This window comes from Lysobacter sp. Root690, assembly GCF_001427785.1.
In the GTDB taxonomy this organism is placed as follows: domain Bacteria; phylum Pseudomonadota; class Gammaproteobacteria; order Xanthomonadales; family Xanthomonadaceae; genus Lysobacter.
Window position 1 is genome coordinate 642,807 of the sequence record NZ_LMHM01000013.1, and the last position, 57,671, is coordinate 700,477.

General features: G+C 65.2%; 40 protein-coding genes and 1 tRNA gene. 31 read left to right on the forward strand and 10 right to left on the reverse strand.

Going from position 1 to position 57,671, the window contains the following annotated elements; all coding sequences use genetic code 11:
• The first annotated feature begins 1,376 nt into the window (after window positions 1-1,376).
• The 8 genes from argH (at window position 1,377) to ASD86_RS14850 (ending at window position 13,306) form a co-directional block, all read left to right on the forward strand.
• Window positions 1,377-2,666, forward strand: a complete 1,290-nt coding sequence (argH, locus tag ASD86_RS14815) for an argininosuccinate lyase (RefSeq protein ID WP_056111854.1) — start codon at window positions 1,377-1,379, stop codon at window positions 2,664-2,666.
• Entirely contained in the window at window positions 2,663-3,919 is a 1,257-nt protein-coding gene (gene proB / locus ASD86_RS14820) for a glutamate 5-kinase (protein WP_082578360.1), read from the forward strand. The genes argH and proB overlap by 4 nt, the downstream gene beginning before the upstream one ends.
• Complete coding sequence (locus ASD86_RS14825) at window positions 3,916-5,202, forward strand: glutamate-5-semialdehyde dehydrogenase (RefSeq protein ID WP_056111858.1); 1,287 nt, start codon at window positions 3,916-3,918, stop codon at window positions 5,200-5,202. The genes proB and ASD86_RS14825 overlap by 4 nt, the downstream gene beginning before the upstream one ends.
• A 531-nt stretch (window positions 5,203-5,733) precedes the next feature.
• Window positions 5,734-6,669, forward strand: a complete 936-nt coding sequence (locus tag ASD86_RS14830; protein WP_157476652.1) for a hypothetical protein — start codon at window positions 5,734-5,736, stop codon at window positions 6,667-6,669.
• The gene (locus ASD86_RS14835) at window positions 6,669-7,028 is read left to right on the forward strand and encodes a hypothetical protein (RefSeq protein WP_056111864.1); all 360 of its coding nucleotides are present in this window, start codon (window positions 6,669-6,671) and stop codon (window positions 7,026-7,028) included. The genes ASD86_RS14830 and ASD86_RS14835 overlap by 1 nt, the downstream gene beginning before the upstream one ends.
• 104 nt (window positions 7,029-7,132) lie before the next feature.
• A complete protein-coding gene (locus ASD86_RS14840) occupies window positions 7,133-7,672 on the forward strand; it encodes a hypothetical protein (RefSeq protein WP_157476654.1) in 540 nt (179 codons plus the stop codon).
• A gap of 280 nt (window positions 7,673-7,952) precedes the next feature.
• A complete protein-coding gene (locus ASD86_RS14845; protein WP_056111870.1) occupies window positions 7,953-11,540 on the forward strand; it encodes an AAA domain-containing protein in 3,588 nt (1,195 codons plus the stop codon).
• Entirely contained in the window at window positions 11,537-13,306 is a 1,770-nt protein-coding gene (locus ASD86_RS14850; protein ID WP_082578361.1) for a phospholipase D-like domain-containing protein, read from the forward strand. The genes ASD86_RS14845 and ASD86_RS14850 overlap by 4 nt, the downstream gene beginning before the upstream one ends.
• 153 nt (window positions 13,307-13,459) lie before the next feature.
• Here the strand turns inward: ASD86_RS14850 and ASD86_RS14855 are convergent, their stop codons facing one another.
• Window positions 13,460-14,041, reverse strand: a complete 582-nt coding sequence (locus ASD86_RS14855; RefSeq protein WP_056111875.1) for a TetR family transcriptional regulator — start codon at window positions 14,039-14,041, stop codon at window positions 13,460-13,462.
• 186 nt (window positions 14,042-14,227) lie between these two features.
• On the opposite strand from ASD86_RS14855, the gene ASD86_RS14860 reads away from it, so the two are divergent.
• From ASD86_RS14860 to ASD86_RS14895, 7 genes are all read left to right on the forward strand, one after another.
• Entirely contained in the window at window positions 14,228-15,319 is a 1,092-nt protein-coding gene (locus tag ASD86_RS14860; RefSeq protein WP_056111877.1) for an alkene reductase, read from the forward strand.
• Window positions 15,320-15,428: 109 nt separating this feature from the next.
• Complete coding sequence (locus ASD86_RS14865) at window positions 15,429-16,430, forward strand: NADP-dependent oxidoreductase (RefSeq protein WP_056111880.1); 1,002 nt, start codon at window positions 15,429-15,431, stop codon at window positions 16,428-16,430.
• Window positions 16,431-17,065: 635 nt separating this feature from the next.
• Window positions 17,066-17,650 (forward strand): N-acetylmuramidase family protein, encoded by a 585-nt coding sequence (locus ASD86_RS14870; protein ID WP_082578362.1) that lies wholly within the window; start codon window positions 17,066-17,068, stop codon window positions 17,648-17,650.
• 65 nt (window positions 17,651-17,715) lie between these two features.
• Window positions 17,716-18,996: a hypothetical protein gene (locus ASD86_RS14880; protein ID WP_157476656.1), complete on the forward strand. Its 1,281-nt coding sequence runs from the start codon at window positions 17,716-17,718 to the stop codon at window positions 18,994-18,996.
• Window positions 18,997-19,273: 277 nt separating this feature from the next.
• Window positions 19,274-20,020: a hypothetical protein gene (locus ASD86_RS14885; protein ID WP_157476658.1), complete on the forward strand. Its 747-nt coding sequence runs from the start codon at window positions 19,274-19,276 to the stop codon at window positions 20,018-20,020.
• 549 nt (window positions 20,021-20,569) lie between these two features.
• Complete coding sequence (locus tag ASD86_RS14890; protein WP_162253670.1) at window positions 20,570-22,852, forward strand: CocE/NonD family hydrolase; 2,283 nt, start codon at window positions 20,570-20,572, stop codon at window positions 22,850-22,852.
• Window positions 22,853-22,981: 129 nt separating this feature from the next.
• Window positions 22,982-24,193, forward strand: coding sequence for a right-handed parallel beta-helix repeat-containing protein (locus ASD86_RS14895; RefSeq protein ID WP_056111901.1), 1,212 nt, complete (start codon window positions 22,982-22,984; stop codon window positions 24,191-24,193).
• Window positions 24,194-24,293: 100 nt separating this feature from the next.
• Here ASD86_RS14895 and pgaD read toward each other — a convergent pair whose 3' ends face one another.
• From pgaD to pgaA, 4 genes are all read right to left on the reverse strand, one after another.
• Window positions 24,294-25,508 carry a poly-beta-1,6-N-acetyl-D-glucosamine biosynthesis protein PgaD gene (pgaD, locus tag ASD86_RS26010; RefSeq protein ID WP_082578364.1) on the reverse strand — a complete coding sequence of 405 codons (1,215 nt, stop codon included), beginning with the start codon at window positions 25,506-25,508 and terminating at the stop codon, window positions 24,294-24,296.
• The gene (pgaC, locus tag ASD86_RS14905; RefSeq protein WP_056111904.1) at window positions 25,505-26,764 is read right to left on the reverse strand and encodes a poly-beta-1,6-N-acetyl-D-glucosamine synthase; all 1,260 of its coding nucleotides are present in this window, start codon (window positions 26,762-26,764) and stop codon (window positions 25,505-25,507) included. Before pgaC ends, pgaD begins: the two co-directional genes overlap by 4 nt.
• A gap of 48 nt (window positions 26,765-26,812) precedes the next feature.
• Window positions 26,813-28,657: a poly-beta-1,6-N-acetyl-D-glucosamine N-deacetylase PgaB gene (gene pgaB / locus ASD86_RS14910; protein ID WP_235567782.1), complete on the reverse strand. Its 1,845-nt coding sequence runs from the start codon at window positions 28,655-28,657 to the stop codon at window positions 26,813-26,815.
• 116 nt (window positions 28,658-28,773) lie between these two features.
• A complete protein-coding gene (gene pgaA, locus ASD86_RS14915) occupies window positions 28,774-30,864 on the reverse strand; it encodes a poly-beta-1,6 N-acetyl-D-glucosamine export porin PgaA (protein ID WP_162253671.1) in 2,091 nt (696 codons plus the stop codon).
• A gap of 311 nt (window positions 30,865-31,175) precedes the next feature.
• Between pgaA and ASD86_RS14920 the strand changes: the two genes are divergently transcribed.
• On the forward strand, window positions 31,176-34,634 hold the full coding sequence (locus ASD86_RS14920; RefSeq protein WP_235567766.1) for a GH92 family glycosyl hydrolase: 3,459 nt from the start codon (window positions 31,176-31,178) through the stop codon (window positions 34,632-34,634).
• Between the two features lie 451 nt (window positions 34,635-35,085).
• A complete protein-coding gene (locus ASD86_RS14925; protein ID WP_056111910.1) occupies window positions 35,086-37,416 on the forward strand; it encodes a hypothetical protein in 2,331 nt (776 codons plus the stop codon).
• On the opposite strand, the gene ASD86_RS14930 is transcribed toward ASD86_RS14925, so the two are convergent.
• Together ASD86_RS14930 and ASD86_RS14935 are read right to left on the reverse strand one after the other, a co-directional pair.
• Complete coding sequence (locus ASD86_RS14930; protein WP_056111913.1) at window positions 37,413-38,756, reverse strand: MFS transporter; 1,344 nt, start codon at window positions 38,754-38,756, stop codon at window positions 37,413-37,415. The genes ASD86_RS14925 and ASD86_RS14930 overlap by 4 nt on opposite strands.
• A 28-nt stretch (window positions 38,757-38,784) precedes the next feature.
• Window positions 38,785-39,513 carry a methyltransferase domain-containing protein gene (locus tag ASD86_RS14935; protein ID WP_056111916.1) on the reverse strand — a complete coding sequence of 243 codons (729 nt, stop codon included), beginning with the start codon at window positions 39,511-39,513 and terminating at the stop codon, window positions 38,785-38,787.
• Window positions 39,514-39,912: 399 nt separating this feature from the next.
• Here ASD86_RS14935 and ASD86_RS14940 point away from each other — a divergent pair, with 399 nt between their 5' ends.
• Window positions 39,913-41,103, forward strand: coding sequence for a glycosyltransferase family 2 protein (locus tag ASD86_RS14940; RefSeq protein ID WP_056111919.1), 1,191 nt, complete (start codon window positions 39,913-39,915; stop codon window positions 41,101-41,103).
• A gap of 8 nt (window positions 41,104-41,111) precedes the next feature.
• A complete protein-coding gene (locus ASD86_RS14945) occupies window positions 41,112-41,777 on the forward strand; it encodes a polysaccharide deacetylase family protein (RefSeq protein WP_056111922.1) in 666 nt (221 codons plus the stop codon).
• A gap of 25 nt (window positions 41,778-41,802) precedes the next feature.
• Here the strand turns inward: ASD86_RS14945 and ASD86_RS14950 are convergent, their stop codons facing one another.
• A complete protein-coding gene (locus ASD86_RS14950; protein WP_157476663.1) occupies window positions 41,803-42,117 on the reverse strand; it encodes a hypothetical protein in 315 nt (104 codons plus the stop codon).
• A 477-nt stretch (window positions 42,118-42,594) separates the two neighbouring features.
• Window positions 42,595-42,671, reverse strand: a tRNA-Pro gene (locus ASD86_RS14955).
• 248 nt (window positions 42,672-42,919) lie between these two features.
• On the opposite strand from ASD86_RS14955, the gene hisS reads away from it, so the two are divergent.
• The 3 genes from hisS to ASD86_RS14970 all read left to right on the forward strand — a co-directional run bounded on the left by hisS (window position 42,920) and on the right by ASD86_RS14970 (window position 47,247).
• Window positions 42,920-44,320 carry a histidine--tRNA ligase gene (gene hisS / locus ASD86_RS14960; protein WP_082578368.1) on the forward strand — a complete coding sequence of 467 codons (1,401 nt, stop codon included), beginning with the start codon at window positions 42,920-42,922 and terminating at the stop codon, window positions 44,318-44,320.
• A 304-nt stretch (window positions 44,321-44,624) separates the two neighbouring features.
• Window positions 44,625-46,523, forward strand: a complete 1,899-nt coding sequence (locus ASD86_RS14965) for an aromatic amino acid lyase (protein WP_056111931.1) — start codon at window positions 44,625-44,627, stop codon at window positions 46,521-46,523.
• Between the two features lie 175 nt (window positions 46,524-46,698).
• Window positions 46,699-47,247, forward strand: a complete 549-nt coding sequence (locus ASD86_RS14970) for a 2OG-Fe(II) oxygenase (protein WP_200957255.1) — start codon at window positions 46,699-46,701, stop codon at window positions 47,245-47,247.
• 12 nt (window positions 47,248-47,259) lie between these two features.
• Here ASD86_RS14970 and ASD86_RS14975 read toward each other — a convergent pair whose 3' ends face one another.
• Complete coding sequence (locus ASD86_RS14975; protein WP_056111934.1) at window positions 47,260-49,167, reverse strand: diguanylate cyclase; 1,908 nt, start codon at window positions 49,165-49,167, stop codon at window positions 47,260-47,262.
• A gap of 266 nt (window positions 49,168-49,433) precedes the next feature.
• On the opposite strand from ASD86_RS14975, the gene ASD86_RS14980 reads away from it, so the two are divergent.
• The 9 genes from ASD86_RS14980 (at window position 49,434) to hisIE (ending at window position 57,456) form a co-directional block, all read left to right on the forward strand.
• Complete coding sequence (locus ASD86_RS14980) at window positions 49,434-49,745, forward strand: YerC/YecD family TrpR-related protein (protein ID WP_036102632.1); 312 nt, start codon at window positions 49,434-49,436, stop codon at window positions 49,743-49,745.
• Window positions 49,746-49,871: 126 nt separating this feature from the next.
• Window positions 49,872-50,786, forward strand: a complete 915-nt coding sequence (gene hisG, locus ASD86_RS14985) for an ATP phosphoribosyltransferase (protein ID WP_056111937.1) — start codon at window positions 49,872-49,874, stop codon at window positions 50,784-50,786.
• Between the two features lie 8 nt (window positions 50,787-50,794).
• Entirely contained in the window at window positions 50,795-52,132 is a 1,338-nt protein-coding gene (hisD, locus tag ASD86_RS14990; RefSeq protein WP_056112795.1) for a histidinol dehydrogenase, read from the forward strand.
• A gap of 71 nt (window positions 52,133-52,203) precedes the next feature.
• Complete coding sequence (gene hisC, locus ASD86_RS14995; protein WP_056112799.1) at window positions 52,204-53,304, forward strand: histidinol-phosphate transaminase; 1,101 nt, start codon at window positions 52,204-52,206, stop codon at window positions 53,302-53,304.
• Window positions 53,301-54,578, forward strand: a complete 1,278-nt coding sequence (locus ASD86_RS15000; protein ID WP_056111940.1) for a bifunctional histidinol-phosphatase/imidazoleglycerol-phosphate dehydratase — start codon at window positions 53,301-53,303, stop codon at window positions 54,576-54,578. The genes hisC and ASD86_RS15000 overlap by 4 nt, the downstream gene beginning before the upstream one ends.
• On the forward strand, window positions 54,578-55,189 hold the full coding sequence (gene hisH / locus ASD86_RS15005; protein WP_056111943.1) for an imidazole glycerol phosphate synthase subunit HisH: 612 nt from the start codon (window positions 54,578-54,580) through the stop codon (window positions 55,187-55,189). The genes ASD86_RS15000 and hisH overlap by 1 nt, the downstream gene beginning before the upstream one ends.
• A gap of 2 nt (window positions 55,190-55,191) precedes the next feature.
• Window positions 55,192-55,941, forward strand: a complete 750-nt coding sequence (hisA, locus tag ASD86_RS15010; protein WP_056111945.1) for a 1-(5-phosphoribosyl)-5-[(5-phosphoribosylamino)methylideneamino]imidazole-4-carboxamide isomerase — start codon at window positions 55,192-55,194, stop codon at window positions 55,939-55,941.
• A 32-nt stretch (window positions 55,942-55,973) separates the two neighbouring features.
• Complete coding sequence (hisF, locus tag ASD86_RS15015) at window positions 55,974-56,750, forward strand: imidazole glycerol phosphate synthase subunit HisF (RefSeq protein ID WP_056112802.1); 777 nt, start codon at window positions 55,974-55,976, stop codon at window positions 56,748-56,750.
• Between the two features lie 37 nt (window positions 56,751-56,787).
• A complete protein-coding gene (gene hisIE / locus ASD86_RS15020; protein WP_235567767.1) occupies window positions 56,788-57,456 on the forward strand; it encodes a bifunctional phosphoribosyl-AMP cyclohydrolase/phosphoribosyl-ATP diphosphatase HisIE in 669 nt (222 codons plus the stop codon).
• Window positions 57,457-57,671: the final 215 nt, after the last annotated feature.

The window sequence follows — 57,671 nt, forward strand, 5'->3', positions numbered from 1 at the left end:
GGCCGCCGGCATCTACTCCTGGCTGCCGGCCGGCCTGCGCGTGCTGCGCAAGATCGAAGCGATCGTGCGCGACGAGATGAACCGCGCCGGGGCGCTCGAACTGCTGATGCCGACCCTGCAACTGGCCGACCTGTGGCGCGAAAGCGGCCGCTACGACGCCTACGGCCCGGAGATGCTGCGGATCAAGGACCGGCACGAGCGCGAACTGCTGTACGGGCCGACCAACGAGGACATGATCACCGCGATCTTCCGCAACAACGTCAAGTCGTATCGCGCGCTGCCGATGAATCTCTACCACGTGCAGTGGAAGTTCCGCGACGAGCAACGTCCGCGCTTCGGCGTGATGCGCGGACGCGAGTTCCTGATGAAGGACGCGTACTCCTTCGACCTGGACGAGGCCGCCGCGCGCCGCTCCTATCAGCGCATGTTCGTCGCCTACCTGCGCACCTTCGCGCGCATGGGCATCCGTGCGATCCCGATGCGCGCCGAGACCGGCCCGATCGGTGGCGATCTGTCGCACGAGTTCCTGGTGCTGGCGCAGACCGGCGAATCGGCGGTGTACTGCGACCGCGCCGTGCTCGACCTGCCGATTCCCGCCGCCGACACCGATTACGACGGCGACCTGAGCGGCATCGTCCAACAATGGACCACGCCGTACGCCGCCACCGAAGACGTCCACGACTTCGAGCGTTTCGAGCGCGAAGTGCCGGCCGAGCAACGCGTGCAGACCCGCGGCATCGAAGTCGGCCAGGTGTTCTATTTCGGCACCAAGTACTCCGCGCCGATGAAGGCATTGGTGACCACGCCCGAAGGCGAGGAGCGCCCGATCCACGGCGGCTCCTACGGCATCGGCGTGTCGCGCTTGCTCGGCGCGATCATCGAGGCGAGCCATGACGAGGCCGGCATCGTCTGGCCCGACGCGGTGGCGCCGTTCAATGTCGGTATCGTCAACCTCGATCCACTCGACGCCGAGATCGACAAGGTCTGCATCGACCTGCAAACCGAATTGCAAGCCCGAGGCCTCGACGCACTGCACGACGACACCGACGAACGCGCCGGGGTCAAGTTCGCGCGCATGGACCTGATCGGCCTGCCGTGGCAGATCGTGGTCGGCAAGCGTGGACTGAGCCGTGGCGTGGTCGAACTCAAGCGCCGCGCCGGTGGCGAACGCCTGGAACTGTCGCCGGCCGAGGCGGTGGCTCGTGTCCTTGCGCCTGCGGCGTAAGGAAAAACGAGTGCAGAGGAGTGAGGAGTGAGTACTAAGCCTATAAACGAGTGCAGAGAAGTGAGGAGTGAGTAAAGGCCAAACGGAAGCCACCGCTTTTACTCACTCCTCACTCCTCTGAACTATTTCCTTTTACTCCGAGCCCGCCCCCATGTCCGATCTGCTTTGGCAAAAACCCGGCGTCAAGGTCGACGCGCGCATCCAGAACTTCCTCGCCGGCGAGGATGTGATTCTCGACCGCGAGTTCTTCGTGTTCGACATCCAGGCCAGCCGCGCGCATGCGCAGGGCCTGCAGCAGATCGGCATTCTGACCAGCGAAGAGCTCGACGGCCTGTCGCGCGAACTGGACGTGCTGGCCGATGACTTCATCGCCGGCCGCTTCGTGCTCGATGAGCGCTTCGAAGACGGCCATTCGGCGATCGAAGGCCGCTTGATCGAACGCCTCGGCGATGCCGGCCGCAAGATCCACACCGGTCGCAGCCGTAACGATCAGATCCTGGTCGCCACGCGCCTGTGGCTGAAGGATCGTCTGGCGAAGCTGTACGCGCTGTGCCGTGAAACCGCTGAAGTTGCGCTCGCACGCGCCGATGCCGAACGCGCGCTGCCGCTGCCGGGTTACACCCATCTGCAGCGCGCGGTCGTGTCCAGCGCCGGCATGTGGTGGGCGGCCTGGGCCGAAGGCTTCATCGACAACGCCGTGCGCGCGCGCCAGACCTTGGAGTGGGTCGATGCCAATCCGCTCGGCAGCGCCGCCGGTTACGGCGTCAACCTGCCGTTGGCGCGCGATCACACCACCGCCGCGCTCGGTTTCGGCCGCATGCAAGTGTCGGCGGCGTACGCGCAGCTGTCGCGCGGCAAGTTCGAACTCGGCGCGATCGACGCGCTGTCGACCGCGGTGCTCGACTTGCGCCGGCTGGCCTGGGACCTGAGCCTGTTCACCAGCGCCGAATTCGGCTTCGTCGCCTTGCCAGCCGAGTACACCACCGGCAGTTCGATCATGCCGAACAAGCGCAACCCCGACGTGATCGAACTGATGCGCGCCAGTTACGCCAGCATCGCCGCCGGCCGCAGCGAGATCGAGCATCTGCTGTCGCTGCCGTCGGGTTATCACCGCGATCTGCAATTCTCCAAGGGCGCGATCTTCCACGCCTTCGGCCGCGGCCTCGGCGCGCTGGAGCTGCTGCCGGACCTGCTGCGCAATCTGGAATGGAAGCCGGAGAAGCTGCGCGCCGCGCTCGATCCGTCGATGTACTCGACCGATCTCGCCGTCGATCTCGCGCGCCAGGGCCTGCCGTTCCGCGACGCCTACAAGCAGGCCGCCGATCCGGCGCGCTGGGCGCAGGGCGATCCCGAAGCCAGCCTGGCCGCGCGCGTGTCGCCCGGAGCGGCCGCGGATCTGCGCCTGGACGAGCTGCAACGACGATTGCGGGACCTGACATGACATACGCTGATACGCATGGCGCGGCAGCGGATTTTCCGGCGCAACCTTTGCCCGCATGGCGCCGCGCCGTCCTCAAGGTCGGCAGCAGTCTTCTGGCTGGATTCGCCGATCAAAGCGGTGGTGGCCTGGACTCGCGTTATGCCGCCGGGCTGGCGCGCTTCATCGCCGATGCGCGCGCGCAGCAGCGCGAAGTGGTGCTGGTGTCGTCGGGCGCGGTCGCGGCCGGTCGCAGCCGCATCGAGGCCGGTGGCAACGGCATCGTGTTGCGGCAGGCGCTGGCCTCGCTCGGCCAGGCCTCGCTGATCGCGTTCTGGCAGGGCCTGTCGCCGGTGCCGGTCGCGCAGGTGCTGCTGACCCACGACGATCTGCGCAATCGCCGCCGTTATCTCAATGCGCGCGCCGCGCTGCGCGAATTGCTGCGGCTGGGCGCGCTGCCGGTCATCAACGAAAACGACACCGTCGCGGTCGATGAGCTCAAGCTCGGCGACAACGACAACCTCGCCGCCGCGGTGGCGTCGCTGGTCGATGCCGATCTTCTGCTGATCGCTACCGACATCGGCGGCCTCTACAGCGGTCACCCGCAGCGCGATCCGAACGCGCGGCCGATTTCGCAGGTGGCCGCAGTCACGCCCGAATTGCTGCTCGCCGCCAGCGGAGGCGCCGGTACGCTCGGCACCGGCGGCATGCGCACCAAACTCGAAGCCGCGGCGAAAGCCGCGACCGCCGGCGTCGCCACCGCATTGTTCTGCGGCCGCGATGCGCTGGTGGTGGCCGCGCTCAGCGAAGGCCGCTTGCACGGCACCTTGGTCGCCGCGCGCACCGATCGTCTGCGCGCGCGCAAGCAATGGCTGCGACATGCGCCGGCCAACGGCTGTCTGCGCATCGACGCGGGCGCGGTCGCGGCGCTGCACGAGCGCGGCGCCTCGCTGCTGCCCGGCGGCGTGGTCGCGGTCGAAGGCGAATTCCGCCGCGGCGACGTGGTCGAACTGCGCGCGGCGGGCGAGGGCAGCGCGGTGCTGGCGCGCGGTCTGGTGCAATACAACTCGGTCGAGGTTGGCCGGCTCAAGGGCCGGCACAGCCGCGATATCGAGGCGCTGATCGGATTCCGCTACGGCGAATCGCTGGTCCACCGCGACGATCTGGTGCTGCTCGAGCGCGGCGACACGGCGGCGGCTTCGCCCGGACCGACTCAACCCTTCGACGACGACGCATCCGATGCGCGGATCGCACCGTCACAGGAGTTATCGCAATGAGCGGCTACGTACGAGCGTTGGCGGAACGCGCGCGCGCCGCCTCGGCCGTGCTGGCGTCGGTGGACGGCGCGACGCGCCGCCACCTGATCCAGTCGATGGCCGCGCAGCTCGACGCCTCAAGCGAACGCGTGCTAGCGGCCAATGCCGAGGACCTGCGCCGCGGCGTCGAGGCGAAGCTCAGCGATGCGATGCTGGATCGGCTGAAGCTCGATCCGGCGCGGCTGAGCGCGATCGCCAACGCCCTGCGCGAAGTCGCCTCGCAGCCCGATCCGCTCGGCGAAGTGACCCGTCGCGAGCAACGGCCGAACGGCCTGGTGATCGAACGCCAGCGCGTGCCGCTGGGCCTGATCGCGATGATTTACGAAGCCCGCCCCAACGTCACCGCCGACGCCGCGGCGCTTTGCCTGAAGGCCGGCAACGCGGTGCTGCTGCGCGGCGGTTCCGAGGCGCGCGCCAGCAATGCAGCGATTGCCGCTTGCCTGCATGCGGCCCTGCGCGAACAAGGCCTGCCCGAAGCGGCGGTGTCGCTGATCGAAGACACCGCGCGCGAGCATGTGCTGGAACTGCTGCAGTTGTCCGACCTGATCGACCTGGCGATCCCGCGCGGCGGCGAAAGCCTGATCCGCTTCGTCGCCGAGCATGCGCGGGTGCCGGTGATCAAGCATTACAAGGGCGTGTGCCATCTGTATGTGGACCGCGCCGCCGATCCCGAACTGGCCTTGAACCTGCTGGTCGACGGCAAAGCCTCGCGTCCTGGCGTGTGCAACGCGCTGGAAACGCTGCTGGTGCATCGCGATATCGCCGAGACGTTCGTGCCGCGCGCATTGGCGGCGCTGGCCTCGCGCGGTGTCGAGGTACGCGGTTGCGAACGAACGCGCGCGCTCGCAGGCGCGGCGTCCGCCGCGATCGGCGCGGCCGACGAAGCCGATTACGCCGCCGAGTATCTGGACCTGATCATCGCCGTGCGCGTGGTTGACGATATGGAGCAAGCGTTGGCGCATATCGCCCGTTTCGGTTCCGACCACACCGAAGTCATCGCCACCGCCGACTCCGCCACCGCCGAAACCTTCGTACGCCGCACCCGCAGCTCCGCGGTAATGGTCAATGCCTCCTCGCGCTTCAACGACGGCGGCCAACTCGGCCTGGGCGCCGAGATCGGCATCTCGACCACGCGTCTGCACGCCTACGGCCCGATGGGCGTGGAGTCGTTGACCATCGAGCGCTTCGTGGTGCGCGGGGAAGGGCAGGTGCGGCATGCGGAATCGCTGATGCATCGCGATTGAACAACGGCGGGGCGGTTTCCACCCGCGACTTTTTCCTCACTTTCGTTCTCGCGAACGCAGGTCGCTCTACTCCGGCGAAGCCGAACGTCCAGAGACTTCCGCTCTTCAATCCAGGTCGCCGCTCTCAAAGTCGTCATCCTCGCGAAGGCGGGGATCCAGAGACTTCAGCGCGTTGCCACGGCAGTCCCGTCGATGCGGTTGAACCGACCCCCCCAATGAGCAGGCGCCGCCTGCAAACGCACCGCGCGCCTGATCGTGTCGCAATCAGCAAAGCCCCACCACTGGTGGGGCTTTTTTGTTTTCCGCAGTCGCACTACGGCAAAGGATTGGCAGGGGCCTCGAAAGCGATCGTGCGTTTGTTTCACCGTTCGTCGGCGAAAGCGATTTTTACCCCGGGTCCGTTGTCCGCATGGACATCATTCACGCGTTACGTCATCTAAGCAGCTGTCGGAGATCTGCTCGGTAGCGGCTATTTTTTACTGTCACGTTACAGACTCATCGGAAGACTTCACAACTCGATAGGGAAGCGACATGCCCCCAGCATTTCAGTCTCACGGGCCCGGAAGGCCCGCTCCCGATGCACGTATCAGCCGCGTCGGCATGGCATGCCTCGCGTCGGCGCTGTTGGCGCTGGCCGGATGCGCCACGGCGCCAAAGGTCGATCAGATTCCGCAATTTCGCCAAGGCGTGGTGATCGCGGATCAACAAACCACGCAAGCCTTCGTGGAGATTAATTCGTTCCTGCGCGAACGGCAGATCGACCGGGTGGTGCTGCAGCCATCGATCAGCGAAACCCAGTTCATCACGGTGCTGGCGCCGGAAGACGTCGAGAAGTGGCATCGCGCCTTCGGACTCATGGACAAGTACGCGCAATCCTTGCAGGCGCTGCTGGACCCGAAGATCAGGGAGGGGGTGGAACACGAACTCGTCGGCCTGGGAGAAGCGATCGGCACGGTCGGCGACGATCAACTCCCCAGCGGCGTCGCGGCGGGCTTTTCGACGCTCGGGGGCCTGCTGATACAGATCAAGACGCAGCGTGATGCGATGGCGGCCATACGCAAGGCCGACCCCGGCGTCCAGGCCGTGTTCAAGACCATGATGGCCGCGATCGGGGAGGATAAAGACGATGCCATTCGTGGCACGGTTCGAAGTTCCTGGCAGGTCGTCCTGGCTGGCAAGTCCGCACAGTTTCTGCGCGCCAAGAGCGAGGCCGACAAGCGGGAGATCAGCCTGAGTTTCATCTCCACGCTCGATCAGCGCGATGCGCGCGATCTGTCGCTGGTCTCGTTGCGTCGATCCCTCGGCCTGCTGGCCGATGCGCACGCGGAGCTGGCGGCCGGGCGCGCCAATGGGGCTCGCGATCTGCTCGCAATCTTGCAGGCGGAGCACGCACGATGGACCGAGCGGCAAAAAGAAATCGATAAAGCGCGCATTGAAGAAGCGGCCAAGCACGAGGGAGAATCGTAATGAACAACCCCGCAACCAACGCGCCGAAGATCAACACGGGCGTAAAGGGTTTGCATAAGGCGTTGGTCGCGCAGCAAGAGGCGTTGATGGATCGCCTGAGCCAGGCGCAATCCGCGGACGAGGCCGATACCCTGGTCCGCGAAATGCACGAGATCAACTTCCGGGTGATGATCTGCGGCAGCCTGCTGTTCAAGCAGACCAGCGCTCAGATCGACGCGGAGGTGGGAAGCGTGATCGCGGCGACCACCGATCTTGAGGCGGCCATCGCGACCGCGACCAAGATCAGCGCGTTGATCAAGGCGGTCAGCAAGTTCCTGGGCCTGGTCGATAAGGTGCTGGACAAGATCAAGCTGGTCTGAAGTCGCAAAGGACGATGCGCTGTATGCAACGACGGCGCTCGGCCCGTGCCGGTGGTTCGCTTGTCGCATCGAGTCGCGCCCGCGCGTCTGGCGGGCGTTTTCTCATGGTCGTCTTCAGGCGCGAGGCGTCGTGGCGAGAAGCCGACATTCACCCATGCGCACCCAGCGGAACATGCGGGAATGATGACGTATATTCTTCTGGCCTAAGACGATGGGGTTCACTGATGAGCGACACCTTGATCGACTCGCGTTTCGCTGGCGCCGACATCCAAGCCAAGACCAAAGAAGCCGCCGACGCGGCGGTGCAGGCGCTCGAATCCCTGCACGGGGTGTCTCCCGCAGCCGCGGGCCTGGTCGCGCATGCGGCGGCTGCTTACTTCGATGGCATCGGCAAGCTCGCCTTGATCAGTCAGGCGATCTTGCTGAAGAAAATGGCCGGCGACGCGCCGCCCGACACAAGCCGGCAGCAGGCCGTGGAAGACGCGCTGGGCGTGCTAGCCACAAACCACTTCATGGATACGGCTGCCGCCATCGCCGCGGCGATCGGCGCACTGGAAGCCGAATCGGCCCATGGCGCCATCGATCAGATCGATCAGAGCATCGCCAAGTACGCCGAGTTGCTGCGCATGCGCGGGGCTGACTGACGCGCTGGGCTGAGTGATCAAAATCCCGCTGTGAGTTTTTTGCCGGAAGAGTCGGCACGGTGGGATGTCGATAACCGTCGTCACCGTCATTCTTCGCAGATAGCGGGTAAGTCCGCTTTCGGCCAGAAGCGGACCCAGTCATTGGTGGTTACGAATCGCCTTCGGACGGCCTGCTGGTGCCCCGAGGCCCGATTGAAAATCTAGGCGGCAAGTGGGCAAGTCGTTCGCTTCGGCGCAAAATATTGCTTATTCTGTTGGCAACGGGTCTGGGGGCGAGTGCATGGCGACGCTGACGCTGAGGGAAAAGGTTGCCGGGGGCTTTCTTGACCAATATCAGCTTGATCGAAAGCACCTGCAAAAGGCCGACAAGGCAAAAGGCATCCCCGGCCTCCGCACAGGAAAAGATCAGTATGGCCAGGCCGTCCTGGTCAAAGTCTGGCCAAAGGAGAATGCGACCTCAGACGCCGATCTACGTGAGATTTGGCGAAATGAAATGTTGCAGCTACATCGAATTGGTGGCTCTCCCGGCGCCGGGGACGTAATTGCCGAACTGTTGAATTCCGGCGAAGACACTCAAGGTTTCTACTTGGTGTTGACGACCGGCAGGCGGAGGCCGCTCGGCAGCCTGTCTAGCGGCGAGCGGCGCCCCGACTGGTTGGAAAATCCGGCCAACGCTTCAAACAAGAACCTACTCTGGCGAAACATCAAGAGACTCGTCCAAGGCCTAGGCGCCCTCCACGGCCAAGGCTTGCTGCACAGAAATGTTGACCGCTGGGCCGTGCTGACGGATGGAGGCTTCGACCCGGATTTTCAGTTGACGGGCTTCGAGTGGTCCATCCGCCTCACCGGGATCCAGGGAAACATCCGGCATCCCAAAGGGGCCGCAGTTCAACCCGGAACGGAATCCTTTCTGAAGGACTGGGAGCAGCTAGGCGAACTCGCTGTCGAGCTTTTTGGACTGAATCGAAAGACCATCGGCAACATCGCAATAGCGAATCACAGTGTCGCTACGGCGTTCGCAGCTGACGAGATCAAGTTGTTGCGCGAAATGCTTCGCGTGCTGCCAGTCGGTCGCGCCGACGCCGACTACGTCGTCGAGAGAATTGATCTCATCCTTGCAGGCCTCGGTGCCCGAGCCGCAGGAAAGGGGGGTAAGTACCACCTTGCATTGCTACTCGGCCCACAGAGCGCACTCTCGAGGGCGATTCGGAAGGCGTCTGGAGGCGAAGCGATCGAACTGGAGGATCTCGACGCACAAATCGCATTCGTTCGCGACGACTTGATTCAGGGCGCTCGCGCCTTTTCGCTGAAGCTCGCAGGGCAACCGGGCCGATTCAAGATGGTTCTTCAGGGGTCAAAGCTTACGTACCATCTCGAAGACGCCGTCGTTGGAGCAGAGCGAACACCAACCGGGTGGCGCGCGGCCAGTTGCGACATGGCCGAGACCGGTGGTCCGCAAGCGAATCACGTGATTAGGGACATACAGGTCAACGGGCTGGACATTGAGGTGTCGTCCGCGGTCGGCTTCGCCAAGAGGTACCGCAACAATTACGCGACTCTGAGCTCCTGGGAGGGGCTCCGCGAGCAGCTTAGTCAATCAGACGAACGCGATGACATCGAGTCTCTGGTCCGCGCCCTCTGGATGGCCCATTTAGTCGAGTGCCTCTTCGCGTCTTCGGATGCGTTTCCAGTAGAAGTAGTAGCTCAAGGTCAGTTGGCAGGTAAGGCAGGTGGGGACGCCACCCTCCTTATTAGAGCGCGATCGGACAAGGACCGGGAGACTCTGTCGTCGGCCCTGTTGCTGAATGACGCTCCCGGAAAGCGACTCTCAGCTGCGCTCACCGAGAACGACGGTACTGAAAGCGGCAACTGGCGCTTGACGGAACTAGGTCAGCTCGGCGATCGGTCACCGACGGATACTGAGTGGAGATTTATGGGCGAAGCGACCGCCAAGGACGGTAGTCCCGCGTTTGAGTTTGTCGGCGATCGGGCGGCGCCACCTCTCAAAAAGGCGTTCTTTGTTTCGACGGAATCATTGGGCAGAGACTTTCAGCTCAAGAGGAGGCTCAAGTATATCTCGGCGCTCGAGACGCACTCTGAACTCGCGCGCATGATCTCGAATCCTCGCTCGCGCGTGTTCAAGAGCGACGAGTCGATAGCTGCAGACGACGCGTTCCTGAGTTTGGACGAGTCGAAGCAGGCGGCACTTCGGACAATAGTAGAGACACTCCCAGTCTTTTTCGTGCAGGGCCCGCCCGGAGTGGGGAAAACAAGGCTGGTTCGAGATCTTGTTCGACGCCGCTTCAAGGACGACCCGTCGACTCGCATGCTTCTGTCAGCACAAAGCAACTACGCTGTAGATCATCTTCTCCACGAACTGGAGAAAGTATTGAGCGTCGAAGCCAATATTCCGCCATTGACGATCAGATGCAGGGCGAAGGACAAACGGGACGAGACTGGGAAATTCGACGTCGGGTTCCAGGCAAAGAAGATCGCGGAGGACTTTGCCAGGAGCAAGCTGGTTGAATGCGTGGACGAGGAGTTGGGGCGTCGGGCTAGTCTCCTGGCAAAGTCATACCAAGTGTCAGCCGCGAACGACGACTCCCCTGACCGATTCAGTCAAAGAGCATTCGAGGGTCTTGTTCTCCGATCGGCGAATGCAGTATTCGCTACCACCAACTCCGCCGACCTGGAGCGACTGGTGGAGGAGCGAGGTCAGTTCGATTGGACGGTGGTAGAGGAGTCCGCAAAAGCTACCGGAGGCGAACTCCTTGCCCCGATGCTGCTATCCCATCGGCGATTGCTCATCGGTGACCACAAGCAACTCGCCGCATTCGGCACGGAGCCAATGCTGAGAGTTTTCCAATCGCCGAAGTCTCTGAGAAAAGCTTTGGCTGCTGGCGATTGTCTGATTGGTCGAGCGTTCAGGAGCCCCGCGATGGACGACCTCTTCGCCTGGATCGAGGAGGCCGACTTCGACGAACAAGAGTTCGCAGACCTGTGTATCGAAGCTAGCCGAGTTCTTTTTCTTTTTGAGAAGTTCATCGAGGCTGAGCTCGAGAGGCAAAACAAAGAAGCGGCAACGAGCAAGGCGCATCCTATCGCCGCGCGGCTCAACCGCCAGCACCGAATGCACCCCAGGATCGCGGAGCTTGTCTCAACGGTTTTCTACGAAGATTCGCTAGAGACCGACGAAATACGAAGGAAGCACTTCGAGACTGCTGTGTGTCCCATTAGTTCGCTTGACCCCAAACGCTTGCCCGACGCACCAATAGTTTGGATCGACATGCCGTGGGTCCAGGCAACGAAGAACAAGAAGGATGGCGATACCTCGCCAAGATGGAACAATTCCGACGAGCGACTGGCTGTGCTCCACGCGCTTGGATTGCTGTCTTCGACAGCCAACAAAGAGCGTCCTTCTGTAGCGGTTCTTTCACCGTATACGCAGCAGGTCAAACTGCTTGAAGAAGAGATTCAACGTGCAATTGGAAAGCAGCTTGGCAACCTGAAGGCCTTCGAGAAAGCGGCGGATGGGACCTGCTACTCGCATACGGTGGACTCCTTCCAAGGCAATGAAGCAGATGCGGTGGTCGTGTCTCTGGTTCGAAACAACTCGCACGGCTCAGTCAAGCGAGCACTGGGCTTCCTTTCGAATCCGAGACGAATGAATGTGCTTCTGAGCCGTGCTCGATGGCGTCTCATCATCGTGGGCAGTCTTGCCTTCATGCAATCCGCGGCCGCCATTGCTAAATCCCCTCAGGACGCAGAGGAGATCGCGTTTCTCAGGAAGCTCCTGGCAGTCGTAACGGCCGATGGGTCGACGGTCAGAGTTGTGCCGTTCGCGGCGCTGCGTGGGGGAAGCGTATGAGCGTCGTTCTTGTGGCGGTTCCGGTTTTCAAGTATCGCCTCAAGCTCCACTTGGACAAAGGCCGTCCTTGGAGCGTCGTAGAGCACGTAATCCTCCAGGCACTTGGCGCTAGACCCTGGACTAGCGGCGAGCTCGAAGCAGAATCAAATCTGCCAAGAAGAGTCGTCATCGAGTCCGTGGTAAGACTCATGCGCGCCGGATGGGTTGAATTTTCGTCGTCGAAGGAGGCGATGAGATTTGCATCCACAGCCCTTGGATTGGCCGTCGCACATGAGGCGGAGCTTCCGCACGCTCCAAGGAGACTCGTCAGGCCAGTGTCATTCGCTGTGGACTGCGTATCTGGAACGGTCTTCTCAAATCGCGAGTTGCTTCTTCACGAGGACTACGTGGTTAAGGAGCGGGAGAAGTCCGAAAAGATAGTTCGATTGAATGTCGACCCTGAAAAGATTGGGTATGACGTTCAACAAGTTCATCGGGTATTGCTTGAGGACGACGAACGTTTTGTGGCCCTCGAATCCTTGGGCGGCCCGCCCTCTCAACGAATCGCGCTTGTCACGGTCCGAGATGGGCAAGTGGTCGACGGGCTGCCCAGTAGAGAGGTCGCAGCGCTTCGGTCGAAGGTGATCGAAGCCGCGGGGCTGGCCAGTGATCCCGCTGCTGATTCAAAGACTGTTGAACAGAAGTCATCAGTGCGGTCGGAACAGGCCGCACCAATGCGCCGGGTTCGATTTGCCAAGACCGACCTAATCTTGGATGGCGAGCGTCACGAGGCGACAATCAAGCACATCTTGTCGAACGCGGCATCTCGCGTATTCATCCATTCGACCTTCATTCGCGCGGACGTAGTGGAAAAGTTTTTGCCGGAACTTTCGGAAGCAGTTCGACGAGGGGTACGAGTAGACATGCTCTGGGGGCAGAGTGAGGATCTTGAAGAAGTCGCGACAAGCAGGCGGGCAATCGAGGCGCTCCGTGCGAACCCTCAGATCGCTGACTTGGGCGATGCGCTGAAGATCCATCCATTCTCAACCGGATCCCATGCGAAAATTCTGATCGCCGACTCTCGAAAGGGTGGAGGATTTCTAGCAGTTGTTGGATCGTGCAACTGGCTTACCTCTCCATACAAGAGCTATGAGGCTTCGGTCGTCCTTCGGGACCCTCAGATTGTGGCCGACGTTGTTGGGGTGCTCGCCAATATCACTCATAGGCACAGTGGAATTTGGTTGGATGTGACTAATGAGTTGATGCGCTTGGCTACCCAGATCGCAAAGTTGCCGTCGCCGAAGGGTCCGAATGCGACTGCCTCAGTGGTGATCGGCGCGCATCACAATCGATTCGTGCTGGAAGCGCGAGATTCTGCGAGGAGTAGAATTTTCGTGACCAGTCATCGTCTTGGGCCGGTCTCGGAGAGCGCGATCATTGCACCTCTCGCAACTGCAGCGTCCGACGGTCAAGTAAAGGGGAGCGTATTCTTTGGTCGAAACACAGGGGCGGTAAAATACCAGACGCGTAAGCGAATCATTGCGGAGGCTGCGTCCGACGGCGTGATTGTCGAGGTTGTGGAGTCCCCTCGGCTGCATGCCAAGATTCTCGCTTGGGATTCGGACAGCATGGTCATCTCAAGTCTGAATTGGTTGTCAGCTGATCCAATGAGTTATGTAGAACCAGCCGAAGTCGGCATATTTCTTTGCGGAACCGGGTTGGCTGACGCAGTAGTGGATAACTTCACTAGCGCCTGCGAAGCCGCCGAGGTGACTGAATCGCGGTAAAGTGACCCGAAGCCGCCCACGCTAGCTGTTGAAAACAGGGGTCACGCTACTATTTCGCCCAATGTCCGCTTAGGGTCGCAAGCGGCTGCCCAGGGCGAAGTAGCGGTCTGGTACTCCCTGTGTAAACCTCTGACGCCCGCGGAAGGGCCTGTCCTAGGTAAGCCCTTTATCCGACAGCTGCGCCAAGATGTGCGCCCGGCAGACTTCCAGGATTTCGTCCGCGAGCGGCGCATCGTCGGGGCAGGACCTCGACAACACCACCGCGCCGATGGCCTGCGCCGTCAGGGCGATCCGGCGCGCGCGCGCCTTGTCGCTTGCCTTGTCGACCGGCCGCCCCTCGTGGTGGGCTGGACCCGCCAGCTGACGCTCGATCCCGGCGGCGAAGGCCGCCTTGACCGATTCCGGCTGACGCGCGGCATCCGCGCATAGCGCAGCCATCGTGCAACCGTCGCCCGGCTTGTCCCGATGCTCTCGGGAGAGGTAGTGCTTCACGAAGTCCGCCAGATCGACGCCCGTCGCGGCGTCCGCGGACTGCGCCAGACCGCAGCTTGCCGCTTCCGCCATCAGGTCGGTCTTGGAGCCGAAATGTTTGTAGAAGCCGCCGTGGGTAAATCCGGCGGCCGCCATCAGGTCCGCGACGCCCACGCCGTCGTAACCGCGTTCCCTGAACAGGGTCGACGCGGTTTCGACGATGTGGGCCCGGTTTGTCTGCGCCTGTGCCTTGGTGACCTTCATAGCCGATGTCTCTCGATGTCCGCCTGCCAGCGGAAGCCTGGGATTCTACTTCATAGATGATGTTCATAATCAAACCATTGACTTCAAAGATTATGATCGTCATCATTATTGCCGTTACCAAAAAGACGGCGGCCGGGAACAAGCGCTATCCCTCGGCTCATCGACGATCACCATCTCTGACACGACATGACCAACACGACGCTTTTCCAGCCCTACACACTCGGCCCGTTGACCCTCGCGAACCGCATCGTGATGGCGCCGCTGACGCGCAACCGCGCCGGCGCCGGCCTGGTGCCCAGCGCGCTGGCCGCTACCTATTACGCGCAGCGCGCCTCGGCCGGTCTGATCATCACCGAGGCGACGCAGGTCTCCGCCCAGGCCCAGGGCTACCAGGACACTCCCGGCCTGTACACGCAGGACCAGGTCGATGGCTGGCGCAAGGTCACCGACGCCGTCCACGCCCGCGGCGGGCGCATCTTCGCGCAGTTGTGGCATGTCGGCCGCGTCTCGCATGTCGATCTGCACGGTGGGATCGCGCCGGTGGCCCCTTCGGCCATCCGCGCCCACACCAAGACCTTCGTCAACAACGGTTTCGCCGATGTCTCCGAGCCGCGAGCGTTGGAAATCCACGAACTGCCGGGCATCGTCGAGGACTTCCGCCGGGCGGCCGCCAACGCCATCGCGGCCGGTTTCGATGGAGTGGAAATTCATGGCGCCAACGGCTATCTGCTCGAACAGTTCATCAAGGACGGCGCCAACCAGCGCACCGACGCCTACGGTGGCTCCATCGAGAACCGCGCGCGCCTGTTGCTGGAGGTCACCGCCGCGGTGGTCGAGCAGATCGGCGCCGACCGCACCGGTGTGCGTATCTCGCCGGTATCGCCGGCCGGGGCCATTTCCAGCAGCGACCCGCAGCCGCAGTACGACTACCTCGTCGAACAACTCGATGCGCTGGGTATCGTCTACCTGCATGTGGTGGAAGGCGCCACAGGCGGCTCGCGCGACGTGGCGCCGTTCGACTTCGATGGCTTGCGCCGTCGCTTCACGCGCACCTACTTGGTCAACAACGGTTACGACCTGGAACTGGCTAGCGCCCGCCTGGCCGAGGGCAAGGCAGATCTGTTCGCGTTTGGCCGGGCATTCATCAGCAACCCCGATCTGGTCGAACGCTTGAAGACCGGCGCGCCGCTTGCGGCCTTGAATCCGGCGACGTTGTACGGAGGTGGCGCCGAGGGCTACATCGACTACCCGGCCTTGACCGACGCCCGCGCACAGTAAGTCTGCTCGCGAGACCGCGATAAAGGCGCTGCGCTCAGCGCCTTCCCAGTTCGACGCCACGACACCGTACTTCGGCCAAGCCGGACAACCCACCCACAGGCGCATCCCCATGAAAGCCTTCATCATCGATCGGTACGGCAAGAAGGAAACCGGCCGCATCGGCGACATGCCCGAGCCGGATCTGCGGGACGATGATGTCCTGATCCAGATCCACGCCGCGGGCGTCAACCCGCTGGACTCCAAGATCAGCAGCGGCGAGTTCAAGCTGATCCTTCCCTATCGCTTGCCGCTGATTCTGGGCAACGAAGTCGCCGGCACGGTGGTGCGCGTTGGCGCGCGCGTGGATCGATTCAAGCCGGGCGACGAAGTCTATGCACGCCCCGACGATGATCGCATCGGCGGCTTCGCCGAGTTCATCGCCATCAAGGCATCGTCGCTGGCGCTCAAACCCACGAACCTCAGCATGGTCGAGGCCGCTTCGCTTCCCATGGCGGCCCTGACGTCCTGGCAGGTGCTGGTCGAAACCGCCAAGCTGAAAACAGGGCAGAAAGTGCTGATTCATGCCGGTTCCGGCGGCGTCGGCAGCATTGCCATCCAGCTTGCCAAGCACCTTGGCGCTTTTGTCGCCACGACCACGAGCACGGCCAACATCGCCTGGGTGAAGGCCTTGGGCGCGGACGTCGTAATAGATTACAAGCAGCAGGATTTCGCCACGGTGCTTCGTGACTATGATGTGGTGCTGAACAGTCTGGGCAACGACGAACTGAACAAATCCCTGCAGATCCTCAAGCCCGGCGGCCATCTCATTTCCATCTCCGGGCCGCCCACCCCGGCGTTCGCCGCCGCTCGAGGACTGGCGTGGCCGCTCAAGCTGGTGTTGCGCCTGTTGAGCCGTGGCATCCGCACGAAGGCCAAGCAGAAGAATGTCGAGTACACCTTCGTCTTCATGCGCGCCGACGGCGCGCAGTTGGGTGAGATCACTCGCCTCGTCGAATCAGGCGTGATCCACCCGGTCGTCGACAGAGTATTCCCGTTCAAGGATACCCACGAAGCTTTGGCCTACGCGGATGGCGGCCGCGCCAAAGGCAAGGTGCTGGTGCAAATCAGGTAGCTCGCACGCTACCGACGCGCAGATCTCGCAGGCGTTGGGATTGCCTGACCGTTCCAGTCGCCGGCAGAGCGACGTGAGTACATACAAAGGTGTCCACGTCGGCAAGCGTGCGCTGGCGACCGGCGCACCCAGCGGCATACGCTCGGCGGGTTTCCACTAGCCGCCTGGCCTCACTTCGCCTTTTCTTCATCATGTCATCGACCTCGGCGTTTTTGCGATCGGTCGCCCCCGTTCCGATTCACGTCGGCAAGGCTGCGGCGTTCAAGTAAATAGCGGCCCGAACAACTCGGGCGGCCTGTCCAGGCCGAAGTCCAGCAAGTGACGGTACGGCGGTTCGCAAGCGGGGAAGACATCCCGCGACCGGCGGCGCTTGTTCGCGCCGCGCTTTATCGATCTGCAAACGTGCTCGGCGATCGCCGGGCATCTGGACATCAACTAGCCGCTGGCGCGCAAGCGCTTACAGGCGTTGCGCGCACGCCCGCTGACCGCGCTCGAGCACGACGCGATTCACGCGTCAGCCCTTCCTGCGTTGAATGAAAGGTGCGTGCGGCAGCAAGCGTCGACTATTGGACTCACTATCCGCCTGTCTTCGCCGCGCACATCGTCGATAGCCATCCGGGTCGCAGGAGAGTGCCATGAACCGAGTCATCTCGCCGCAGGCGTGGAAGCTGATAGCGAAAACGCTTGGAGTGGATGAAGCCTGCCTGAGAGCCGTCGCGGTTGTCGAATCGTCCGGCAGCGGATTCATGCGCTCGCCTTCGCAACTTCCCAAGATCCTTTTCGAAGGCCACGTGTTCCATCGCCAGACCAAGGGACGCTTCGGCGCCAGCCATCCCGGGCTGAGCTACCCACGCTGGGACCGGACCAAGTATTCCGGGTCGGTGGCGGGCGAATGGAAGCGGCTCGACGCCGCCATTGCGCTTGACAGCGTCGCCGCCCTGAAGTCCGCGAGCTGGGGCGCGTTCCAGATCATGGGTTTCAACTACGCCATGTGCGGATTCGACGATGTCGATGGCTTTGTTGCCGCACACAAGGACAGCGCGGACGCCCAGTTGGCCGCGTTCGCCCGCTTTATCTCCCGCCCGAGATTCCTCAATGCATTGCGGAACCGGAATTGGGAAGGCTTCGCGGCGGCGTACAACGGGCCGGGTTTCGCGAAGAATCGCTATGACACCAAGCTCGCGAATGCCTATGCGCGGTTCGCCAACCCGAACCACTGACCGCATCGCCCTGGTTGCCGGGGTGTCAGGGAATTCTCCTTCAAGGATTCGCGCGGATAACGATCATGTCGAACAGGATTTCACATCAGCTCGCTTTCGCGCCTGTACTGGCGCTGGTGTTCTTTTGCGCGACATTCCACCCGGCTTGCGCGCAGGTCTCCGATACGCGGGGCGTCGCGACATCCACCGGCGCGATTGCGGCCACCACGGAAAATGCAAACTCGGGCAATTCCGCGCCGGCGCCGATAGCGATCCCGAAAGTGACCGGCGTCGACGAAATCATCGAACTCAACGATATCGCCAGGGTCACGGTGGCGAACTTGAAAGAGTGGTCGGCCACCAACGACCCGGCCAAGCTCGTTCCTTTCATCGACGGAAGGGCGATTCGCGGCAACTACCCGGAGGAAGTCCACCCGCGTAACGGCCGTCTTTTTTTCCATCTGAAGATCAAGCCCGAGAACACCGAACTGTGGACGGATCTGCTCGGCGCGCCGGGGAGCATCCAACGGCCGGTCAGATTCAGCGTCGGACTGGAGGATCGTTCGCCGTTCGAAACCATCTACGACGAACGCAATCCGATCCAGATGGTCATCATCTCTCCCGTGTACGGCGTGATCGCGGCGATCGTTGCTTTGCTCACTCTGGTGCTGTTCGTCCGGCTGGCGCGCAAGACCAGCATCATTCGCGACCCGGGCTCCGATCCGGCCTGCGGACGGGCCAAGGCCTACAACCTGGGCCGCACCCAGATGGCGTTCTGGTTCTTTCTTATCTACGTCTCTTACCTGGTGATCTGGCTGGTCACCGACCGGCTCGACACGATCACCGCATCGCTGCTCGGACTGATGGGGATCAGCGCCGGCACGGCGTTGAGCGAAGCGTTGATCGATTCCGGCAAGAGCACTGCTCGCCTGGAACAGCGACGCGGGCTGTGGGCGGAACGACAAGCGCTGGAGCAGACCGTCGCCGACTTGCAATCCAGGCGCGCCGCGCTGGACTTGGGAGCCCCGGGGTCGCCCGACGACCTGGCCCATCGCGACAACCTCGACAAGCAGATTCAACAGGCGCGAATGCGGATCGCCCAGACCGAGCAGCAGTTGTCATCGCTGGAGTCGACGAAATCGGCGCGGGCGACACGCGGATTTCTTCGCGACGTGATGGCCGATCGCCATGGCTACTCCTTCCATCGCTTCCAGATTTTCGCCTGGACGATCGTGCTTGGAATCATGTTCATGTCGTCGGTCTACAACAACCTGAGCATGCCGGAATTCAGCGCCACGCTGTTGGGACTGATGGGCTTGAGTTCCGGTACCTATATCGGATTCAAGTTTCCCGAGAAGCAGGAATAGCGATCGGGCCATGGCGGGCGCGAGCCCTAGCCGAAGCAGGGGGTTGGATTCCAGCTGTCGGTCGAGTAACCGCCAGTTTCCCGATCTATTCGAGCGGCAACATCCGTTCCGATTTCACATCGGCGCGGTCGCGACGTTTAACAAAAGAGCGGCTCAAGCCAGGAGGGAGTGAGGCTGCCGCCACGTCGACGTGCGATTGATCGCACGGATCCAAGCCTGACGAAGCGTCGCATCGGGGCCGCGGCGCGATCAGGCGCGCCAGGCATGTAGTGCCGGCATGACCGCGAACAGAACCGAACAGATCACGCCGGTGCGCGGCGCCTCTTGTGCGCCGCGCGCTCATATACCACGAAGGAGACATGCAATGGGATGGGAAAACGTTTATCCGAGCAACGCCAAGGGAAAGACTCCGTTGCGGAATTTCAGCATCAAGGCCCTGGTATACGACAACCTCAAGCGGGTCCAGGACATTCCCGCCGACCAGTGGACGGCGCAGATCAACACGTCGGTTCAGCAGACCCTGCAACAGCCCTACATGAACAACATGCAGAAGTGCGCCAAGTGCGTCGCTCTGGTCTGGGGTGTGTACGGTCAGATGCATGCGCAAAGGGAGTCGATGGGGGAACTGGTCAAAGCGATGACCGCCTTCGTTCCGACTTCGGGCCCCGCCAGCGTCGGCGATTTGATCTCGATGGCGGCGGAAGTCGCCAAGGATTACATCGGAAGCTACCGCAATGCGGTCAACTCACAGATCCAGGCCCGCGCGTTGTCGCAGGAGCAGTTGGCCATTCTGGGAATGTTGAATCCCGCGGCGTGGAAGCAAGACGAAACCCTCGCGCAGTGGGCGGAGCAGTTGCTGGATATCGGCGAGTACGGAATACGGTTCGTGCAGTCGGGTGATAACGCAGGCAGCATCGATCAGGTCAATGTCGACGCGATGGAGGAATACATCCGCGTCGTGCGTCCGATGCTTTATCTGTATCGCCAGAAGTACGGCACGCTCAAGTTGACGTCCGTGGTGTAACGCGGGTCCAGGCACAAGCGTCATTCGAAGGCTCATCAGCTCAGTGAGAGTGCCGCCAAGCACGGCGTCTTCTCGAAAGATCGGACGGGATTGACATAGTAGTAAGCAGCGCCGGGCCACGGAAGGCCCGGTCTGTTAACTGCGAGAGCTATCCCGCATCCAGCCGCGGCGATAGTTGCCGGCTTGCGGCGAGCGCCGACACTCGATCCGCTTGACTTCGGCCTGTTGCGTTCGGGATTACGTTCCAGCGCGGGCCGACCGTTTCCGGCCACCTGAGGGCCCGATACTCGCTTGAAATCGTGGAGCAGCGGTCACGTCCGCGCCGCACTCGATATGCCGGCCTCAGGACGAGTCCGTGCGTCCGCGAGTTGTCGCTTGCCCGATGTCGCACCGTTCGCGGGCGGTTTCGCTCCGGTTATCGCCGGCTCCGTCGCATCGGCCCCTCCCGAATACTCCGACCCGCAAGTTAGTATCGCGGCCATGCGACCATTTGCCCCGTTCGCTCATCCATGGCAATACGGCCGCCCTTCGCGGCCCGGGGAGAAAGGGATGCTTCGCGCTGTCGCGGTTTGTCTTGTAGTGCTGTCGTTGCTGTCCGGCCCGGCGTTCGCCGCCTCGGACTATCCGTTCCCCGCCACCGCGATCGACGACCGCGCCGAGCTGGATCGGGCCATGCCCAAGCTCGCCGGGCAGGTTCTGGCCGATTACACCGATGCCGATCGGGTTCGCTACCTGGGCAATGCCGCGCGCTTGCAGATCGTCGCCGGGCAGTACCCGCAGGCGCTGGCGTCGATCGAGGAACTGCGCCGGCTATCGCCGCTCGGCGGGCCGCCGCAGCAGCGCGCGACGATGGCGCAGTACGAGATCTACGCCGCCAGCAAGCAACTGCAGGCGCGCGAGCGGATCGATTTCGACCCGGCGTTCCGGCGTAGTTTCGAGGCGGCGTTCGGGTCGATGGACGATCGCGCCGCGGCCATCGCGATACGCGGGTTCGGCGGCGATCAGTTCGACCTGGCCTCGGAGCAGCAGGCGGTGGACGCCGCGCTGTCGGCGCAGAAGGACAAGCCGCGGATCGATCAGGCGGCCGCGCTGGCGCTGGTTCGCCTGTACTTGATCGCCACGGCCTATCGCGAGTTCAAGGCGCAGGCCGCCGACCTGCTGGCGGCCGACGATGCGCGGCGTTATCAGATCCAGCGCGATGTCGCGGTGCGCACGCCCGAGGGCGCGACCGTGTGCGCGCTGATCGTGCGCCAGCGTGCCGCGCCGGCCAAGCTGCCCACGCTGCTCAACTTCACCATCTACGCCAATCCGGCGACGATGCTCAACGAAGCGCGGCGCAGCGCGTCGAACGGCTATGCGGGCGTGACCGGGCTCAGTCGCGGCAAGGGCTGCAGCCCCGATACGCCGGTGCCGTACGAGCACGACGGCACCGATGCGGCGGCGTTGATCGACTGGATCGCGGCGCAGGACTGGAGCGACGGGCGGGTCGGCATGTTCGGCGGCAGCTACGAGGGCTTTACCCAATGGGCCACGGCCAAGCACCGGCCGAAGGCGCTCAAGGCGATGATGCCGTCGGTGACCGGCGCGCCGGGGATCGACGTGCCGATGGAAGGCGGCATCTTCTACGGCTTTCAGCATTACTGGCCGTTCTATGTCGCCAACAACAAGACCTTGGACAACGCGCCGTATGAAGACAACTCGCGTTGGCGGCGGATGTTCCGGCAGTGGTATGTGGAAGGCGGCGCCTACCGCGAGCGCGACAAGATCGACGGAACCACCAACGTGCTGTATCGGCGCTGGTTGGATCATCCCGACTACGACGCTTATTGGCAGAGCATGATCCCGTATGGCCAGGAGTACGGCGCGATCGATATTCCGGTGTTGACCACCACCGGGTATTTCGACGGCGCCCAGATCGGCGCGCTGCATCATCTGCGCGAGCATTACCGCTATCGACCCAAGGCCGAGCATTACCTGGTGGTCGGCCCCTACGATCATTTCAGCGGCCAGCGCGGCACCGTGGTGGCCGGCAACAGCGTGCGCGGTTATACCGTCGATCCGGTCGCGCACATCGACATCGGCCAGTTGCGCTACCAGTGGTTCGATTACGTGTTCAAGGGCGCGCCCAAGCCGGCGTTGCTGAAGGATCGGATCAACTACGAAGTGATGGGCGCCAATGTCTGGAAGCACGCGCCGTCGCTGGCGGCGATGGGGCCGCGCCGGTTGCGCCTGCATTTCGGCGCGGCGCGCGAGAACGGCACTTGGACGCTGAGCGAGAAGGCGGACAAGAACGTGGCGCCGATCGTGCAGACCTTGAATCTGGCCGAGCGTGGCGATGTCGATCGGATCAGTCCGGGCGGCAATGCGGTCGACACGGCCATCGACACGGTCGGCAGCGTGGTGTTGGTCAGCGAGCCGTTCGCGCAGGCGGTCGAATACAGCGGTTTGTTCGGCGGGCATCTGGAGCTCAAGACCAACAAGCGCGATCTCGACCTGCATGTCGATCTGTACGAACTCACCGCGAAAGGCGAGTACGTCGAGTTGGCGCGCTATCAGTCGCGGCTGAGTTACCAAGGGCATCGCGAGTATCGCCGCCTGCTCACGCCGGGCCGGCGCGAGCGTTTCGATTTCAGCGCTGGACGACTGGGCAGCCGTCAGTTCCAGCCCGGCAGCCGGGTGGTGGCGCTGCTGTGGCCGGGCAAGTCGCCGCAGGACCAGATCAATTACGGCAGCGGCAAGGATGTCAGCGATGAGACGCTGGCGGATGCGGGAGAGCCGTTGCGGATCGAGTGGTTGGGTGCGAGTTGGCTGGAGGTGCCGCTAGCGGAGTAGAGGTTGGATCGCACGGTCGCGAGACCCCGCGGCTTGACATGGAACGTCTCATTCTCTGAGGCATGCAGGGCGCAAAGTCGTGCATGTCGATTCCGTCGACGGCAATGACGCCCAACAGGAGAGTGAGCAATGACCACGAATCTATTCGCCGAGTCCGATTCCGCGGGCTCGGCGCAGCAAAGCCTGAGCCTGGACGGCGACGGCGTGTCCGTTTCCGTGCTGGATTTTATTCCCGTGGCGCTTCATGCCGGCATTCGCGCGGCCACCAATACGACCCCATTGCGGGACTACATCGAGGACGCCATCGCCTCGCGTGCCGGCGATGTGTCGATGGAACTGGTGTTCCCGCCGGGCAGCTACTACCTCGGCGCCAACCCGATCCGCGTCAACCGCAGCAATATCGGTATTGTCGGTCGTTCCGCCGGCCTATCTTCGGATTCGGCCACCGCGAACCACATCGAGATCGGCGACGGCGTCACTGCGCGGGCGAACATCAACGTGCGCGGACTGACGTTCGAGAAAACGGTGATCTCCACCGGCGGCTATGCGGTCAGCATGAATCTGGTGACCAACGCCAGGGTCGAGCGCTGCGTCTTCTACGGCAACAACAAGCTCTACGGCGGAGTGAAGTGCCACCGCACCATTCGCGTCAAGATCATCAACAACGACGGCGAAAATTTCGCGCCTAACGGCAAGGGCGTGCTCTGGACCGGTACCGCGGCCAGTCACAGCATCGATCTGCATGTCCGCGACAACGAGTTCTATACCATCCCGTCCGGCATCGGCCTGGATGTTCAGGACTATTGCGAAGGCTTGTATTGCCGCCAGAACACGTTCTTCGCTTGCGGCGCGGCCGGCGTTTCCATTGCCGGCGCGTCCGAGGCGTCGACGTTGCTGTCGTACAAGATCGATCTCAACGATCTGGATTCCTGCGGGTTCGGCATCTACAGCAACTACGCCGACAATATGTCCATCGGCGTCAACTGGTTCTCGGCCAATACCTCGGCCAGCATCCGCCTCGACAGCGGGTGCGCCGGAGTGGTGGTGACCGGCAATCAGATTTATGGCAACGGCCACGTCGGCATCCAATGCGAGGCGGACGACGTGAACATCGTCGGCAACCTGATCACCGCATGCACGGACGGCGTGGTACTGGGCGCGGCCTGTGTCGGGGCCACGCTCAGCGGCAACAGCATCAACGGCAACGTGGGGTATGGCGTGAATCTGTTGTCCAATCCGAACAGCGTCAGCGTGGTGGGCAATGCTGTGCGGTCGAATATCATCGCCAATATCAGTGGTGGGGGTAGTAACTTGAATGTGGTTAGCAATCTGACCGCTTGAAATAAAATGGGGCGAAATCATCGCCCCCTCTTTTCGCGGCATTTGGTGAAGCCATGGCGGATTTCGGCTTCTTCGGGTGGTCTGGTGGTTGGATTTATGTTCAGTCCCGTGGCTTGAACTCCACCGGCACGATCACCACCGCCGCGATCGCCTTGCCGTTGCGCACCGCCGGCGCGAAACGCCAGGTGCGCACGGTGTTGATCGCGGCGCGGTCGAGATCGCGATGGCCGCTGCGCTTGAGCAGATCGACCTTGAGCGCGCGTCCGGCGGCTGATACCTGTACCTTCAATTTCACCAGGCCGCCTTCACGATGACGCTGGGCTTCCAGCGGGTACGGCGGTTTCGGGCTGAATCCGGGCAGCGGGCGCGGTTTGGCGTTGGTGGCAAGGGGCTTGGCGTTCGCGCGGGTTTTCGTGCGTGAGCGCTCGGTCTCGGCGTTGATGCGCTCGGCTTCGGCTTTTTCCACCGCCGCGGCGATTGCCCTGGCGAGCTTGATCGGTTCGTCGGACAGGCGCGCCACCATCGCTTGCGTCTGTTCGGCGAGTTGTTCGGCACTCAACGCGGGCCGATCCATGCCGGGCGTCCCTTCGACGCTGCGCATCGGCGCGCTGCTCTCGATCTGCCGGTACGCCTGCGACACCAGCAACAGCACGCCGACCACCAGCGCGATCGTGGCCAACGCCAGCACCACCATCCAGCCGTTGCCGGGAGCGGCCTGACGGGTGAAGCGCGGCATCGGCGCGGTCGGCGGAAACGGTTGCGCGGGCAGGGTCGGCGTCACCGCGGTGACCGACAGCGGCACCGCGTGGTTCGGGTCCATGTGCAGCACGCTGACGCGGCCGGCGTTGAGCGCCTGCGCGACCTGCGCATCGGCGCCGAGCCCGCGCGCGACTTCATCCAGGCCGACTTCGCGTTGTTGCCCGCGCCGCTCACTGCTCTTGGCGGCGAAGCGCCAGCGGTTGTACTCGGCCCAGATCAGCAGCAGCGCGACCACCACGCCGGCGGTGGCGGGCAGGGCGAGCATCAGGAACGGATCGACCTCGTGCTTGCGCAGGTACAACTCGGAGGCGACGCTGCGGATGCCGAGCAACCACATCAGCAAGGTCACCACCGGCGTCCACAGATACAGATACGCCAGCCAGAACGCGCCGGTGATCACGCCCCACATCGTGCGCGGCAACGCGCGCTGCGCGCCGGGTTTCTGGATCAGGCGCGAGTCGTGCTTGTGCGCGTTCGGATTGATCTTGACCGGGCGGCCGGAGCCGGTGCCGCCTGCGGCATTGCGAATATCCGTATTCATCTGGTCGGTACTCATCTGATGCCCCGATCCGGGCTGACCCAGGTCGCGCGGGTACCGCGGCGCTTGAGCAGCGCCTTGGGCACGGCGGTCACCGTGGTCGCGAAGCTCAACAACCAGTACGCCATCGGGTACCAGATCATCCAGTAGTAGTTGCGACCGACCCCGGTTTCGTAGCGGCGGTCGATGATGATGCTGGCGGCGAACTGCAGCAGGCAGATCAGCGCCAGGATCACGCCGTGCCACGACGGCAACAAGGTGGTCACGCGCAACTGCAGCGGCAGTTCGACGAACAGGCCGATCGCCCACAACGCGATGATCAAGGCCATGGTGTAAGCCCAGATCACGCTAAACACATACTCGGCCAGCACCGCCCACATGCGGCGCTTGCGCCACGAGAACAGATCGCGGGTGTGGCGCATCAGCACTTCGACGCCGCCCTGAGCCCAGCGCAAACGCTGCTTCCACAGGCCCTTGAGGGTTTCGGGCATGAGGATGAAGCACATCGCGTTGGGTTCGTAGCGGATGTCCCAATGATCCATCTGCAGGCGCCAGCTGATGTCGATGTCCTCGGTGACCATGCTGTCGGACCAGTAACCGATCCGGTGCAGGGCGCTACGTCTGAAAGCGCAGATCACCCCGGACACGGTGAAGATGCGGCCGTACACGCGCTGTGCGCGCTTGATCATGCCGATGATCGAGGAGAACTCGCCGACCTGCAGACGCCCCAGCAAGGTCGAGCGATTGCGGATGCGCGGATTGCCGGTGACCGCGCCGACCCGCGCGCCCTGGCACAGGTGCCAGACCATCCAGTGGGTCGCGTACTCGTCGAGCAACGCGTCGCCGTCAATGCAGACCAAATACTCCGAACGCGCGGCGAGCGCGCCCATGCGCATCGCATTGGCCTTGCCGAGGTTGCGGTCCAGATGGACCACGCGCAGTTGCGGATGTTGGGCGGCGAGACGGTTGAGCTTGTCGCCGGTGTCGTCGCGGCTGCCGTCGTTGATCGCGATCACTTCGAATTGCGGATAGCGCTGGGCCAGCGCGGCGGCAATGGTTTCGTGGACGTGGTCGCCTTCGTTATGACACGGGATCAGGATCGACACGAACGGTGCGTCGTCCATCGCCGGCGGCGTGGTCCGCGGCAGCGAACCGCGTTCGCGGCGGAAGTAGTAGTACAACCCTCCGGAAATCCAGAAGAACGACATCACGATCGGATAGAAGAACGCGAACTGGAACAGCAAGGCGAGCAGCGGACTAGCGGCTTGATTCATGACGGTCTCGGGACGATCGTTCCGATGCGCTGGGCGGCGGGTTGCCGCTCAGCGCTCGAGGTAAGGGAAGCCGCGCGCGGACATGATTTCGCGCGCGTCGCGGGTCGAGGGCTGATCGTCGATGAAGTTGTCCGGGTACCAGGCCAGGTGGCGCGCGCCGTCGGCCTGCAGGCGATGCGCCATGGCCTTCAGACGCGCGGCGGGAATAGGGCATGTCGAGCGGCTCTGCCGGTCAGGCTTGTCGCACTGACGCCAATCGACCGTCTGCAATTCGAAGATCGTGCGCGCCAGGCCGCGCGGCGACTTTTTGACCTGCGCGACCAGATGATCCATCCACGCCTGCGGATCGCGACTGTTCTCCATCCACGGCATCGCCATCACCGCGGTGTAGTCGTAGGCGCGGTTGAACGCGGCCAGGTCCTGGGCGAACCAGGCCTCGCTCTTGGAATCGAGCACCGGCGCGGCGAACAGGTTGCGCACGGTGATCAGCTTCGGCCGCCACTTGCCGGCGGCGCGCGCGAGTTCCTGGGTGAAGTCGATCAGCGCGGCGGTGCGCGCGGCCGGATCGGCCGGCGCCTGTCCGCGCAGTTCGTCGTCGCGCAGCAAGGCGTCATCGTGGAACAGCAGGCCTTCGGTGTAGCCGCTGATCGCGAGGTCTTCGTAGATGTCGGCGACGATGCGGCGGGTGTCGGGCGCGAACGGATTGAGGCGGAAGGTTTCCTTCGGATTGCTGGCCTTGATCGCCAGACGCTCGCGCAGGGCCGCGTCGGGCAGTTCGTAGCCGAGCACTGGCAACCACGCGAACACCTTGACGTGGGCGCGGGTCTTGAGCTGCCAGGCGACGCGGTTGTACAGGTCGGCGCGCATCGGCATGTGCCGGTTCGGGAAGTACAGCGCGTCGGCCGAGCCGTTGCCGTCGGGATCGGCGAAGGCCTGCAGGAAGATGTGGCTCGGGCCGATCTGCTTGACCCGCTCGATCAGCTTGTCGAGATTGCGCGCCTGCTGGGCCGGATCGGCGTCGTAGACGTAGTCCAGATCGATCTGCAGCGCGCGCACGCCGTCGAGTTCTTCATCGTGGCGCAGCTCATAGGCCAGATCGTTGACGGTCGGGTTGTCGAACATCAGCAGACGCGCCAACCCGTGCAGGTCGGCGCCGATCTTCTGGTGGCGGCCTTCCAGATCGAAGGTCACGGTCATGCCGAGCTGATCGGCGATCGCGTTGGTCTGGCTGTTGTAGGCCGCGTACGGCCACACCACCGATTGCGGCGCGACGCCGAGTTCGCGCTTGATCTTGGCCGCGCTGTCGGTGAGGTCCTTGCGCACCCGCGCCAGGTACTGCGCTTCGGTTTCGTAACGCTGCGATTGCGTGTTCCATTCGCGGGTGATCGCCGCGGGCATGGTGTTGCCCTGCGGGTTGGAGGTCACGCCGCGGTGCAGGTTGTCGCTGTGCGAGGCGATCTCGATCAGGCCCGAGGCCTGCATTTCGCGCAACTGATCCCAGGTGACGAAATCGTCGTGGGTGAACATGCGCGGGCCGTAGTCGACCTGCTGCTCGCGCGGCAGATCGACCCAGCCGGTCACCACCGCCATCAACGCCGGATAACGGTACGCGCGCAGCAGCGGGAACACGTGGGTGTAGATGCTGCGCAGGCCGTCGTCGAAGGTCAGCAGCACGGCTTTTGGCGGCAGCGGCTTGCCGCCGCGCGAGGCGGCGATGACCTCGCTGAGCGGCACCGGGCGATAACCGTGGCCGGACAGCCAGTCCAGGTGCGCGGCGAAGTTCTGGGTGCTGACCGCGTAGGCGTCGGGGTCGCCCTTGCGCGCGACGTCGTCGCGGATGTCGTGGTAGCTCAGCACGAGCAGTTCGCCGTTGCCTACCTCGACGCGGGTCATGTCCGGCGCTTGCGCGGCGGTGTTCGCATCCGCGGCCCAGGCCGAACCCACGCTCGCCATCGCCAGCATCAACACCACAATCATCCAGCGCCGCATCGCGCCGCCCATCGAACCGCTCATTGCTCACCCCAACGGAAAGTCATATCGAAGCCCAGCCGGTCCTCGCGCACGCCGTCGTAGACGGGGCGCGACCAGTTGATGCCGTAGTCGAGCGTGCGGCCGGTGGCGAAACGCCATTCGTGTTCGTAACGCAGCTGCGGCACCCAGTAGCTGCCGTAGCCTTGTTGCCGGTACGGGCCGGCCTGCACGGTCAGGCGCTGGCGGAAGTGGCGCTCGTAGCGGCGCCAGGCCAGGTGATCGATGCGCAGGCCCAGGTTCAAGGACGCGTCGCGGCTGGGATTGAAGTAGGGCACTTCGGCGTCGCGGCGGCTGGCGCGGCTGGTCGCCAGATCGGCCAGGCCGTCGATCAACAGATGCGGCTGGGTGTACAGACGCTGCGCGCCGCTCAAGCCGAATGCGGTGCGGGTGTTGTCGTCGCTGTAGCGCAGTTGCTGCGCGCTGGCGCTAAGCGAGGTGCGTTCGCTCGGCGTGTAGCGTAGGCCCAGGCTGAAGGCATCGGCGTCGATGCCGGCGCGGCGCGCCTGCAACGAAGCTTCGGGCGTGCCGCGATACCACGACGCAGTGCCGCGCCACAGATCGTTGAAACGCCAGCCGGCATCGAGGTAATAGCCCGTGCGGTCGCTGCTGTTGAGCCAGCGATCGTTGGCGCGATCGACGCCGAAACCGGCGGTCAGGCGATCGTAGGCATACAGGCCGCCGACGCCGCTGCGACGGTCGTGGACGCGATCGGTGCCGAGATCGCCGTCGGGGTAATCGGCCCAGGCGTCGCGCGCATGCGCGGTCAGGCGCCAGCGGTCGTGGATCAGCGGGCTCATGATTTCGAAACGGTGCTCGGCATCGCGCGAACCCAGCGGCGAGGCGGTCGCGCCGCTGCCGTGCGCGTCGCTGCGGCCGCCGGCGGTGCCGATCAGCCATTGCCAGCCCAGGCGCCGGTCCCAGGATTCGGCCATCTGTTTGACCTGCACGTCGCGCGCGCGATTGGCCAGCAACTCGTCGTGGATCGGACGCGCGAGATCGACCCGATCGTGTTCCAGATACGCGCCGATCTGGCCGATGCGCGCGCCGACGTTGGTCGGCTCCAGGGTGTTGGCCATCTGGAAACGTTCCAGCGCGCGATCGATCCAGCCGCGCTTTTGATACGTCACGCCCAGATCGCTCTGCAGGCCGGCGTTGTTCGGTCCGATCGCGGCCATTTCCTCCAGGCGCCGCTGCGCGCCGACCGTGTCTTCGCCGTACAGGCGGATCATGGTCTGGTGGCTGTCGGCGTCGTAGTGCCGCCAGTTCTCGTGGCTTTCCTTGGCGCCCTTGACCCGCACGAACGCCGGCTCGGCGGCCTTGATCTTGTCCAGTTGCGCGTAAGCGTCGTCGAAGCGTTCGCTTTCGGAATAGGCGTAGGCCAGCTGCAGCTGCGAGTCGTTGTCCTCGGGCCACTCGCGCACGACGTGCTCGAGCACGCTCGCGGCTTCCTCGGGATGCTTGTCGGCGAGCAGCGATGCGCCGACCTTGGCCAATGCGTACATCGGCAGTTGCACGTTCTCGGCCTGCAGCGCGCGATAGCGCTGCACGACTTCGGCGTGGCGCTCGAGATGGTTGAGCATCACCAGTTCGTCGAACCGCGTGCGCAGTTCGGCCTGCTGCTGCGCCGGGGTCTGGTTGGCGCGGTGTTGTTCGAGGATGCCGCGGGCGTCGCGCATCTCGGTCAGGCGCTGCGCTTCGTTCTCCGGAAACAGGGTGCCCCACAGCACCCGGCGCGCCAGGCGGTCCGAGCTCAGGCGCTGGCGTTCGGCATCGCTGAACAGCGCCGGCCGCGCCTCGGCGAGGGCCCAGGCGCGCTCGGCGCCGCCCAGGTCGGCCAGGGTGAGCACTTGCAGCCGGTACAGTTGCTCGTCGTCCGGACGCTGTATTTGTGCACGTTCGATGCGCGCAAGCGCGGCCAGCCACTGCCGGTCGGAGCGCAGGCGCTCGATTTCGGGCAGGGGGTTGGAGGCGGTTTCGTGACGCGTAACGGCAAAAGCTGACGTAACAGGACAAGTTGCGGCTGCGGTCGCCAAGGCGATAGAGAGGGCAAGACGATGCTGTATCGGCATGGGCAACCGAGATCCGTGTGGCGGGGGAGGTTTCAGAGGGTGAAGCAGTTCCGAATGAAATGTGATTTGCATCACATTGCGAGGTATTGACGCAAAAGCTGTGCCAAAGCTCTGTGAATACGGCGCGGATCGCGTGTCACAAGTGCTTGTCTGAATTGGTTTTTTTGCAGAGTGAAGCGGTCATCAGATGCTGCGTCGCGGTTTGACAAGCTCGATTTAGATCGATTCAAATCGAGGTCAAGGGGCGGTGGTAACGTTTTCAGTGCCACGGCGAATCACGGGCGAGATCGCCCGCGTGAACGGGAGCGGGCATGTCGGCAAACAGCAGCAATCGCCGGGGCGGCAAGGCGGGTAACGGCGCCTGGATTTCGGCTCTGGCCGGTTTGATCGGCGTGTGTATGGCCCAGGGCGCGGTCGCCAAGCCAGCGCGGACCTTCTGGACCTCGTTCGAAACGGCCGATCCGCCGCTCGCGCTGGGCCCGGCCGACAGCCCGCGCTTGAGCGCCGACGGCGGCCCGCCCGCGGCCGCGGCCTTGACCGCCAAGCCCGAGGTCGGTTTCAGCGGGCTGCGTTCGCTGCGTTATGAAGGCATCGGCGGCGGCGAACAGCAGGCGCAGGTGTTCAATGTCGATATCGCGGTCGGCAAGGACAGTGAACTGTCTTACAAGGTGTTCCCGCTGTCGGCCGCCAATCAGCCGGTCGTGCCCGGACAGCCCGCGGTGTCGCCGCTCGACAATCTGCGCAACGCCTCGACCTATGTCGCGATCGATCTGCTGTTCGACGACGGCAGCCGCCTGTCGCAGCGCGCGCCGCTGGATCGTCATGGCTTCGCCTTGACCGCGCGCGGCCAGGGCCAGGCGCGGCTGCTGTATCCGGATCAATGGAACGCGGTTACCAGCCGCATCGGCGAGGTCGCGGCCGGGCGGCGCATCCGCCAGATCCTGGTCGTGCACGACGGCGATCGCGGCCTGGCCTATCGCGGTTATCTCGACGATCTGCGCATCGGCCCGGCGAGCATCGCGCCGGTGTCGGACGCGCAGGCCGCGCAGCATCCCAGCGACTACGTCGACACCCGTCGCGGCAGCAATTCCAACAGCCGTTATTCGCGCGGCAATACCTTTCCCGCGGTCGCGTTGCCGCACGGTTTCAATTTCTGGACGCCGACCACCAACGCCGGTTCCCACTGGATCTACCAGTACCAGGAGCGCAACGGCGACGACAACCGGCCGCGCATCGAAGCCTTCGCGCTGTCGCACGAACCCAGCCCGTGGATGGGCGACCGCCAAAGTTTCCACATCCTGCCGGCGCTCGGTGCCGGCGCGGTCGAACTCGATCGCGGCAAGCGCGCGCTGAGCTTCGGCCACGATCAGGAAACCGCGCGCCCGGATTACTACAAGGTGCGGTTCGACAACGGCCTGATCGCCGAACTGACCCCGACCGACCACGCCGCGATCCTGCGTTTCACCTATCCCGATGCGCAGGCGCGATTGCTGTTCGACCAGCGCGACGAACACGGCGACATCGTCCCGCATGCGGACGGTCGCGGCCTGAGCGGCTGGACCGAAAGCAAGAGCAAGCTGTCGACCGGCGCGAGCCGGCTGTATCTGTACGCGCGTTTCGATCAGCCCGCGCGCGACGGCAAGCGCGAGGCGCCGAGCGCCGGCCGTGATCGCGTCTCGGCCTGGTTCGATTTCGATCTGGCGCAGGCGCGAGAGCGCCAAGTCAGCCTGCGCATCGCGACCTCGCTGATTTCGGTCGAGCAGGCGCAGCGCAATCTCGAACTGGAAATCGCCGCCGACGACAATTTCGACACGGTGCGCGAACGCGCGCGCGCGGCCTGGGACGCGAAGCTCGGCATCGTCCGCATCGACGGTGCGCCGGAACACGAGCGCGCGACCTTATATTCGAATCTGTATCGATTGTTCCTGTACCCCAACAGCGGTTACGAGAACACCGGCAGCGCGCAAAGCCCGCGGTATCAGTACGCCAGCCCGTTCTCGCCCGCGGCCGGCGCGAGCAGCGGCGAACGCACCGGCGCGGCGATCGTCGACGGCAAGGTCTACGTCAACAACGGTTTCTGGGACACCTACCGCAGCGCGTGGCCGGCCTACGTGCTGCTCACGCCGAGCGCGGCCGGCGAGATGATCGACGGCTTCGTCCAGCAGTACCGCGACGGCGGCTGGATCGCGCGCTGGTCTTCGCCGGGCTATGCCGACCTGATGGTGGGCACCAGTTCCGACGTCGCCTTCGCCGATGCCTGGCTCAAGGGCGTGCGCAATTTCGATGTGCGTTCGTTCTATCAATCGGCGATCCGCAACGCGTCCAGCGTCAGCACGGTGCCGGGCGCGGGACGCAAGGGCATCGAACGCGCGATCTTCAGCGGTTATGCCGACAGCACGGTCGACGAAGGCCTGTCGTGGTCGATGGACGGCTACATCAACGATTTCGCGATCGGCCGGCTGGCTTCGGCCTTGTCGCGCGAACCGGCCGGGGACGATCCGTACCGCGAGCATTACGCCGACGACGCGGTGTACTACCGCAATCGCGCGCTGGGCTACGTCAATCTGTTCAATCCGGCCGTGGGCTTCTTCGTCGGTCGCCATCGCGATGGCCGCTGGCGCTACACCGCGAGCGAATTCGACCCGACCCGCTGGGGCGGCGACTACACCGAGACCAATGCCTGGAACATGGCCTTCCACGCGCCGCAGGACGGCGCCGGTCTGGCCGCGCTGTACGGCGGCCGCACTGCGCTGGGCAACAAGCTCGATCAGTTCTTCGCCACGCCGGGCACGTTCGAGGTCGGCAGCTACGGCGGGGTGATCCACGAAATGATCGAGGCGCGCGACGTGCGGATGGGTCAGTACGGCCACAGCAATCAGCCCTCGCACCATATTCCGTATATGTACGCCGCGGCCGGGCAGCCGTGGCGGATCCAGGAAAAGGTGCGCGACATTCTCGATCGCCTGTACGTCGGCGGCGAGATCGGCCAAGGCTATCCGGGCGACGAGGACAACGGCGAAATGTCGGCGTGGTGGTTGTTCAGCGCGGCTGGGTTCTATCCCTTGCGCATGGGCTCGCCCGAGTACGTGATCGGCGCGCCGCGCTTCGAGCACATGAGCATCCGCCTGGAAAACGGCAAGGAACTGCGGATCAACGCGCCCAAGGTGAGCGAGCGCAATCGCTATGTGCAGTCGCTGAAGGTCAACGGCCAGCCCTGGGACCGGTTGAGTCTGCCGCACGAATTGTTGGCGCAGGGCGCGGTGCTGGATTTCCGCATGGGCCCATCGCCGTCGAACTGGGCCAGCACGCCGCAGGCGCTGCCCGAATCGCTGAGCGCCGACGGCGAAACGCCGGCGCCGCTACGCGATCTGAGCCGGCGCGACAATGCGACCGTGGCCGGGCTCAACGCCAAGCAGGCGGCGGGCCTGTTCGACAACGACGCGACCACCGCGGTGCGGCTCAATGCGCCGATGCCGTTGTTGAGCTGGAATTTCAAGACCGCCGCCACGGTGCGCGTGTACACGTTGACCTCGTCGAACAAGCGTGGCGATCCGCAGGCCTGGGCCTTGCAAGGTTCCAATGACGGCGCGCAATGGGTGACGCTGGAGGAGCGCCGCGATGAGGCGTTTGCGTGGCGTCGACAGACCCGCGCGTTCGCGATACGCGAACCGGCGGCGTATGCGCGGTATCGATTGCGCCTGGTCAACGATGGCGAGGGACAGGGCGGAATCGAGTTGGCCGAGGTGGAGTTGTTGGGCGAAGCGAACTGATTCGGGTTTCCACTTGAGCGCGTCGTAATCTCGGGCTGGCCCTGTAGGAGCGGCGCGAGCCGCGACCGCGGCAATGCGACTACGGTGTGGGTTTCGTCGCAGACGTGATTTCGCGGTCGCGACTCGCGTCGCTCCTACAGGACGCATCGTGTTTTGGGGCTCGCGTGATGCGTCGTCGTGAATCGACGGGCGACAACGCAGCGCCGTCGGTCGGAAAGCCGCGCAAGATGAACCGCGATCGGCATGCGCGCTCACTCCCGCTGTGACGCGCCGAACGCTTTTACGAAAACCTCATGCCGATGTCGCAAATCGCTCCGGCCGCTCGCGCGAATCGTTCCCGTTGTGTCCCGGTATCGCCCCCGAATCGTCCTCGGAACCCGCTTCCGCGCGCGTTAGCTTCGGCGATGCAGTCGACCCATCCACGCAGAACGATTCTGCAAAGAGGCTCACCATGGAACTGGAAAGCAAAGGATCTGGCGTTGCGGCATTGAGGCGCTGCGCCGCGGTGCTGGTATCGGGCTTGTTGCTCGCCGCGCCGATGGCGCAGGCGCAGAACTACGAGGGCTACTACGGTAATACCGAGTGGCGCGATATCGGCGAAGACGTGAAGACGGTGAAGTATTGCCCACGCAACGGTTCGATCGCCGTGGGCACGCGTCGCAACGGCGATACCGATCAAGTGCTGGTGACGCGCGTTGCCGACAACGGTGAGACCGACATCCCGGGCATCGACACTTGGCAACGCGCTTACAACATCGGCGGCGGCAAGCACTCCGCCGGCTACGGCATCATCGAACTCACCGGCGGCGCGGGTTTCGCCGTCACCGGCAGCCTGCGCACCGATCAGGGCAGCTATGCCTTCGTGATGCGCCTGGATTGCAAGGGCAATCCGGTGTGGACCACCTTGCTCGACAACCGCGAGCCGGCCAACCGCGCCACCGGTTACGACCTGATCCAGAGCGGATCGGTGATGCCCAGCCGGGCCGCGCCGGCCGGCGACATCGTCATGGTCGGCGAGGAAATCCAGAACGGCCGCACCGTCGGCCGCATCGCGCGCGTCGACCTGACCGGCAACGTGGTCTGGGACCATCAATACGACGGCCACGAATGGCCGTCGCTGCAGTTCCGCGCGGTCACCGAAAACCTCGCCAATACCGGTGCCTGGACCGATCTGGTGATCGCCGGCACCGCCACCTCGGCCAATGGCGTGCGCAACGCGCTGATGTTCCGCGCCACCGGCGCCGGCGCGCCGGTGTGCAGCACGACCTTGGGCGATGAAAAGGATCATCGCGATTTCCACGGGCTGACTCCGCTGCTCGGGCGCAACTTCATGGGCGAGACCGTGCTGGTCGGCGCGGCGACGGGCTTCAGCGAAGGCGCGCCGTCGCAGCCGTACCTGGTGCGTTACTCGCGCGCGAGTTGCAGTCCGAAAGTGCAGGCGGTCTGGAACGATCGCGAGAAGCTCAGCTTCACCGCCTATGACGTGGTCGAGGCGGCGACATTGGACGGCCTCAACGGCGCGCTCGCGGTCGCCGGCACCATCGGCGCCAGCCAGGGCTTCGTGCTCGCCGCCGATCCGGCGACGCTGCGCGAATACGGCGCGCTGACCCAGCGCCGCTACGGCGACAACTTCCGCGAAAGCCTGTATGCGATCGACCGTAAGGCCGACCGCTTCATCATGGCCGGCACCACCGGCGCCGATTGGGCCGGCGAGGGCGATCCGCAGGATCTGTATCTGGTGCAGGTGGATTCGGCGCTGCATACGCAGTGCGCGGACCTGTGGCATCCGCAAGCGGTCAACGTCGAACTGCCGCCCAAGGACCTGTGGCCGGAGTACCAGCGGGTCGACAAGTTCTTCGCCACCCAGACGCCGCCCGTCGACGCCAGCAAGTGGGGCTATGCCTGCGAACTCGATCCGCCGGAAGGCTGTCCGGGCGTGATCGACAACGGCACGGTCATGCTCGGCGTGCATCCGACCGCGTACTTGAACATCGAATGCCCGGCGATTCCGATGTCCAGCGGCCTGTACGGCACCACCCTGGTCGGCCTGCGTTTCCTGCCCACCAACGGCGAAGCCTCCGCGCCGGGCGCGCCCTGCGAGGGCTGGGGCGTTGCCAATGCCGACCCGGTCGCGCCGATCAGCGGGCATACCTCGCGCTGCAACGGCACGGTCAACATGGTGGTGAATTCGTTCACCACGCCGAGCTCGCCGCCGATCGACACGGCCAATTCGGTGGTCACCGTCGCCAACACCTTCCGGGTCACGCACCGGTTCACGCCCGCGCCGCAAACGCCGTATCTGTATCGCGTGGATGTGTCGATCCAGAACGTCAGCAGCAAGGCGATCAAGGATCTGCGCTATACCCGCGGCATCGACTACGACGTACCACCGAATACTTTCTCCGAGTACATCACCCTGGCCGGCAGCTCGCCCTTGCTGTTCGCATGGAACACCAACGGTTTCACCTCGCTCGACCCGTTGGCGATCCATCCCAGCAGCGGCGCGGTCACCGACAGCGGCCCCAGCGACCGCGGCTCGCACATGGACTTCAAGCTGGGTTCGCTGGCGGTGGGGGCGACCCGTTCGTTCGTGACCTACTACGGCGCGGCGCCGACCGAGCGCGATGCGCTTAACGCATTGGGCCTGGTGAACGCGGGCTTGTATTCGCTCGGCGAGGCGAACTGGGACGGCATCAGTCCGTGGACCGCGCCATTGCCGGGCATCGACGGACGCGACAACGGCCGGCCGGGTACCTTCATGTACGGCTTGCAGACGCGTTAATCGTCGATCGTCATCGATGAGGGCATAGGACCGCGCAGGCCATCGGCCTGCGCGGTTCGCGTATCGGTTCGATAGCGCCGCAACCACAGGTGGATCGCGCCGATCAGCGCCGCGGCCACGATCAACACGGCCAGCCACTTCGCGGCATGCATCCGGCCTTCGCGTTCGATCAGCCAGCCGGCGATCACCGTCGCCAGCGGCATCGCGCCCATCGTCGCCGCCGAAAACCAGGTCATCTCGCGGCCCATGCGGCTTGCGTCGGCGTTGCGTTGCAGCCACGACAGCGATTGGATGCCGTAGAAATTGGACGCGCCCGCGAGCAGGCAGAACGCGAGCAGAGTCGCCGCGAGGTTCGCGTTCCAGGCCAGCAGGCCGTAGGCGAGGGCGGCCAGGCTCCAGCAGGCGAGGATCTTGCGCAGCACGCTGTGCATCGCCGCGCCGACGCTCGAAGCCAGGCCAGCGGCGATCGCGATGCCGACGAACTGGCCGGCGTAGATCAGGAAATAGCGCGGGTCCTGGCGTTCGACCAGCAACACCGGCAACAGGATCTGCACCGGTCCGAATACCAGTACGGTGCTGATCAACAGGTACAGGTAATAGCTGCGCGGAATCTGCGTGGCTTTGATGAAATCGCTGTCGCTTGCGACCTTTTCGACCGGCGCCTCGCGGCGACGCACAGGCCCGCGCCGCCGCACCGCAGCGATCAGCAGCAACGACACCGCGACGCTGGCGGTGTCGATCGCGAACGCGAGCGCCAGCCCATGGTCGCCGCTGGACGCGAGGATCAGGCTGCCGGCGAGCATCGGCAAGGCCATCGTCGCCAGACTGGAGGCGACCGCGAACACCGCATTGCCCGCGGCCAACAGGCCCTTGCGGATGTAAAGACCGAACGCCGCACGGCCGGCCGGATAGGCCACCGCCCATACCAGGCCGCCGATCAGCGCGAGCAGGTAGATCAGCTCGATGCTGATCCAGCCGAACCAGGTGGTGATCGCGAGCGCGGCATTGATCGCGACGTACAGCGCGCGACACCACCACAGCACCCGCGCCGGATCGACGCGGTCGAGCGCGCCGCGAAAGAAGAACAGCAGCAACAGGCTCGGCAGCGCTTCGATCGCCGCGGTCAGACCGAGGTCGAGCGCGCTGCCGGTCAGGCGCATCACCAGGAACGGCAGTGCGATCAAGGTGAAGCTCGCACCAAAGGTGGTGATCAGATTGTCGAGCAGCAGCCACCCGAAGCGTCGATCGCGCAGGCCGATACGGCCGATCCGCAGCAGCGTGTGCAGTCTCGCGGACACAACCGTGCGCGAGGCGCTCAGCACGGTAACCGGCAGCGACACGCGTGACTCTTCGCAGCGCCCTGGAAAATCAGGATCGCGCGGCCGCCGCGGCGCCCTGCGCGCGCCGCAGGAAGAACAATTCGTCCTGGCGTTCGACCGCCAGACCATAGGCGCTGGCGATCGCGCGCAGCTTGCCCGCGTCCAGACGCCACACCGGCTCGACGTCGTCCACGCCGATGTCGAGCGTCCATTGCATGCCCAGCCAGTGGGTCAGCACGAAGCCGTCGGGCTTGAGCAGCCGCACCAGGGTTTCGAAATAACGCTCCACATGGCGCTGGCAGCAGCCGAAACTCGCCAGGTTGTTGTCGAGGATGACGTCGAAACTCGCCGTTTCGAATTGTTCGGCGAAGGTCTGGCTGTGTTTGTTCAATAGATGGACGCGGTAATCCTGAAGGTTCAAGGCGTTGCCGTGTTGCCATTCGTTGCGCGCCACGGTGACCGACTCGATCCGCCGCGCGCTGCCGGCGAGCAGGCGCGCGACCGAGGAATTGCCGGTGCCCACGTGCAGGATGTCGCGGCCGCTCAGATCGGTCGAGGCCAACCACCGGTTGATCGCGGCCTGATCGTCGGTCGGCTCGCATTCGGAATAGTCCAGCACCGGCCAGGTCGCATGCCGGTCGGCGGCCTCGTGGGTGTCCACCCGCGGCTCGTGGCCGCAATCGATGCGCGCCGCGCCGATATCGAAGCGTGGCCGGAACGAGAGCGAGGCGGAATGGGCTGCGGCGCTGGCCGCGGTAGCGGTCGCGGAATCGTTCATGGGGGAGGGCATCCAGGGCGTGGCGCGGGAAAGAGTCGAACGCGATCGTGCGTGTTCGATTCTTCAACGATCGTCGAGCAAGTGTCGAGCGATGCGACGCATGACGATCGCGGAACTGCTTGGCGTCGTCACAGAATAAATCCGTCCCGGCTTTCATTCTTTCTTGCGAAAACGCGGCTATGCATCGTGTTTCGTCGTTCAACGGTTTCGCAAGCAACCTTATCCAAGCAAACGTTCCACCCGTTCTCTCCCCCAACGAAGCACCTGGCGTGCGGGCCCGCGTGATGCGCGGCGACCCGTATCGACGCGTCCGGTCTGCCAATCAGACCCAGCGATTCGCGGCAACGCATCGGCTTGCGCCGGGCGTGCGCGTGTCGCGCTGCCGGATGCGCGTCCCTCATGCTGAGCCAGTTCGTCCTGACCCTGGTCGTCGGTTTTTCGACCCTCGTATTGCTGTGCTGCCTGCTGTTTCTCGCCGGCTGGGCCTTCTATCGCATGCTGCGGCGGCCTTCGTCGCCGACCCTCGCCGACTATCCTTTCGTCTCGATCCTGGTGCCGTTCTACAACGAGCCCGAAGCTTCGTTTCGTACCACGCTGGAGGCGATCGAAGGCAGCGACTATCCCGGCCGCATCGAAGTGCTGCTGGTCGACGACGGTTCGACCAACACCACCGCAGCGAGCGTGGTCGAATGGCTGGCGCAGCCGCGGCGTAAGCACTACCGCCTGCTGTCGATCGAGCGCAACGGCGGCGCCAAGGGTTTGGCGCTGGATGCGGCATTGCCGTGGCTGGCGGCCGATTCCGACGTGGTCACGGTGATCGACAGCGACACGGTGATCGCGCCGTGCGCGCTGCGGCGCGCGGTCGAGGCGCTGTATTCCTCGCCGCGCCACGCCGCCGCTTGCGGGCTGATCGTTCCGGCAGGTCGTCACGATTCGTGGCTGCATCGTCTGCAGTTCTACGAGCATGTCGGCGCGCTGGCGGCGATCCGCTACGTGCAGAGCAAGATCGGCGTGGTCAACGTGGTCGCCGGTGCGTTCTCCTTGCATCGCACGTCGGTGATCCGCGAACTCGGCGGCTGGGGCGAATGGCTGGTCGAGGACATCGCCTGGACCTGGCGCGCGCTCGCCCACGGCTATTCGATCGCCTACGCGCCCGACGCGGTCGCCTACACGATCTGTCCGACCACCTTGACCGGGCTGTTTCGGCAACGGCGCCGCTGGGCGCGCGGGCGACTGGAGTCGTTCCGCGTCGCCTGGCGCATCTCCTGGCCGCGCACGATGAAGATGCTGCCGTGGTGGCTGCTGTGGGCGCAGTCGGCCTTGGTGCCGACCTTGCTGCTACTGATCGCCGGCGCGTTGCTTTATCGCAGCCACGCCTTGCTCGGCGTGGCCGCGCTGAACTGGTTGCTGATGGCGACGCTCAACTTCATCGCCGTGCTGCATGCGCGGATCCGTCTGCAACTGGGGCCGCTGGATCTGGTGTTGGTATCGATCTGCAACACCGTGATCGACGTGCTGCTGTTGCCGGCGAATGTGATCGGCCTGCTCGACGAATTGCGCGGACAGCGCAAGACCTGGATGACGCGCTGAGGACGGGTATGGACTGGCACCGATTCCTGCAAACCAAGTCGCAGGCATACCTAGGCCGCGGCGAAACCGGTCGGCGCGCGCTGGCGTTGACCTTCGACGATGGTCCGGGTCAGGCGACGCCGGCGCTGCTCGAGTTGCTGCGCGAGTTGGAGGTCAGCGCCAGTTTCTTCTGCACCGGCGAAGCGGCGCGCGCGCATCCGCGATTGATCGAACGCATGCAGCGCGAAGGCCATGAGATCGGCAATCACTCGCTCACCCATGCCGACGCTCGCGGATTCGCCGCGCAGGACTGGTTGGCGCGCGAAGTGCTTCCGGCGACGGTCGCCTTGCGCGAGGCGGGACTGGCGCAGGCGCCAAACCTGTTTCGTCCCGCCTATGGCGAGATCGACGAAGCCCAGTTTGAGGCGCTGGCGGACGAAGGCTACGCCGTGGTCGGTTGGTCGGTCGATCCGCGCGATTGGCTGGAGCCGCAGGCGCCCGGCTATGTGTCCTGCGTGGTCGAGTCGGTGCTGGCGCGCATCCACCCGGGCGCGATCGTGTTGCTGCACGACGGCGACGACGAACAGGGCCGGGCGCGCGACGGCATCGTCGAGATCGTGCGCCGTCTGGTGCCGGCGTTGCGCGGGCAGGGCTACGAGTTCGTCACCGCGGGGCGGTTTCTTCGCGCCGACTAAGGTTCAAGCCGCGGCGCAGTGTTGGTCACAATTGCTCGAAGTAGCGCTGATAGCAGATCCAGGCGGACGCGGCCGCCGCCACAAACGGCAGGCTCAGCGCCTTGAGTTCCCACGGCCGGCGCAACGCGTGGTCGGTCCAGTACAAGAGCGCGCAGTGCAGACCGTACAGCACGACCACGACGACGCTTGCTGCGGGGAAGTAGTGGCCGACGATATGGGGCATATACAAATCGTAGGTCGACGACAGGAAGATGCTTTCCAGCGCGCAGAAACAGGCCATCGCCAGATTCAGCCGGAACATCAGCCGTGAGCTTGCCGGGTCGTGCCACATTGCGTTCATCGCGACCTTCTTGTTGTGACGATGCAGCGAACGGCTTTGCGGGATCAATCCTTGCGCACGCAGGCCTTGCAGGCTTGCGCATAGACCCGGGTCAACCCGCGTTTGAGTTCCGCCTGCGCTTGCGCGACTTCGGCGGTCCGTAGCTGCTGCGCGCTCAAGGGCGCTTCCGGGGCTTCGTGTCGAGGCCGCCGCGGTCCGGTGTGGGACGGATCGTGCTTGGGCAATTCCTGGAAAGAGGCCGGTCGCCGTGTCATGCGCCTGTCCATCTGGGAGCTAAGGCGAATCTAGCACCGCGCGTGGATCGACCCAAAATGCATGGCTTGCGCTTGGCTGGCGGCAACTTTGCCCGAATCGGCGGGTTTGCCGATTCATCGCCGGAAGCGGCGAGTACCCGGCGGATGAGTCGCCTCGGTGCCGGGCGTGAGCCCGGGCAACAAAAAAGCCGGCGCGAGGCCGGCTTTTTGCTTTCTCAACGATTGGTCGGGGAGACAGGATTCGAACCTGCGACCTCTACGTCCCGAACGTAGCGCTCTACCAGACTGAGCTACACCCCGACTTCGTGAGCCGCAAATTCTAGCGGCGACCCCCCGGCCGGCGCAAGGGGTCGATGCGAATAAAATCGAAGTCGATGGCCCGAGGGCCGTCGTGGCTGGGTTTGCGGGCCCTGAGCGGGACGCGATCCAAGCCAGGAGGCGGGGGCGGGCGCTAGACTATGACCATCGGTAACGACCCGCGCGTTACCAGTCTTTACCATCGCTAACGCCGCCCCGGCCGCAATCGCCGTACGTAACTGGAGTTTTGCTTGATCAAGCCTCGCACCCCACCCGGGGTCATGGAGCTGCTGCCCCGTGACCAGATCGCGTTCCAGCGCATGCTCGATACGATCCGCCGCAATTTCGAGCGTTTCGGCTTCCTGCCGGTGGAGACCCCGGTCATGGAGCTGACCGAGGTGCTGCTGACCAAGAGCGGCGGCGAGACCGAGCGCGAGGTGTATTTCGTCGAATCCACCGGTTCGCGTGCGAAGAGCAACAAGGCCGAGGAGCGCGCCACGCCCGAACTGGCGCTGCGTTTCGACCTGACCGTGCCGCTGGCGCGTTATGTGGCCGAGCACGAGCACGATCTGGCGTTTCCGTTCCGCCGTTACCAGATGCAGCGCGTGTATCGCGGCGAGCGCCAGCAGGCCGGCCGTTATCGCGAGTTCTACCAGTGCGATATCGACGTGGTCGGCAAGGATTCGCTCAGCGTGCGTTACGACGCCGAGCTGCCGGCGACGATCTACGCGGTGTTCTCCGAGCTCGATATCGGCGCGTTCACCATCCAGCTCAACAACCGCAAGCTGCTGCGCGGCTTCTTCCAGGCCCAGGGCGTGGCCGAGGGCGAGCTGCAGGCGCTGGTGCTGCGCGAAGTCGACAAGCTCGACAAGCGCGGCGCCGACTACGTGCGCGAGACGCTCACCGGGCCGGACTTCGGCCTCAGTGCCGAGGCGGTCACGACGATCCTGGAGTTCGTCGGCGTGCGTTCGACCTCGCACGCCGATGCGCTGGCGCGGCTGGATGCGCTGGGCGAGGGCAACGACACCTTGCGCGAAGGCGTGGCCGAGTTGCGCGAAGTGCTGGAACTGATCCGCGCGCTGGGCGTGCCGGAACAAAACTACGCGCTGAACTTCTCGATCGCGCGCGGCCTGGACTACTACACCGGCACCGTCTACGAGACCACGCTCAACGATTACCCTGGCCTGGGCTCGATCTGTTCGGGCGGCCGTTACGAGAATCTGGCCAGTAACTACACCAAGTCCAGGCTTCCGGGCGTCGGTATTTCGATCGGCCTGACCCGCTTGTTCTATCAGCTGCAGAAGGCCGGCATCGTCAGCACCGCCGAAAGCACGGTGCAGGTGCTGATCACCCAGATGGAAGACGCGCATCTGCCGCATTGCCTGGCGCTGGCCAACGAACTGCGTCACGGCGGCCTCAACACCGAAGTGGTGATGGAGGCGTCCAAGCTGAAGCAGCAGTTCAAGTACGCCGACCGCGCCGGTATCCGGTTCGTGGTGGTGCTCGGCGAGAACGAAATCGCCAAGGGCACGGCCACGGTCAAGGATCTGCGCCGCGAAGACCAGTTCGAAGTGCCGCGCGGCGAGTTGGCGCGGACGCTGCGGATCGAGCTGGAGCAGTCGCGGGTGATGCCGCGGGCCGCGGCGGAGTGAGTCTGCCGCGTGCGAACAGCATCGGCGGCGCGGATCGTTCGATCCCGCTGCCGGCCGTTCGCGCGCATGGATCGCGGAGCCGGGCGCGGGAGTCTGCGCCCGAAGTCCGCTACACGGTTCGCCACGCGCCGGAGCGGAATCCGGCGTCGTTGCGAACCGCTTTCACCCCGCGGCGCGCATCCGCCGTCGCGGTTCTCAATGTGGCATTGACGCACCGACTCCCGAGTACGCTCGGCCGGGTTTGACCGTTCGCGGTGAAGCCCGCCGTTCAGATGATCGCCAGGGTGCGAGGCGAGGTTACAACTTGAACAAGATCCAACTCGATGGCCGTTCGCTCACGCGGTCGCAGCTCGTTGCCGTGGCTTACGGCGCACAGGTCGAACTGGCCGCGGCGCAACTGCCGGCGGTGGCCCGCGCGGCCGATTTCCTGGCCGAACAGGTCCGCCGCGAAGAACCGATCTACGGCGTATCCACCGGTTTTGGCAGCAATGCCGACCGTCTGCTCGGTGCGCATCATCTGCGCGACCAGTTGCCCGGCGCGAAGCCGGCGACCGAAACCTTGCACGAGGAATTGCAGCGCAACCTGATCGTCACCCACGCGGTCTGCGTCGGCGATCCGTTCGCGCCGGAGATCGTGCGCGCGATGCTGTGCATCCGCATCAACACCCTGATGCGCGGGCACTCGGGCATTCGCGTGCAGACCCTGCAGGCGCTGGCGCAGATGCTCAACGCCGGGATCGTGCCGGTGGTGCCGCAACTGGGTTCGGTGGGCGCCAGTGGTGACCTGGCGCCGTTGTCGCATCTGGCGATCGTGCTGCTCGGCGGCGGCGAAGCCTTCTTCGAAGGCGAGCGCATGCCGGGCGCGCAGGCGCTCGAACGCGCCGGTCTGCAACCGGTCAAGCTGTCGTACAAGGAAGGCCTGGCGCTCAACAACGGCACCGCGCAGATGCTGGCCTGCGGCGTGCTCGCGCTGGCCAAGCTCGAGGACCTGGCCGACACCGCCGATCTGGCCGCGGCGATGACCATCGACGCCTTCGCCGGCCGCCTGGGCGCGTTCGCGCAGGAAGTGCATGCGCTGCGTCCGCATCCGGGCCAAGTCGAAGTGGCGGCGAATCTGCGCCGCCTGCTCGACGGTTCGACCCTGGCCGATATTCCGTATCACCTCGTACCGCGGTTCCGTCCGTGGCTGCCGCAGAGTTGGGATACCGAGGCGGCGCAGCAGCTCAGCTTCGACATCGGCTGGGACTGGGTGCCGTTCACCCAGCGCCACGGTCGCGAGAAGTTCTACCAGCGCTTCCGTCCGTTCCGCGGCGGCAAGAAGCATCAGCCGCAGGACAGCTACTCGCTGCGCTGCATTCCGCAGGTGCACGGCGCGGTGCGCGATGCGATCGCGCAGGCCGCGCGGGTGTTCGAGGTGGAACTCAATTCGCTGACCGACAACCCGATCGTGTTCCCGGATGCGCAGGCCGAGCACGTCGAGCAGCAGGTGATTTCGGCCGGTCATTTCCACGGCATGCCGCTGGCGCTGGCGATGAGCTACGTCAAGGCGGCGATCCCGGTGCTCGCGAGCATTTCCGAGCGTCGCCTCAACAAGCTGGTCGATCCGGCCACCAACGACGGCCTGCCGGGGTTCCTGATCGGCAACGAGGACGCGACCGAGTCGGGTCACATGATCGTGCAGTACACCGCCGCGGCGATCGTCAACGATCTGGCCAGCCGCGCGCATCCGGCCTCGGTGTATTCGATCCCGACCAGCGCGAATGCCGAAGATCACGTGTCGATGGGCGCCAACGAAGCGCGTCACGTGCTGGCGATGGCCGACGATCTGGGCAAGGTGCTGGCGCTGGAGCTGTACACCGCCGCCCAGGCGCTGGATCTGCGTCGCGACATGATCAACGCCGCGCGCGATCTGGCCGATCGCGCCGATGCGCAGGTGTTGGCCGGCAAGGTGTTCGGCGGCCCGGTCGCGGATGCGGCCGACCATGCCGGTTTCATCGCCGAGGTCGAGGGCTTGCGCGCCGAGCTGTCGGCGGCGCAGGAGTTCCGCCCGGGCCGCGCGGTCGCGATCGCGCACGCCAAGCTGCGCGAGTCGATCCCGTTCCTGGATCGCGATCGCGCGCTCGACGGCGAAGTGGCGACGGCGGTGATGCTGGTGCGCGACGGCATCGTGCTGTCGGCCGTGCGTTCGGGCCTGCAGGACTGACTGCAACACTGAGTGCGACATCTTTCTGCGCGCGCGGCCCAGCCCGCCGCGCAGACCAAAGCCCCTCTCCCGCAAGCGGGAGAGGGGTTGGGGTGAGGGCCGCCGCAGCGTTGCCCATGCCAATCGCGACGGTTTCCAATACGCTTGCGCGGTCCGCTCTCAGCCAACGACCGCCATGAACCTGATTGCCCATTCCGATCGCGCGTTCACTGTGCAGGCCATGCTGTCGCCGGCCGAATGCGAGGCGTTGGTCGCGCTGGCCGAACACAACGGCTTCGAATCTGCGGGCGTGCGCACCGCCGCCGGCGCGCAGAAAGCCATGCCGCATGTGCGCAACAACGAGCGGGTGGTGTTCGAGTCGGTCGAGTGGGTCGATCGGCTGTGGCAATGCTTGGCCCAGGTCGATCTGCCCGAACTGGATGGCCACATCCCGGTCGGCCTGCCGCGCCTGCTGCGTTTCTACAAATACTGGCCGGGCCAGCGCTTTCGCATGCACAAGGACGGCCCCTGGCTCGAAGACGGGCTGAGCAGCAAGCTGACCTTGCTGGTCTATCTCAACGACGGCTTCGTCGGCGGCGATACCGATTTCCGCCAGTTCCGGGTCACCCCGAAGACCGGCGACGCCTTGCTGTTCGTGCACGACACCTGGCACGAGGGTGCGGCGGTGGAAGAGGGCGTCAAGTACGCGCTGCGCTCGGACGTGATGTACGCGCCGCGAGGCTGATCGGCCGCGCGCCTAGGCGACCGCGCCGGTCGCCGCGGCCCCCCACACCCGCACGCAATCGCGCCCCTCGGCCTTGGCCAGGTATAGCGCCTGATCGGCGAACTGCAACGCCGCTTCCACGCCCATGTCCGAGTCCGGGGTGATTTCGTGGACGCCGATGCTGGCGGTGACCGGAATGTCGTGGCTGCGGCTGGGGCAGGGTTGCGAACTCAGGCGCGCGCGCAGTTCCTCGGCGACACGCGCGCCGCTGCTCAGATCATGGTCGGGCAGCACGGCGACGAATTCCTCGCCGCCGAAACGCGCCAGCAGCGCGTGGTGCGGGATCAAGCACTGGGCGATCAACCCCGCCGCCCAGCGCAGGCATTCGTCGCCGACCAGATGGCCGTGGTGATCGTTGATCTGCTTGAAATGATCCAGGTCGATCATCATCAGCACCAGCGGCCGGCTTTGCCGGCGCGAGCGATGCAACAAAGCCTCGAAGGCTTCGCGGAAATGGCTGCGGTTGTGCAGGCCGGTCAGGCCGTCTCGCTGCGCGGTCTCACGCAGGCGCGCGTGCACGTCCTCGAGCTGGGCCAGCGCGCTGCGCAGTTCGGTGGTGCGCTGTTCGACCTTGTGTTCGAGCTGATCCTTGGCCTCGCGCACCACCCGCTCGTTCTCGTTGCGCAGCGCCGCGTAGCGATAGCCCAGCGCGACCGAGAGCAGCAGCATTTCCAGGGCCGAGCCGATCTGCACGCCGTATTCGGTGATGAAGATCTTCGGCAGCAGGTCGAACGCGATCGCCGCGAACATGCCGGTGCCCAACAGGAACGCCGACCACGCCAGCAGGAACAGCCGCGCCGGCTTGTAGCCGCGACGCAGCACGACGATGGTTTCCACCGCGATCCAGGCGATGCTGACGAACACCGCCGCCGAGGCGATCGGGGTGGCGATGCGATACGGCGCCTGGGTCGCGACGATGCCGAGCAATACGAAGAACCCGATCATCGCCAACCCGACCCGGTCGCCGAATCGCCAGCGCTGTTGCAGGCCCAGGAAATTGCGCGCGAACTGCTGCATGCCGACCTGGGCCAGACAAATCGACAGCGGCACCGAGTGGTCGGCCAGCCACGGCGAGCGCGGCCACAGGTATTCGAAGCCCAGGCCGTTGAGGGTCAGCAGCACCAGGCCGAACGCGCAGATATGGAACAGGTACCAGAAATAACTGGCGTCGCGCAGGGTCAGCCACAGCACCAGGTTGTAGAAGAACAGCGCGAGCAGGATGCCGTAGTACAGGCCGATGCCGAGTTGGGCATCGCGCGCCAACTCGGTGAACGCGGTCGGCGTGTACAGGGTCAGCGGCACCTGCATCGAGCTTTCGCTGCGCACGCGCACGTAGATGTCGACCGGCTCGCCCTGCGGCAGATCGATCCAGAAATTCGGGTGGCGGTAGCGGATCGCGCGCGCGCTGAACGGCTGGCTGTCGCCGCCGACCTGATGGGTCGGCGCGCCGCCGTTGCGCGGCTGGGTGTAGACATCGAGCCGGTCGCTGAGCGCGAAGCCCTGCACCAGCAGCCAGCGCGGCACCTCGGCGCTGTGGTTGACGGTGGTGATGTGGAACCAGAACGCGCCGGGCTGGAAGCCGAACGAGCTGTTGCCGTTGGGCACCGGGCGGAACCCGCCCTGGGCCTGCAGCCGGCGGGCGGCGTCCAGGTCGAGCTTGCCGTCGCGGTCGTGGTAGTAAGCGGTGAACGGCGCCAGCGCGACCTCGCGGCTGGCGCCGTCCAGTTCCAGCGTGCTCTGCGCCGCGGCCGGCCAGGCGAGCGCGCCCAGCGCGACCCACATGAGCAGCAGCAGGCAGCGCCAGCGATCGCGCAGGGTGGGGCGTGGCCGCGGCGGGGCGGCGTCGGTCGGGCGCGGGGCGCGGCAGGGCTTCGTATTCATCTTCCGTGGCGATAACGGACGCAGGCCATTGCGTCGCGGCAAGGAGGGGGAGGGCGATGGGGCGGGGCGTAGGGCGAGAGGCATGCCTGACTTCTTAACGCAAATTCGGTCCCGCTCAGGCCGGCTTGACGACCGTTCGGCGGATCGCTAATGTATTAACGCGTTAGTACATTAACGCATTCATTGAGCTTTCGCCCCGCCGCAGATGCTCGGCGGATGACCCGGGCGACGATGATCACTACGTACAAAGGCACAGGTTTTCCACGATGAAGCGCCGTTCCACCGACACCGACCACAGCGAAGACGCGCTCGCCGATCTGGCCACCGCGCTCGCCGGCCTGCGCACGGCCGAGCAGGTCCGCGCCTTCCTCGAAGACCTGTGCACGCCGGCCGAGCTGGAAGCCATGAGCGACCGCTGGCGGGTCGTGCCCTTGCTCAGCGAGGGCGTGCCGTACCGCGAAATCCACGACCGCACCCAGGTCAGCGTGACCACGATCGGGCGGGTCGCGCGGGTGTTCGAACGTGGCGCCGGTGGCTACGCGGCGGCGCTGCAGCGGCGCGCGGCGCGACATCGCTGATTCCGCTATCGCCTGTCCGGCCCCCGACACAGACCTCAACCCAGACTCAGATTCTCCTTGCGGACGCCGCGACCGGCCCACCGCACCGCCACCGCCCCGCACCGACTTCTTTTCGAGACCTTCTTCATGAGCCCTCCCGCCAGCGCCGCCGCGCGTGACCGCTTGCGCATCGCGATCCAGAAATCCGGCCGTCTCGCCGAGCCGGCGCGCGCGCTGCTGGCCGCCTGCGGGCTGAGCTGGCGCGAAAGCCGCGACCGCCTGTTCTGCTATGGCGAAACCCTGCCGGTCGATCTGCTGCTGGTGCGCGACGACGACATCCCCGGCCTGATCGCCGACGGCGTCTGCGACCTGGGCGTGGTCGGCCGCAACGTATTGCTGGAACAGGACGGCGATCGCCGCGGCCGCGGCCACGCGTCTGCGTTCCGCGAATGGCGCTCGCTCGGCTTCGGCGGGTGCCGGTTGGCGCTGGCGGTGCCCGACGCGTGGCAGTGGGACGGCCCGCAGCAACTGGCCGGCAAGCGCATCGCCACCAGCTACCCGGCGCTGCTGTCGCAATGGCTGGCCGAGCAGGGCGTGGATGCGCAGGTGGTGTTGCTGTCGGGTTCGGTCGAGATCGCGCCGCGGCTGGGCCAGGCCGAGGCGATCTGCGATCTGGTGTCCAGCGGCGCGACCCTGGTCGCCAACCAGCTCAAGCCGGTGCAGACCCTGATCGAAAGCGAAGCGGTGCTGGCCGGGCCGGTCGACAAGTTCGACGACGTGCGCGGCGAACTGGCCGATCTGCTGCTGCGCCGCCTCGACGGCGCGATGCGGGTGCGCAACAGCAAGCTGCTGATGTTCCAGGCCCCGCGCGCCTTGCTCGCCGAATTGCTGCCGATGCTGCCCGATGCCGAGGCGCCGACGGTGATGCGCCTGGACAACGGCGACGACATCGCCCTGCAGGCGCTGTGCCACGGCGCGGTGACCTGGCAGCGGCTGGAGGAACTCAAGCGCGCCGGCGCGCGCGGGCTGATGGTGCTGCCGGTGGAGGGCATGCTGGCATGAGCGCGTTGATGCAGCGCTACGACTGGAGTGCGCTGGACGAAAGCGAGCGCGAGCGCATCCTGCGCCGGCCCGCGCAGGAAACCCGCCAGTCCACCGCCGACGCGGTCGCCGAGATCCTGGCCACGGTGCGTCGCGACGGCGATGCCGCGTTGCGTGTTTACGCCGAACGCTTCGATGGCCGCGTGCCCGAGGCGTTCGCGGTCGGCATCGAAGAATTCGACGCCGCGCAGCGCGACCTCGCGCCCGCGTTGCGCGCGGCCATCGACGAGGCGGCCGAACGCATCGCCGCGTTCCACCGCGCCGGCATGAGCCCGGCGTATGCGCTCGACACCGCCGACGGCGTGCGCTGCGAACGGATCCTGCGGCCGATCAAGCGAGTCGGCCTGTACGTGCCGGCCGGCTCGGCGCCGCTGCCGTCGACCGCGTTGATGCTTGGCGTGCCGGCGCAACTCGCCGGTTGCCGCGAAATCATCCTGTGCACGCCGCCGCGCCGCGACGGCAGCGCCGATCCGGCGGTGCTGTACGCCGCGCGCCGCTGCGGCATCGAGCGGGTGTTCAAGCTCGGCGGCGCCCAGGCGATCGCGGCGATGGCGTTCGGCAGCGCCAGCATCGGCAAGTGCGACAAGTTGTTCGGGCCGGGCAACGCCTTCGTCACCGAGGCCAAGCGCCAGGTCGCATTGATCGAAGGCGGCGCGGCGATCGACATGCCGGCCGGGCCGTCGGAAGTGCTGGTGATCGCCGATCGCGGCGCGCGCGCCGATTTCGTCGCCGCCGATCTGCTGTCGCAGGCCGAACACGGCGCCGATTCGCAGGTGATCCTGCTCAGCGACGACAGCGCGCTGCTCGATGCGGTCGATCGCGAACTCGAACGCCAACTGGCGGATCTGTCGCGCGCGCCGACCGCGCGCGGCGCCCTGCAGTCGTCGCGTTCGATCCGGGTCGATTCAATCGACGAGGCCCTGCAAGTCAGCAATCGCTACGCGCCCGAGCACCTGATCCTGGCCTTGCGCGACGCGCGTGCAGCCTTGCCGGCGGTCGACGCGGCCGGTTCGGTGTTCCTCGGCGACTGGGCGCCCGAAGCGCTGGGCGACTATTGCAGCGGCACCAATCATGTTCTGCCCACCAGCGGCGCGGCGCGCTATGCCGGCGGGCTCAACGTGGCGAGTTTCCAGATCGCGATCACGGTGCAGGAAGTGACCCCGCAAGGCTTGCAGGCGATCGGCCCGTGCGCAGTCGAACTGGCCAGCGCCGAAGGGCTGGACGCGCATCGCCAGGCGGTGCAGATCCGCCAGCGCGCGCTGGCCTCGCACCCGCCCATTCAGAACGCGCCGTCGCAATCCGTGTGATCGTCGCGTCCGACTATTCCCACCGCAGCCCGAGCATCGTGCAGCAACCCGCAGGCAGGACGAGCAAGACCATGATCGACGACAACCCCATGCAACTGCTGCGCGAGGATCTGCGCGATTTCGCCGGTTACAGTTCGGCGCGCAGCGAAAAACGCGCCGGGCGGGTCTGGCTCAACGCCAACGAAGCCGCCTGGCCCAGCGTCGCCGACGGCGAAGGCGCGGTGCGCCGCTATCCCGATCCGCAGCCGCAGCGCCTGCGCGAAGCGCTGGCGCAGCTGTACGGCTGCGCGCCCGAGCAGTTGCTGGCCGGACGCGGCAGTGACGAAGCGATCGATCTGCTGGTGCGCGCGTTCTGCCGCCCCGGCGGCGACGCGATCGTGATCACTCCGCCGACCTTCGGCATGTACGCGGTCAATGCGCGCCTGCACGGCACTCGCACGGTCGAGGTCGCCTTGCGCGACACCCCGGCCGGTTTCGTCTGCGATTTCGCCGCAGTCGCGCAGGCCGCAGAAAGCGAGCGCGCCAAGCTGGTGTTCCTGTGTTCGCCGGGCAATCCTTCCGGCACGCTGTTGCCCTTGTTCGAAATAGAAGCGCTGGCGGAACGCCTGCGCGGCCGCGCCCTGGTCGTGGTCGACGAGGCCTATATCGAGTACGCCGACGGCGAATCGGCGACGAGCCTGCTCGCGCGCCGGCGCAATATCGCGGTGCTGCGCACCTTGTCGAAAGCGCACGCATTGGCCGCGGCGCGGATCGGCAGCGTGATCGCCGACGCCGGCCTGATCGCGGTGCTGCAACGCTGCCAGGCGCCGTATCCGCTGCCGACCCCGTGCGTGCAGCTGGCCTTGCGTGCCTTGGCCGACGTGCCGCGCAACACCACCAAGGCGCGGGTCACCACCGCGCGCAGCGAGCGCGAGAAATTGTTCGAAGCGCTGCGTGTGTTGCCGGGCCTGCGTCAGGTCTATCCCTCGCAGGCCAACTTCCTGCTCGCGCGTTTCGACGATGCGCAGGCCGCATTCGACGGTTTGCTGGACGCCGGCGTGGTGGTGCGCGATTTCCGCGCCGCGCCGCGGCTGGGCGACGCGTTCCGGATCAGCCTGGGCACGCCGGAACAGAACGCCGCGGTGATCGAGGTATTGACCCGCTTGGCGCGGGTGCGCGGAGTCGCGGCATGAGCGCGCTCACGCCGATTCTGTTCGTCGATCGCGACGGCACCTTGATCGAGGAGCCGGCCGATTTCCAGATCGACAGCTTCGCCAAGCTGCGCTTCGTCGCCGGTGTGATCCCGGCGATGCTGAAGCTGCGCGATGCCGGCTATCAGTTCGTGATGGTCACCAATCAGGACGGCCTGGGCACCGACGCCTATCCGCGCTGGAGTTTCGACGGCCCGCACCAGTTGATGATGCAGGTGTTCGAAAGCCAGGGCATTGTGTTCCGCGATGTGTTGATCGATACCAGTTTCCCGGCGGAAAACCTGCCTACGCGCAAGCCGGGCATCGGTCTGGCGTTGCCGTTGTTGAAGGATCGGAGCATCGATTGGGAACGCTCGGCGATGGTCGGCGATCGCGAGACCGACAACGGCTTCGCCGCCAACCTCGGCATTCGCGCGTTCCAGTTGCGCACGCCGCAGTTCGGCGGCGAGTGGGATTGGGCCGGGATCGCGCATGCCTTGGCTGATCGGCCGCGCACCGCGCGCGTGCAGCGCACTACGCGCGAGACCCGGATCGAGGTCGTGGTCGATCTGGACCGCGCCGGCGAGCCGCAGGTCCACACCGGGCTGGGGTTCTTCGATCACATGCTCGAGCAGATCGGCAAGCACGGCGGTTTCGCCTTGCAACTGCGCTGCGAGGGCGATCTGCATATCGATGAGCACCACACCATCGAGGACAGCGCGTTGGCGCTGGGGCAGGCGTTGCGTGAGGCGCTGGGCGACAAGCGCGGGATCGGGCGGTATGGGTTCGATCCGCGTGCTGGGTTGGGTGATGAAACGGTAGAAGCAGGAGCGAAAAGCGAATCCCCCCTGGCCCGCCTTTTGCAAAGGGGGGAACCCGATCGGGTGGATTCGTCTGCGCAGGATGCTTCCGCGGTGGATTCGATCGCGGCAAATTCGATCGCGACAGATGCGATCGAGGCGGCCGCTTCGGCGCACGAATTCGTGCTGCCTATGGACGAAACCCTCGCGCGCGCGGCGCTGGATTTCTCCGGGCGTCCGTACTTCGTGTTCAACGGCAGCTTCGCGCGCGAACGGGTCGGCGACTTCCCGACCGAGCTGGTGCCGCATTTCTTCCGCTCGCTGTGCGAAACCGCGGGCCTGAATCTGAACCTGAACGTGGAAGGTGATAACGATCACCACAAAATCGAGGCGTGTTTCAAATCGGTAGCGCGCGCACTGCGTCAGGCCATCGCCCGTCAAGGCCGGGAACTGCCGAGTACCAAAGGAGTTTTGTGATGACGGTTGTAGCTGTCATCGATTCGGGTGGGGGGAACATCGGCTCGGTGCGTTATGCACTGGAGCGGCTGGGTGCGCGTTCGATCCTGAGCGTGGACCCCGCAACGATCGCCTCCGCCGATCGCGTGATCCTGCCGGGCGTGGGCGCCGCCGCCCCCGCGATGGCGCGATTGCACGCGCTGGGACTGGTCGATCCGATCCGCCGCTTGCGGCAACCGTTGCTCGGGATCTGCCTGGGCATGCAGTTGCTGTACGAATCCTCGGAAGAAGGCGAGGTCGACTGCCTTGGACTTCTGCCGGGCCGGATCACCCGATTGCAACCAGCGCCAGGAGTACGTGTGCCTCATATGGGATGGAATCTCCTTCAGAAGCATGAATCGCAGGCCGGCAGCGAGCCGCTGCTGGCCGGCATCGGCGAACGCGATCACGCCTACTTCGTCCACAGCTACGCCGCGCCGCTGACCGAACACACCCTGGCCAGCGCCGTGCATGGCGCGCGCTTCACCGCCGTGGCCGGGCGCGGGCGCTGTTTCGGCGCCCAGTTCCATCCAGAGCGCTCGGCCGCCGTCGGCTCGCGCCTGCTCGCCAATTTCCTGGCGCTGGAGGCGTGAACATGGGCAACAGCACGCTGTACCCCGCGATCGACGTTCGCGACGGCCGGGTCGTGCGCCTGCACCAGGGCGACTACACCCAGGAAACCCGCTACGAGACCGAGCCGCTGGCGCTGGCCACGCGTTACGCCGAGGCCGGGGCCAAGTGGCTGCACCTGATCGACCTGGACGCCGCGCGCTACGGCGGCTACACCCTGGCGCCGCTGCTGCGCGCAATCACCACCTCCAGCTGGATGCGCGTGCAGACCGGCGGCGGAGTGCGCAGCGAGGCCGATGTCGAGGCGATCCTCGATGCCGGCGCCGACCGGGTCGTGGTCGGTTCGCTCGCGGTCAGGGACCCGGATCTGGTGATCGGCTGGCTCAAGCGTTTCGGTTCCGAGCGCATCACCATCGCCCTGGACGTGCGTCAGACCGCCGACGGCGCCTGGGAACTGCCGGTCGCCGGCTGGACCGAGGACAGCGGCGTGCGCCTGGAAACCCTGCTCGAACGCTACGCCCAGGCCGGCCTGCGCCATTTGCTGTGCACCGACGTATCGCGCGACGGCACCATGACCGGGCCGAACCTCGATCTATACCGGCATATCCATTCGATCGCACCGGACGTGCAGTTGCAGGCCTCCGGCGGTATCCGCGACATCGCCGACATCGTCGCCGCCGACGGCGTGGGCTGCAGCGGCGCGGTGCTCGGCAAGGCGCTGATCGAAGGCCGTTTCCAATTGACCGATGCACTCAAACAGGTACGTCGATGTTGAATGCTGCAAACACTGACGCGGTCGGCAGCTCGCTGCTGAGCCGCCGGATCGTGCCCTGCCTGGACGTGCGCGACGGCCGGGTGGTGAAGGGCGTGCGTTTTCGCGATCACGTCGACATGGGCGACATCGTCGAACTGGCCTTGCGCTATCGCGACGACGGCGCCGACGAGCTTGTGTTCTACGACATCACCGCCAGCCCACAGGGCCGCAGTGTCGACCGCGGCTGGGTCGAACGGGTCTCGCGCGCGATCGACATTCCGTTCTGCGTGGCCGGCGGCATCCGCTCGGTCGACGACGCGCGCGGCGTGCTCAACGCCGGCGCCGACAAGATTTCGATCAATACCCCGGCGCTGGAACGGCCCGAGTTGATCGGCGAGATCGCCGCCGAGTTCGGCGTGCAATGCGTGGTGGTCGGCATCGACAGCCTGCGCGATCCCGACGGCGAATGGCGCGTGCGCCAGTACACCGGCGATCCCTCGCGCACCCAGGCCCTGGCCAAGCGCACCCTGGATTGGGTGGTCGAGGCGCAGCAACTCGGCGCCGGCGAAATCGTGCTCAACTGCATGGGCAGCGACGGCGTGCGCAGCGGCTACGACATCGAACAATTGCGCGCGGTGCGGGCGATCTGCGAGGTGCCGCTGGTGGCGTCCGGCGGCGCCGGCGCGATCGAGCATTTCGGCGCGGTGTTCCGCGCCGCCGACGTCGACGCGGCGTTGGCGGCGAGCGTGTTCCACTCCGGCAGCATCCGCATTCCGGTCCTCAAGGCAGCCTTGCGAGAACACGGTGTCAGCGTCCGCGAACTCCACTGATCAGACCGTTCCTACGACGATCCCAGCGAGCGCGTCGTTGACGCCGCAGCAGATCGACGCTCTGGACTGGGACAAGCAGGACGGGCTGATCCCAGCCGTGGTCCAGGACGCGGCCTCGTTGCGCGTGCTGATGCTCGGCTACATGGACCGCGCCGCGTTGCGGGCGACCCTGGACAGCGGCCACGTCACCTTCTACAGCCGCAGCAAGCAGCGGCTGTGGACCAAGGGCGAAACCTCGGGGAATTTCTTGGACCTGGTATCGATCGAAACCGACTGCGACCGCGACACCTTGCTGATCAGCGCGCAGCCGCACGGCCCGACCTGCCACCTGGGTCGCGACAGCTGTTTTCCGAGCGCGGCCGGCGTGTCCGATCTGTCTGACGCGCCCGGCGACACGCTGGCGTTCCTGGGCGAACTCGACGCGCTGATCGCGACGCGCGAACGCGAGCGGCCGCAGGGCAGCTACACCACCGCGTTGTTCGACAAGGGTGTGCGCTCGATCGCGCAGAAAGTCGGCGAAGAAGGCGTGGAAACCGCGCTGGCCGCGGTAGCTCAGGACGATGCGGCCCTGTGCGGCGAAGCCGCCGACCTGCTGTTCCATCTGCAAGTCCTGCTGCGCGCGCGCGGCCTGTCGCTGGGCGATGCGGTCGCGGTGTTGCGCGAACGCCATGGCAAGCCGCATCGCGGATTACAGCCGGCCGATTGATCGGTGCATCGGCGCCACGCCGCCGGTAGCCCCGTGGGCAAACTGTAGGAGCGGCGTAGCCGCGACCGCGAAACCGCGGCTACGACGCAACTTCCATCCGGGCGGAACAAGGTTTCGCCGCAGTCGTCATGGCGCGGTCGCGACTCGCGTCGCTCCTACAGTCTGAAACGCCAGATCGCGACGACAATGGGGCGCCCCCTGTAGGAGCGGCGCAA

What these genes read in the sequence shown, in the direction of transcription:
- argH (WP_056111854.1), top strand. Translation starts at nt 1,377, where the DNA reads ATGTCCGATCTGCTTTGGCAAAAACCCGGCGTCAAGGTCGACGCGCGC.
- proB (WP_082578360.1), top strand. Translation starts at nt 2,663, where the DNA reads ATGACATACGCTGATACGCATGGCGCGGCAGCGGATTTTCCGGCGCAA.
- ASD86_RS14825 (WP_056111858.1), top strand. Translation starts at nt 3,916, where the DNA reads ATGAGCGGCTACGTACGAGCGTTGGCGGAACGCGCGCGCGCCGCCTCG.
- ASD86_RS14830 (WP_157476652.1), top strand. Translation starts at nt 5,734, where the DNA reads ATGCCCCCAGCATTTCAGTCTCACGGGCCCGGAAGGCCCGCTCCCGAT.
- ASD86_RS14835 (WP_056111864.1), top strand. Translation starts at nt 6,669, where the DNA reads ATGAACAACCCCGCAACCAACGCGCCGAAGATCAACACGGGCGTAAAG.
- ASD86_RS14840 (WP_157476654.1), top strand. Translation starts at nt 7,133, where the DNA reads ATGGTCGTCTTCAGGCGCGAGGCGTCGTGGCGAGAAGCCGACATTCAC.
- ASD86_RS14845 (WP_056111870.1), top strand. Translation starts at nt 7,953, where the DNA reads ATGGCGACGCTGACGCTGAGGGAAAAGGTTGCCGGGGGCTTTCTTGAC.
- ASD86_RS14850 (WP_082578361.1), top strand. Translation starts at nt 11,537, where the DNA reads ATGAGCGTCGTTCTTGTGGCGGTTCCGGTTTTCAAGTATCGCCTCAAG.
- ASD86_RS14855 (WP_056111875.1), bottom strand. Translation starts at nt 14,041, where the DNA reads ATGAAGGTCACCAAGGCACAGGCGCAGACAAACCGGGCCCACATCGTC.
- ASD86_RS14860 (WP_056111877.1), top strand. Translation starts at nt 14,228, where the DNA reads ATGACCAACACGACGCTTTTCCAGCCCTACACACTCGGCCCGTTGACC.
- ASD86_RS14865 (WP_056111880.1), top strand. Translation starts at nt 15,429, where the DNA reads ATGAAAGCCTTCATCATCGATCGGTACGGCAAGAAGGAAACCGGCCGC.
- ASD86_RS14870 (WP_082578362.1), top strand. Translation starts at nt 17,066, where the DNA reads ATGAACCGAGTCATCTCGCCGCAGGCGTGGAAGCTGATAGCGAAAACG.
- ASD86_RS14880 (WP_157476656.1), top strand. Translation starts at nt 17,716, where the DNA reads ATGTCGAACAGGATTTCACATCAGCTCGCTTTCGCGCCTGTACTGGCG.
- ASD86_RS14885 (WP_157476658.1), top strand. Translation starts at nt 19,274, where the DNA reads ATGACCGCGAACAGAACCGAACAGATCACGCCGGTGCGCGGCGCCTCT.
- ASD86_RS14890 (WP_162253670.1), top strand. Translation starts at nt 20,570, where the DNA reads ATGCTTCGCGCTGTCGCGGTTTGTCTTGTAGTGCTGTCGTTGCTGTCC.
- ASD86_RS14895 (WP_056111901.1), top strand. Translation starts at nt 22,982, where the DNA reads ATGACCACGAATCTATTCGCCGAGTCCGATTCCGCGGGCTCGGCGCAG.
- pgaD (WP_082578364.1), bottom strand. Translation starts at nt 25,508, where the DNA reads ATGAGTACCGACCAGATGAATACGGATATTCGCAATGCCGCAGGCGGC.
- pgaC (WP_056111904.1), bottom strand. Translation starts at nt 26,764, where the DNA reads ATGAATCAAGCCGCTAGTCCGCTGCTCGCCTTGCTGTTCCAGTTCGCG.
- pgaB (WP_235567782.1), bottom strand. Translation starts at nt 28,657, where the DNA reads ATGACCCGCGTCGAGGTAGGCAACGGCGAACTGCTCGTGCTGAGCTAC.
- pgaA (WP_162253671.1), bottom strand. Translation starts at nt 30,864, where the DNA reads ATGCCGATACAGCATCGTCTTGCCCTCTCTATCGCCTTGGCGACCGCA.
- ASD86_RS14920 (WP_235567766.1), top strand. Translation starts at nt 31,176, where the DNA reads ATGTCGGCAAACAGCAGCAATCGCCGGGGCGGCAAGGCGGGTAACGGC.
- ASD86_RS14925 (WP_056111910.1), top strand. Translation starts at nt 35,086, where the DNA reads ATGGAACTGGAAAGCAAAGGATCTGGCGTTGCGGCATTGAGGCGCTGC.
- ASD86_RS14935 (WP_056111916.1), bottom strand. Translation starts at nt 39,513, where the DNA reads ATGAACGATTCCGCGACCGCTACCGCGGCCAGCGCCGCAGCCCATTCC.
- ASD86_RS14940 (WP_056111919.1), top strand. Translation starts at nt 39,913, where the DNA reads ATGCTGAGCCAGTTCGTCCTGACCCTGGTCGTCGGTTTTTCGACCCTC.
- ASD86_RS14945 (WP_056111922.1), top strand. Translation starts at nt 41,112, where the DNA reads ATGGACTGGCACCGATTCCTGCAAACCAAGTCGCAGGCATACCTAGGC.
- ASD86_RS14950 (WP_157476663.1), bottom strand. Translation starts at nt 42,117, where the DNA reads ATGAACGCAATGTGGCACGACCCGGCAAGCTCACGGCTGATGTTCCGG.
- ASD86_RS14970 (WP_200957255.1), top strand. Translation starts at nt 46,699, where the DNA reads ATGAACCTGATTGCCCATTCCGATCGCGCGTTCACTGTGCAGGCCATG.
- ASD86_RS14975 (WP_056111934.1), bottom strand. Translation starts at nt 49,167, where the DNA reads ATGAATACGAAGCCCTGCCGCGCCCCGCGCCCGACCGACGCCGCCCCG.
- ASD86_RS14980 (WP_036102632.1), top strand. Translation starts at nt 49,434, where the DNA reads ATGAAGCGCCGTTCCACCGACACCGACCACAGCGAAGACGCGCTCGCC.
- hisG (WP_056111937.1), top strand. Translation starts at nt 49,872, where the DNA reads ATGAGCCCTCCCGCCAGCGCCGCCGCGCGTGACCGCTTGCGCATCGCG.
- hisD (WP_056112795.1), top strand. Translation starts at nt 50,795, where the DNA reads ATGCAGCGCTACGACTGGAGTGCGCTGGACGAAAGCGAGCGCGAGCGC.
- hisC (WP_056112799.1), top strand. Translation starts at nt 52,204, where the DNA reads ATGATCGACGACAACCCCATGCAACTGCTGCGCGAGGATCTGCGCGAT.
- ASD86_RS15000 (WP_056111940.1), top strand. Translation starts at nt 53,301, where the DNA reads ATGAGCGCGCTCACGCCGATTCTGTTCGTCGATCGCGACGGCACCTTG.
- hisH (WP_056111943.1), top strand. Translation starts at nt 54,578, where the DNA reads ATGACGGTTGTAGCTGTCATCGATTCGGGTGGGGGGAACATCGGCTCG.
- hisA (WP_056111945.1), top strand. Translation starts at nt 55,192, where the DNA reads ATGGGCAACAGCACGCTGTACCCCGCGATCGACGTTCGCGACGGCCGG.